The 51,198-nt window shown below is 50.1% G+C and carries 42 protein-coding genes (1 of these 42 running past the window's edge); 16 read left to right on the top strand and 26 right to left on the bottom strand.

What is annotated here, in order from left to right; translation table 11 throughout:
• Both QZ310_RS03475 and QZ310_RS03470 read right to left on the bottom strand, forming a co-directional pair.
• Window positions 1–2,043 (bottom strand): M3 family metallopeptidase (locus QZ310_RS03475; RefSeq protein WP_297070402.1); only part of this gene is annotated, 2,043 nt, incomplete at its 3' end.
• Between the two features lie 96 nt (window positions 2,044–2,139).
• The gene (locus QZ310_RS03470; protein WP_297070400.1) at window positions 2,140–4,350 is read right to left on the bottom strand and encodes a tetratricopeptide repeat protein; all 2,211 of its coding nucleotides are present in this window, start codon (window positions 4,348–4,350) and stop codon (window positions 2,140–2,142) included.
• 116 nt (window positions 4,351–4,466) lie between these two features.
• Here QZ310_RS03470 and QZ310_RS03465 point away from each other — a divergent pair, with 116 nt between their 5' ends.
• From QZ310_RS03465 to QZ310_RS03450, 4 genes are all read left to right on the top strand, one after another.
• A complete protein-coding gene (locus QZ310_RS03465; RefSeq protein WP_297070397.1) occupies window positions 4,467–5,636 on the top strand; it encodes a 1-deoxy-D-xylulose-5-phosphate reductoisomerase in 1,170 nt (389 codons plus the stop codon).
• Between the two features lie 166 nt (window positions 5,637–5,802).
• Entirely contained in the window at window positions 5,803–7,158 is a 1,356-nt protein-coding gene (gene rseP, locus QZ310_RS03460; protein WP_297070395.1) for an RIP metalloprotease RseP, read from the top strand.
• 55 nt (window positions 7,159–7,213) lie between these two features.
• The gene (locus tag QZ310_RS03455; RefSeq protein ID WP_297070393.1) at window positions 7,214–8,404 is read left to right on the top strand and encodes a class I SAM-dependent rRNA methyltransferase; all 1,191 of its coding nucleotides are present in this window, start codon (window positions 7,214–7,216) and stop codon (window positions 8,402–8,404) included.
• Window positions 8,405–8,571: 167 nt separating this feature from the next.
• A complete protein-coding gene (locus QZ310_RS03450; RefSeq protein ID WP_297070391.1) occupies window positions 8,572–10,596 on the top strand; it encodes a dihydrofolate reductase in 2,025 nt (674 codons plus the stop codon).
• 158 nt (window positions 10,597–10,754) lie between these two features.
• Here QZ310_RS03450 and QZ310_RS03445 read toward each other — a convergent pair whose 3' ends face one another.
• Both QZ310_RS03445 and QZ310_RS03440 read right to left on the bottom strand, forming a co-directional pair.
• The gene (locus tag QZ310_RS03445; RefSeq protein ID WP_297070390.1) at window positions 10,755–12,476 is read right to left on the bottom strand and encodes an alpha-amylase family glycosyl hydrolase; all 1,722 of its coding nucleotides are present in this window, start codon (window positions 12,474–12,476) and stop codon (window positions 10,755–10,757) included.
• Window positions 12,477–12,526: 50 nt separating this feature from the next.
• On the bottom strand, window positions 12,527–13,327 hold the full coding sequence (locus tag QZ310_RS03440) for a patatin-like phospholipase family protein (RefSeq protein WP_297070388.1): 801 nt from the start codon (window positions 13,325–13,327) through the stop codon (window positions 12,527–12,529).
• Window positions 13,328–13,494: 167 nt separating this feature from the next.
• Between QZ310_RS03440 and QZ310_RS03435 the strand changes: the two genes are divergently transcribed.
• The 7 genes from QZ310_RS03435 to QZ310_RS03405 all read left to right on the top strand — a co-directional run bounded on the left by QZ310_RS03435 (window position 13,495) and on the right by QZ310_RS03405 (window position 20,904).
• Entirely contained in the window at window positions 13,495–14,625 is a 1,131-nt protein-coding gene (locus QZ310_RS03435; protein ID WP_297070386.1) for a DNA polymerase III subunit delta, read from the top strand.
• Window positions 14,626–14,668: 43 nt separating this feature from the next.
• Window positions 14,669–17,608 carry a PD-(D/E)XK nuclease family protein gene (locus QZ310_RS03430; RefSeq protein ID WP_297070384.1) on the top strand — a complete coding sequence of 980 codons (2,940 nt, stop codon included), beginning with the start codon at window positions 14,669–14,671 and terminating at the stop codon, window positions 17,606–17,608.
• A complete protein-coding gene (hemW, locus tag QZ310_RS03425) occupies window positions 17,608–18,726 on the top strand; it encodes a radical SAM family heme chaperone HemW (RefSeq protein WP_297070382.1) in 1,119 nt (372 codons plus the stop codon). The genes QZ310_RS03430 and hemW overlap by 1 nt, the downstream gene beginning before the upstream one ends.
• 47 nt (window positions 18,727–18,773) lie before the next feature.
• The gene (locus QZ310_RS03420; protein WP_297070380.1) at window positions 18,774–19,541 is read left to right on the top strand and encodes a glycerophosphodiester phosphodiesterase family protein; all 768 of its coding nucleotides are present in this window, start codon (window positions 18,774–18,776) and stop codon (window positions 19,539–19,541) included.
• Between the two features lie 74 nt (window positions 19,542–19,615).
• The gene (locus tag QZ310_RS03415) at window positions 19,616–19,867 is read left to right on the top strand and encodes an Arc family DNA-binding protein (protein WP_297070378.1); all 252 of its coding nucleotides are present in this window, start codon (window positions 19,616–19,618) and stop codon (window positions 19,865–19,867) included.
• Window positions 19,864–20,139, top strand: a complete 276-nt coding sequence (locus QZ310_RS03410; RefSeq protein ID WP_297070377.1) for a type II toxin-antitoxin system YafQ family toxin — start codon at window positions 19,864–19,866, stop codon at window positions 20,137–20,139. The genes QZ310_RS03415 and QZ310_RS03410 overlap by 4 nt, the downstream gene beginning before the upstream one ends.
• A gap of 15 nt (window positions 20,140–20,154) precedes the next feature.
• Window positions 20,155–20,904, top strand: coding sequence for a CpsB/CapC family capsule biosynthesis tyrosine phosphatase (locus QZ310_RS03405; RefSeq protein ID WP_297070374.1), 750 nt, complete (start codon window positions 20,155–20,157; stop codon window positions 20,902–20,904).
• A 144-nt stretch (window positions 20,905–21,048) separates the two neighbouring features.
• On the opposite strand, the gene QZ310_RS03400 is transcribed toward QZ310_RS03405, so the two are convergent.
• The 8 genes from QZ310_RS03400 to QZ310_RS03365 form a co-directional block, all read right to left on the bottom strand.
• A complete protein-coding gene (locus QZ310_RS03400) occupies window positions 21,049–21,897 on the bottom strand; it encodes a patatin family protein (RefSeq protein WP_297070410.1) in 849 nt (282 codons plus the stop codon).
• A 79-nt stretch (window positions 21,898–21,976) separates the two neighbouring features.
• Window positions 21,977–22,741 carry a TIGR03915 family putative DNA repair protein gene (locus tag QZ310_RS03395; RefSeq protein WP_297070372.1) on the bottom strand — a complete coding sequence of 255 codons (765 nt, stop codon included), beginning with the start codon at window positions 22,739–22,741 and terminating at the stop codon, window positions 21,977–21,979.
• Entirely contained in the window at window positions 22,738–23,997 is a 1,260-nt protein-coding gene (locus tag QZ310_RS03390; protein ID WP_297070370.1) for a putative DNA modification/repair radical SAM protein, read from the bottom strand. The genes QZ310_RS03395 and QZ310_RS03390 overlap by 4 nt, the downstream gene beginning before the upstream one ends.
• Window positions 23,998–24,105: 108 nt before the next feature.
• Window positions 24,106–26,706: a carboxypeptidase regulatory-like domain-containing protein gene (locus QZ310_RS03385; RefSeq protein WP_297070368.1), complete on the bottom strand. Its 2,601-nt coding sequence runs from the start codon at window positions 26,704–26,706 to the stop codon at window positions 24,106–24,108.
• 40 nt (window positions 26,707–26,746) lie between these two features.
• Window positions 26,747–27,673, bottom strand: coding sequence for a GLPGLI family protein (locus QZ310_RS03380; RefSeq protein WP_297070366.1), 927 nt, complete (start codon window positions 27,671–27,673; stop codon window positions 26,747–26,749).
• Window positions 27,674–27,724: 51 nt separating this feature from the next.
• Window positions 27,725–29,860, bottom strand: a complete 2,136-nt coding sequence (locus QZ310_RS03375; RefSeq protein WP_297070365.1) for a M56 family metallopeptidase — start codon at window positions 29,858–29,860, stop codon at window positions 27,725–27,727.
• Between the two features lie 57 nt (window positions 29,861–29,917).
• A complete protein-coding gene (locus QZ310_RS03370; RefSeq protein WP_297070363.1) occupies window positions 29,918–30,304 on the bottom strand; it encodes a BlaI/MecI/CopY family transcriptional regulator in 387 nt (128 codons plus the stop codon).
• 155 nt (window positions 30,305–30,459) lie between these two features.
• Window positions 30,460–31,269, bottom strand: coding sequence for a hypothetical protein (locus tag QZ310_RS03365; RefSeq protein ID WP_297070361.1), 810 nt, complete (start codon window positions 31,267–31,269; stop codon window positions 30,460–30,462).
• Window positions 31,270–31,841: 572 nt separating this feature from the next.
• On the opposite strand from QZ310_RS03365, the gene QZ310_RS03360 reads away from it, so the two are divergent.
• From QZ310_RS03360 to msrB, 4 genes are all read left to right on the top strand, one after another.
• A complete protein-coding gene (locus QZ310_RS03360) occupies window positions 31,842–34,415 on the top strand; it encodes a hypothetical protein (RefSeq protein WP_297070359.1) in 2,574 nt (857 codons plus the stop codon).
• Between the two features lie 38 nt (window positions 34,416–34,453).
• Window positions 34,454–35,596 carry an OmpA family protein gene (locus QZ310_RS03355; protein WP_297070357.1) on the top strand — a complete coding sequence of 381 codons (1,143 nt, stop codon included), beginning with the start codon at window positions 34,454–34,456 and terminating at the stop codon, window positions 35,594–35,596.
• A 545-nt stretch (window positions 35,597–36,141) separates the two neighbouring features.
• Entirely contained in the window at window positions 36,142–36,942 is an 801-nt protein-coding gene (locus tag QZ310_RS03350) for a T9SS type A sorting domain-containing protein (RefSeq protein ID WP_297070355.1), read from the top strand.
• A 392-nt stretch (window positions 36,943–37,334) separates the two neighbouring features.
• Entirely contained in the window at window positions 37,335–38,318 is a 984-nt protein-coding gene (msrB, locus tag QZ310_RS03345) for a peptide-methionine (R)-S-oxide reductase MsrB (protein ID WP_297070353.1), read from the top strand.
• Window positions 38,319–38,535: 217 nt separating this feature from the next.
• On the opposite strand, the gene QZ310_RS03340 is transcribed toward msrB, so the two are convergent.
• On the bottom strand, window positions 38,536–40,569 hold the full coding sequence (locus tag QZ310_RS03340; RefSeq protein WP_297070350.1) for a transketolase: 2,034 nt from the start codon (window positions 40,567–40,569) through the stop codon (window positions 38,536–38,538).
• Between the two features lie 1,288 nt (window positions 40,570–41,857).
• On the opposite strand from QZ310_RS03340, the gene QZ310_RS03335 reads away from it, so the two are divergent.
• Window positions 41,858–43,240, top strand: coding sequence for an MFS transporter (locus tag QZ310_RS03335; protein ID WP_297070348.1), 1,383 nt, complete (start codon window positions 41,858–41,860; stop codon window positions 43,238–43,240).
• Between the two features lie 513 nt (window positions 43,241–43,753).
• Here the strand turns inward: QZ310_RS03335 and QZ310_RS03330 are convergent.
• The 13 genes from QZ310_RS03330 to rpsE form a co-directional block, all read right to left on the bottom strand.
• On the bottom strand, window positions 43,754–44,038 hold the full coding sequence (locus QZ310_RS03330) for a hypothetical protein (RefSeq protein ID WP_297070347.1): 285 nt from the start codon (window positions 44,036–44,038) through the stop codon (window positions 43,754–43,756).
• 400 nt (window positions 44,039–44,438) lie between these two features.
• Complete coding sequence (gene rplQ, locus QZ310_RS03325) at window positions 44,439–44,942, bottom strand: 50S ribosomal protein L17 (protein ID WP_297070345.1); 504 nt, start codon at window positions 44,940–44,942, stop codon at window positions 44,439–44,441.
• A gap of 8 nt (window positions 44,943–44,950) precedes the next feature.
• Window positions 44,951–45,943, bottom strand: coding sequence for a DNA-directed RNA polymerase subunit alpha (locus tag QZ310_RS03320; protein WP_297070343.1), 993 nt, complete (start codon window positions 45,941–45,943; stop codon window positions 44,951–44,953).
• 17 nt (window positions 45,944–45,960) lie between these two features.
• The gene (rpsD, locus tag QZ310_RS03315; protein ID WP_297070341.1) at window positions 45,961–46,566 is read right to left on the bottom strand and encodes a 30S ribosomal protein S4; all 606 of its coding nucleotides are present in this window, start codon (window positions 46,564–46,566) and stop codon (window positions 45,961–45,963) included.
• A 299-nt stretch (window positions 46,567–46,865) separates the two neighbouring features.
• Window positions 46,866–47,255, bottom strand: a complete 390-nt coding sequence (rpsK, locus tag QZ310_RS03310; protein WP_107031234.1) for a 30S ribosomal protein S11 — start codon at window positions 47,253–47,255, stop codon at window positions 46,866–46,868.
• Window positions 47,256–47,264: 9 nt separating this feature from the next.
• A complete protein-coding gene (rpsM, locus tag QZ310_RS03305; RefSeq protein ID WP_286066597.1) occupies window positions 47,265–47,645 on the bottom strand; it encodes a 30S ribosomal protein S13 in 381 nt (126 codons plus the stop codon).
• A gap of 161 nt (window positions 47,646–47,806) precedes the next feature.
• On the bottom strand, window positions 47,807–47,923 hold the full coding sequence (gene rpmJ / locus QZ310_RS03300) for a 50S ribosomal protein L36 (protein ID WP_016562612.1): 117 nt from the start codon (window positions 47,921–47,923) through the stop codon (window positions 47,807–47,809).
• 64 nt (window positions 47,924–47,987) lie between these two features.
• Window positions 47,988–48,206, bottom strand: coding sequence for a translation initiation factor IF-1 (infA, locus tag QZ310_RS03295; RefSeq protein ID WP_107031232.1), 219 nt, complete (start codon window positions 48,204–48,206; stop codon window positions 47,988–47,990).
• Between the two features lie 32 nt (window positions 48,207–48,238).
• Window positions 48,239–49,021 (bottom strand): type I methionyl aminopeptidase, encoded by a 783-nt coding sequence (gene map, locus QZ310_RS03290; protein WP_297070334.1) that lies wholly within the window; start codon window positions 49,019–49,021, stop codon window positions 48,239–48,241.
• Window positions 49,022–49,061: 40 nt separating this feature from the next.
• Entirely contained in the window at window positions 49,062–50,411 is a 1,350-nt protein-coding gene (secY, locus tag QZ310_RS03285) for a preprotein translocase subunit SecY (protein WP_297070332.1), read from the bottom strand.
• A 17-nt stretch (window positions 50,412–50,428) separates the two neighbouring features.
• Entirely contained in the window at window positions 50,429–50,875 is a 447-nt protein-coding gene (gene rplO, locus QZ310_RS03280) for a 50S ribosomal protein L15 (RefSeq protein ID WP_297070330.1), read from the bottom strand.
• A 24-nt stretch (window positions 50,876–50,899) separates the two neighbouring features.
• Window positions 50,900–51,079: a 50S ribosomal protein L30 gene (gene rpmD / locus QZ310_RS03275; RefSeq protein WP_297070328.1), complete on the bottom strand. Its 180-nt coding sequence runs from the start codon at window positions 51,077–51,079 to the stop codon at window positions 50,900–50,902.
• A gap of 15 nt (window positions 51,080–51,094) precedes the next feature.
• On the bottom strand, window positions 51,095–51,198 hold the 3' portion of the coding sequence (gene rpsE / locus QZ310_RS03270) for a 30S ribosomal protein S5 (RefSeq protein WP_297070326.1). Its footprint extends 415 nt past the window's final position; only the last 104 of its 519 coding nucleotides appear in the window; its start codon lies beyond the right edge, outside the window; it ends in the stop codon at window positions 51,095–51,097.

Here is a 51,198-nt window from a genome sequence, read left to right as displayed (position 1 = left end):
GGATTGGATGCCGTCGCGCTCGAGGAGGGCGTCGATGGATGCGTCCTTGCCACGGAAACGGCGGTAGAGCTCATCGGGGTTTTCTGTTCCACCGCGCATTAGGATATTCTGACGGAATGAATCGGCGGTCTCGCTGTCGAATATGCCGTGTTCCTTGAAGTGAGCGAATGCATCGGCGTCGAGGACTTCTGCCCATTTGTAGCTGTAGTAACCGGCGGCATAGCCTCCTGCAAAGATATGGGAGAAGGTGCTACCGGTGACGGAGCCTTCGATGGGGTCAAACATCGCTACTGAAGCGCCTGCTTCCTGCTCGAACTTCTCGGGGTCATCGACCGGAGAGGTGATGCTATGCCATGCCATGTCGATAAGTCCGAAGTTGAGCTGACGCAGACAAGCGTATGCTGCTCCGAACTGCGAGGAGCTTACAATCTGCTTCACAAGGTCGGCGGGGATTGCCTCTCCCGTCTGATAGTGACGCGCGAAACCGTCAAGGAATTCTTTCTCGGTGAGATAGTTTTCATTGAACTGCGAGGGAAGTTCCACGAAATCGCGGAGCACATTGGTTCCGGAGAGGGAAGCATATTTCGTATTGGCAAAGAGTCCGTGGAGGGCATGGCCGAATTCATGCAGGAAGGTCTCTACCTCGTAGGGAGTAAGAAGCGAGGGCTTCGAGCCGGTAGGCTTGGTGAAGTTCATCACGATAGATACATGCGGACGCACCATAGTGCCGTCGGCTGTAATCTCCTCACTCTTGAAATCAGTCATCCACGCTCCGGGACGCTTGCTTGCGCGCGGGAAGAAGTCGGTATATATGACACCGAGGAATGAACCGTCACGATCAATCACGTCAAATGCCGTCACATCGGGATGATACACCGGAATATCAGGATTCTTCTTGAAAGTAAGGCCATAGAGACGAGTGGCGAGGCCAAACACTCCGTCAATGACGTTGTTGAGTTCGAAATAAGGACGGAGCTTCTCCTCATCGTAGGCATACTTGGCATTCTTCAGCTTGTTGGAGTAGTAGCTGTAGTCCCAGGGCTTGATCTCCATCTTCTTGCCTTCGATTTTCGACGCGTAGTCAGTGAGTTCCTTGAACTCAGCCTTCTGGGCGGGAATGTAGGCATCGCGGAGCGAGTTGAGGAGTTCATATACCTTATCCGGCGACTTTGCCATTGTCTTTTCAAGGGCATAGTGCGCATACGTCTTGTAACCGAGAAGATTTGCAATCTTCATGCGGGTCTCGGCGATTTCCTTCATAACGGGGAGATTGTTGTATTCCCCCTTGACATTACGTCCGGTGTAGAGACGATACATTTTCTCACGGAGGTCACGGCGATCGCTGTATTTCATGAAAGCCATGTAGACCGGCTGGTCGAGAGTGAAAAGATATTCACCGTCACGGCCCTTCTCCTTAGCGGCGAGTGCGGCAGCCTCTACAGAGCTTTCGGGCAGTCCGGCAAGGTCATTAGCACCGAGCCAGATTTCGTAGGTGTTCATTTCCTTCAGCACATTCTGACCGAAAATGGTGGTCAGCTCGCTCAGGCGGCTCGACAGCTTCGAGTAGGTCTCACGGTCTGCACCTTCGAGGAGGGCACCGTTGCGCACAAATGAATCGTAGGTGCGTTTGAGGAGCATACTGTCCTCCTTGGCGAGATTGTAGTCGGCACGATGGTCATAGACATTCTTCACACGCTCCCAAAGCCCTTTGTTAAGGGAGATTGAAGTCGAATAGTCCGACAATCTTGGAGTAATCTTCATTGAGAGATCCATCATATTGTCATCGCTCAACGCAGACAGGAGGGGATCAAAGACGAGTAACACCCGGTTGAGGTCGGCATCGGCACGTTCGAGCGCGACAATCGTATTGTCAAAGGTCGGAGCCTCCGGATTGTTGACTATGGCATCGACAGCTTCAAGGCCGAGTTTTATGCCACGGTCAATGGCCGGTTCGTAGTCCTCGAATTTTATCTTGTCGAAAGGTGCGGCTCCGTGGGGAGCCGAGCTGAATTCCTGAAAAAACGGATTTTGAGCTTGAATCATAATACATGTAGCGGCAAAAGCCGATAATAAGATTTTACGCATGGATTGATATTGAAATGGAATGTGATTGGTTTGCGTCAGCAGAACTCACCGGCCCTACATTTTATGGCCGAGCGAGGAAGAACGCCTTATGGCCTCGTCGAGAATAAGGCCAAGCGTGAGAGGATCGAGCGACGACAATCCCCGGTAGGTCTCCATGTCGGCCTTCATGGCACGGACATAGTTACCAACATCGAAGTTATCAGCCGCGATGGCCTCGGCATAACACTTGACACCCTCATCGAGATTCCCGGAGAGGATTTCGATATGGCCTGCATTGAGATGATCCGCAGCGGACGGTGTGCGCGCGACAACCGACTTGGAATAGCGGCGCGCCTTGTCGAGATCACCCTCCAGAAGCGCACACTTCACCAACGGACGCGACGAGCGATCACTCTCACCCTGCAGGAACTCCACCTTGTGGAGAAGCTGGACGGCCTCGGCTGTCTGTCCTGCCTCAAGCAGACATAAAGCGAGATTCAAAGCCACTCCTGCATCATCGGGATTGGCTGCGGCAAGACGTGAATAGTAGCGCGCGGCTTCCTTCCAGTTGCGCGAGTTGCGATGGCAGATTGCAAGACGCTTGACAGTCCACAGGCTTTCGGAATTGAGAAGTTCGCTCTGCTCATAATACTTCACTGCCTCATCTACGGCACCAAGCATCTGCATACAGTAGCCCATCTTCTGATAGAGCTGCGCCGTAGGCGGCACGCGGTCGGCAAGACGCTCGAACACATCGAAGGCATCCGCGAAATGCTTGTGCTTGAAATAGAATTCGCCGACAAGAAGAAGAGTGTCGGCATCATCGAATATATCCGACAGCAGGGGAACTGTCACGAGATTCAGCGTGGTGGCGAAGGGGTCGGAAAACTCACCTTTACGACGGAAGAGGCGGAAGAAACGGTAGATGTCCTGGACATATTTCCCGGCAAGGCGCTCACGCCCTTTGAGCGACGCGTCAAGGTCTCCGAAACTCATGGCAGCCATCTGGGCCGAATGAGCTTTGAGTTGCGACGACATCATCTGTTTTTGGGATTCCGGCACCTGGGCCAGCGAAAGGATGATGGAATACTTGTCGCTGTTGCAGAACATGGGGACACCCTCCATCACATCGGCAAGCATCCTGACTGAAGCATCGTTGCTTCCTGCAATCGAGGAATGGGCGGTGTGGAAGGGAAGGAACCAGTTGGCTATATCGTTGAAAAACGGGAATGTCTTAAGCTTGCTGAAAGTGACCATCATCACATCGCCGCCATCCTCCTGAATCTCCTGAAGTTCTTTAAGCTTGTCGGCCACTCCGGATTTGTCGAGCAGTTCAGCCCATTCGGGATTCTCCTCCATCGATTCGGGGTCAAGTGGCTTCTCGCGTCCAAGTTTCTCAAGTTCGGGCTGCAACTTCATCATCTCAGGAATCACCTCATCAGTGAGTTTGCGGCCAATTCGCTCTGTGTCACGCGCACGGATGAACTGAAGCAATGCCATTTTCACATCGGCACCCCATCCCGGCAGTTCGCGCAATGAATCAAACCGTCTTACAAGCGACGGCGAGAACGGGCGGTCACGCTGAACCGACATGACAATCAGCAGCGAACAGAGTGCGCGGACCGACAACTCGGCATCATCCGAGGTATATGCATCCATAAGCAGACGCAGACGGCGTTCGTCGGGATATTCGAGCTGTCCGAGCATCAGGGCTGCCACACACAGTTGCTTGAAATGGCGCGGGAGGGAAATGTCGGTCATAAGATTGCCGATGGCCGCAGCATCGTCGACACTCAGTGGATAAGTGGTCCAGATTTGGTTGAACAACCGCTTCTCAATGTCCTCTGCACGAATCGTGAACTCGCGTCCGGCCTTCTCGACATCCTCGGTCAGCATGGCCATCTGCAGACGGCGGTTGACACGGCGACACTCGTCGAGAAGCGAGGCGATATTTATGTCAGGACGGGTGTTCTGATAGCGTAGAGTGTTGAAATAGAGCGTCGGTGCATCCTCAAGACGCGAACGGCGGTGAAGCTCGTCGGCAAGCGCACGGATGTCGGCAAGAATACCGGCATACAGTTCAGGACGTGCCGGATCCGGCATACCCATGAGCGCGTAGTGGGTCATGAACTGATAGCTTTCGCGCAGTCGTGAGGTAGCCGATCGCAGTTCAGGACTTGCGCCGAGAGTGGCGGTAGCATTGTCAATGAGGTCGAGGGCATCGTTGACCCGACGCTGCGCGATCAGACGCTCAATATCCTTGGATATATCTATATGGTGATTCATAGGCTTGGAGTATGTGCAAATTTACTATTATTTCTGCAAAAACCGTGCCAAAATGAGTATTTTTCCGTATTTTTGCAGTTCTTAAACGCATTGCGTAAATAAAGATCATAACCTCCATGCCACATAACATAGCAATCCTCGGCTCGACGGGGTCGATAGGAACGCAGACACTCGATGTCATCTCGCGGTTCCCCGAGCGCTTCAAGGCGACAGTGCTTGCCGCCGGGTCCAATGTAGAGCAACTGATTGAACAGGCCATCCGGTTTCGTCCGTCTCTGGCCATTATCGCAGACGAATCGAAATACGAGCGTCTGCGCGAGGCTCTTTCACCTTTAGGGATAGAAACCGCTGCTGGAAGTGCAGCCATGGCTGACGCTATGGAGCGTCCCGACTTCGATACCGTCGTCACTGCCACTGTCGGCTACAGCGGTCTGCTACCGACCATCCGTGCAATCCGCGCCGGAAAGCAGATAGCCCTTGCCAACAAGGAGACACTGGTCGTAGCCGGAGAACTCGTCACAAGACTTCTCGCTGAATCTCCTACACGAGTTATACCGGTCGACTCCGAGCATTCAGCAATCTATCAGTGTCTGGTCGGCGAGGACAACTCAACCGTAAGCAAACTCATCATCACAGCCTCGGGTGGTCCATTCCGCACTTTCACACGCGAACAGATCGCTGATGTCACTCCTGCCCAAGCCCTCCACCATCCGCGTTGGAACATGGGTGCGAAAATCACCATTGACTCCGCAACCATGCTCAACAAGGCATTTGAAATCATCGAGGCACGCTGGCTTTTCGACATCACTCCCGACAGGATTGAGGCCGTGGTGCATCCTCAGTCAATTGTCCACTCGATGGTTGAATTCATCGACGGCGCTGTCAAAGCTCAGCTCGGCATCCCCGACATGCGTCTGCCAATCCGCTACGCTCTTGGTGATGCCACACGTCTGCCATCGTCGGAACGTCCGCTCTCGCTCAGCGACTACGCCCAACTGACATTCGAGAAACCGGATCCTGAAAAATTCCCCTGCCTCACTCTTGCTCCTTACGCCCTCAACCGAGGCGGAAATGCAGCCTGCATCATCAATGCGGCCAACGAGGTTGCAGTCCGGGCATTCCTCGAAGAAAAAATCAGCTTCCCGCAAATCTACACAACCATCACCGACGCACTCGCGGCCATCCCCTTCGTCAACACCCCCACTCTCGACGATTATGTGGCAACCCACCGCGCCGCCATTGCATTCTCGGAAGAAAAAACCGGCTGCAAGATGAAACTGAGATAAGCCCTATCGGGCCCATTGGCCCTATCTGACCTATCTGACCTATTAGACTTATTAGGCCTATTTGCCCTATTTGACTTAAATAAGCCCAATAAGACTAATAAGCCCAATAGGCCAAATAACTCAAAACTCAAAACTCAAAACTCAAAACTAAACCTCCACTCCCTTAATGGAAACATTTCTCATAAAAGCTCTGCAACTCATTGTCGCTCTGGCCTTCCTTGTGATTATCCACGAGTTCGGTCACTTTATATTCGCCCGAATCTTCGGCATCAAGGTCGAGAAATTCTACATGTTCTTCGACCCCTACTTCTCGCTCTTCAAGTGGAAGCCCAAACAGAAACCGAATGCCGATCCAAACAAAAGCTCTTGGCGCGACACCGAATATGGCATAGGCTGGATTCCTCTCGGAGGATACTGCAAGATTGCAGGCATGATCGACGAGTCGATGGACACCGAGCAGATGAAGCAGGAACCGAAACCTTGGGAATTCCGCACAAAACCGGCATGGCAACGCCTTCTGGTGATGCTCGGTGGCGTGATGTTCAACTTCATCCTCGCCATCCTCATCTATGCCGGAATTGCAATGCACTGGGGTTCGCAATACATCCCCTTTGATGCTGCAACCGAGGGCTTCGACTTCACTCCCGCAGCTCAAAAGGTGGGATTCCGCAACGGTGACATCCCCTATATGGCCGACGACCAACTCCTCGACGCATCCAAGGGTGATTATCCCTACCTTATGGCGGACGCCAAAGTGGTCAAAGTCATCCGCAACCATAAGGACACCGTCAGCATCAACATCCCCGACGACTTCCTTTTCCGTCTCAATGACGACAAAGGTTTCCTCGCCTACCGTCTGCCAGTCTACATCGACCGTATCGTCCCCGGTGAGGCTGCTGCCAAATCAGGACTCAAAGAGGGTGACCACATCGTGGCAATCGACACAATCGCGACCCCTGCCTTTACGGAACTCACCGCAGCACTCCTCCAATATGCCGGGAAGCCTGTCCCAGTGACAGTTGAACGCGAAGGCAAGACCCTTAGAATGACCGTAACACCCAACGAACACGGTAAACTCGGGTTCCAGCTCAAACCTATCACGGCTGTCTACGAGCCTGTCACCATCGACTATAACTTCTTCGAATCCTTCCCCAAAGGTTGGGAAATAGGCACCACTACCCTCACCAACTATGTCAGCTCGATGAAACATGTGTTCTCGCAGGAGGGCGCTGAAAGCCTCGGTGGATTCGGCGCAATCGGCAACATGTTCCCCGAGCGTTGGAATTGGCTCTCTTTCTGGGAAATCACTGCCTTCCTCTCGGTTGCCCTCGCTTTCATGAACATCATTCCCATCCCGGGTCTTGACGGCGGTCACGTCCTTTTCCTCCTTTGGGAAATCGTTTCCGGAAAACAAGCTCCCGAAAAAGTCCTCATCGTCGCACAATATATCGGCATGGGCTTCCTCCTCCTGCTCCTCCTATATGCCAACGGCAACGACATCTTCCGGGCATTCTTTAAATAAACTGTCCGCTTGAAATTCCATCAATACCCACGCTAAAAAACGCAACTTTTTAGATATGTCATCACAGCTCAAAACAATCACACTGAAACGCGGCAAGGAGGAATCGCTCCTGCGCTTCCATCCCTGGGTGTTCTCCGGAGCCATCGCGCATCTCCCCGAAGGACTTGAAGAGGGAGAAACTGTCCGCGTGGAGGCTGCCGACGGCCGCACGCTCGGTGTGGGACACTATGAAATCGGTTCGATTGCCGTCCGTATGCTCGACTCGGCTGAAAGAGAAATCGACGCGTCGTTCTATGCCGAACGTCTCGGACAGGCATGGGCGCTGCGCAAGCGTCTCGGCCTCATCCGCCCCGACAACACCACCTTCCGCCTCGTTCATGGCGAAGGCGATTTCCTCCCCGGGTGCGTGGTGGACATCTACGGTGACACAGCCGTCCTCCAAGCCCATAGTCCGGGTATGCACTTCGCTCGCAATATAATTGCCGAAGAGCTTACTCGTCTGCCCGATGCCGGAATCAAAAATGTCTACTACAAATCAGAGACAACACTTCCGTTCAAAGCTCGTCTTGACCCTGTCAACGACTACATCATCGGCGGTTTCGACACCAATATCGCGGTGGAAAACGGGCTTAAGTTCAATATCGACTGGCTAAAAGGCCAGAAGACCGGTTTCTTCGTTGACCAGCGCGACAACCGTGCCCTCATCCAGAAATTCAGCCAAGGTGCGAAAGTGCTCAACATGTTCTGCTACACAGGCGGTTTCTCCGTCTACGCGATGCGTGGAGGTGCAGAGCTTGTCCACTCCGTCGACTCTTCGGCGAAAGCCATCACTCTCACAGATGCAAACATCGCGCTCAACTTCCCCGGTGACGAACGCCACAAATCATACGCTGAGGATGCTTTCAAATTCCTCGGACGCATGGAAAAGGGCGCATACGACCTCATCGTCCTCGACCCACCCGCTTTCGCCAAACACCGCAGTGCAATCCGCAACGCAATGATCGGCTACCGCCGACTCAACGCTGCAGCTTTTGAAAAAATCGCGCCCGGAGGCATCCTCTTCACCTTCTCCTGTTCGCAGGCCATCTCCAAAGAGCAGTTCCGCCTCGCCGTCTTCACTGCAGCTGCAATGTCGGGCCGCAAGGTGCGCATCCTCCATCAGCTCACCCAACCCGCCGACCATCCTGTCAACATCTACCATCCCGAAGGCGAATACCTCAAAGGCCTCGTCCTCTACGTTGAATAGCGCTACGCGCCAAGTATGTGGAGCTTCGCTCCAAGTATAAAGTATAAAGGATAAAGTAAAGGAATCCCAAGTACCTCTCCTCTCCCCCAACATCAGCAAAACTATTATCTATACTCTATACTTTATACTCTATACTCTGATACTTAAAAAACTAATACTTAAATAAAATGTCTTTAACCAAATTCATCTATCCTGCCATGGCAGCATTAGCCATCACGTCGTGCGCATCAAAGGCCACAGACGTACAGAGCGATGATTTCGACTATACAGTCGACCGCTTCGCCGACATTGAAGTTCTCCGCTACAAAGTGCCCGACTTCGAAAAACTCACCCCTCAGCAGCGCATCCTCATCTACTATCTGACCGAAGCAGCAATCACCGGACGTGACATGCTCTGGGACCAGAACGGAAAATACAACCTTGCAATCCGCGACCTCATCGAGAACACCTACAAGGCATACGACGGTGACCGTGAAAACAAGGATTTCAAAGGTCTCGAAACCTACCTCAAGCAGATTGAATTTGCCAACGGCATCCATCACCACTATTCGATGGACAAATTCACTCCTACATTCTCACGCGAATTCCTCGCTGAACTCGTTGCCAAACTTCCTGCCGACAAGCAGCCTGAAAACGTCGAGACACTCTATGAGGTCATCTTCAACCCCGCCATCATGCCTAAACGTGTGAACCAGGCTGAAGGTCAGGACCTCATCACAACCTCAGCCAACAATCTCTACGAGGGAATCACGCAAGCTGAGGTCGAGAACTACTACAACGCCCGCAAGGACACAACCGATGCCACTCCTATCTCCTGGGGTCTCAACACCCGTGTCATCAAGGAAAACGGCAAAGTTGTCGAGCAGCCCTACAAGGTCGGCGGCCTCTACTCTGAATCCATCACCAAAATTGTCGACCTCCTTGGCAAAGCCGCACAGTATGCTGAGAACGACACTCAGCGTGGTGTCATCAACAAACTCATCGAATTCTACACCACAGGCGATCTCAAGGCTTTCGACGATTACTCAATCGCATGGGTTGAGGACACCGGTTCGCAGGTCGACTTCATCAATGGCTTCATCGAAAGCTACGGTGACCCCCTTGGCATGACAGGTGCCTTCGAATCAATTGTCAACTTCAAGAACCTTGAGGCATCACACCGCACAGAGGTCATTTCAGGCAATGCCGAATGGTTTGAACAGCACTCACCCGTCGATCCCCGCTTCCGCAAGGACAAGGTGAAAGGCGTGACTGCAAAGGTCATCACTGCCGCTATCCTCGCAGGCGATGCATATCCTGCAACCCCCATCGGCATCAATCTCCCTAACGCCAACTGGATCCGCGCTGCCCACGGCTCGAAATCGGTGACTCTTGAAAACATCACCCAGGCATACGACGAGGCCTCACACGGCAACGGTTTCAACGAAGAGTTTGTCATAGATCAGGAGACATCCGATCTCATGGATAAATATCTCTTCATCACTGACAACCTCCACACCGACCTCCACGAATGTCTCGGCCATGCTTCCGGCCGTCTGCTCCCCGGAGTTGACCCCGACGCTCTCAAGGCCCACGGCTCTACCCTTGAAGAAGCCCGCGCAGACCTCTTCGCTCTCTACTACCTCGCCGATCCGAAACTCCTCGAACTCGGTCTTCTCGACAATCCCGATGCCTACAAGGCTGAGTACTACAAATACATCCTCAACGGCCTCATGACACAGCTCATGCGCATCGAACCCGGAAAGGATGTTGAGGAAGCCCACATGCGTAACCGTCAGCTCATCTCGGCATGGGTGTTTGAGAAAGGTAAGTCCGACAACGTCATCGAAATGGTGAAGCGCGACGGAAAGACCTTCATCAAAATCAATGACTACGCCAAGCTCCGCGATCTCTTCGGTCAGCTCCTCGGTGAAGTGCAGCGCATCAAGAGCGAGGGTGATTATGAAGCCGGACGTGACCTCGTTGAGACCTACGGTGTGAAAGTCGATCCGCAGCTCCACAAGGAAGTGCTCGACCGCTACGCCAAACTCGACATCGCCCCCTACAAGGGCTTCGTCAACCCTGTCTACACCCCTGTGACCGACAAGGATGGCAACATCACCGACGTGACTGTCAGCTACGAGGAGGAATATCTTCCCCAGGTGCTCCGCTACTCTGAACAGTACCGCACACTCCCCGCTACAACTAAATAGCCCAACACTGAAATCGGAGGGTGTTTAATCCAAAAAATTAGACACCCTCTGAACATCTTCAGCAAGCTACAATTTATCCGACACATAAAATCGGCCTCATTCCGGACTATACCTGAAATGAGGCCGATTTTATGTATCGTTTTGTCTTATCGTATTTCTTACGCCTTCAGCGTTCTGTCTGAAAGAGGTTTCACCTGACGGTGACGGATCTTCCAGATCACTGCATCGTAGGGCGGAATCATCGTGCGGAACGGTTTATGCGTACTCAGCTCCTTCACATCCTGCTCACGGGTAATCAGCTCGGTTGCCACAACTTCACCTTCCGGAATATTGAGCATATCGAAGGCGTGGCGCGGAATCTCGATTGCAAGGTCACATGAATCGGATGAGAAGTTGACGGCAATCAGCAATGTCTCCCCGTCGCATGAACGGATGAACACATATTGGCGGTGAGGGTTGAGAGTCGGATTCTGATAGTTGACATACATCAGGTCGAAGAAACGGCCGTGGGCAATTGCACGCTCACGGTTGCAGAGACCGAGGATTGTGCAGTATTTCGCACGCAGCCAACGCTCTCGCGGAGTGAGCTGCGAACCGTCAGGCTTGCCGTTGTTGTACCAGCGACGAAGAGTAGCCACACTCCAATAGTCAAAGATGGTGGTGCGGCCGTCGTAACCGCTGAAACCCTCAGTATCCGTGGCCTGTTCGCCGAGCTCCTGTCCGGCATAGATAAGCATCGGACCGGTGGAAATCATAGAGCTTACAACCAATGAAGGAATCACCTTGGCAGGGTCGCCTGCATAGAATTTCGAGCCGAAACGCTGCTCGTCGTGATTCTCAAGGAAGTTGAGCATATTGCCGGATATTCCCTCGACTGTCTGCCAGCAGTTGGTGATGGTTGCCGCAGAATAGTTCGAACACTGTATGCCACGGAGCGTGTCATAGAGATTCACCTTGTCATACAGATAGTCAAAACCACCCTTTTCAATGAAATCTCGGTAAATCTTCACATCGTAGAGTTCCGCGATGAACTTGATGCGCGGATAGCGGTCCTTGACATTGGGTATCGCCCACTGCCAGAATTCGAGAGGCACCATGTGGGCCATGTCACAGCGGAAAGCGTCAACACCCTTCGAAGCCCAGAAACGCAGGATGTGGAGCATCTTCATCCATGTGTCGGGAATCGGACGGAAATGCGTGGTCCAATTTCCGGGGTCACGGCCATAGTTGAGTTTTACGGTCTCATACCAGTTGTTGACGCCCGGAAACGCCGAGAAGCAATCATCGCCAGTAGCCTTTGCGGGAAACTCGATATATGCCTTCTTCCCGGTCCCGAGATCTATTGAGGGAGCGAAAAGCTGACGGGTGATATAATAGTAGTTGTTGTTCGGGCTGAAGAACATCTCCGTATTGTCATCCTCACCGAAATCGCGGATTCCCGCAGGCTTCGCATCGCTGTAGTAGCGTCGGGCCGTATGGTTGGGGACAAAATCAATCACAACCTCAAGACCTGCGTCATGGGTGCGCGCGACAAGAGCCTCAAACTCACCCATGCGGTTCTTGACATCGACCGCGAGGTCCGGGTCAATATCATAGTAGTCCTTGATTGCGTATGGTGAACCGGCCTGTCCTTTCACGACGTATGGATTGTCGGGACGTATGCCCTCGCTGCTGTAGTCAGTCTTGGTGGCATGTTCGATCACACCTGTATACCACACATGCGTGGCACCAAGTTCCTTGATTCCAGCGAGAACCGTATCGGTTATGTCATTCATCTTTCCCGAACCGTTCTGAGCGTATGTGCCGTTCGGGAGACAGTGGTTGTTGGTATTAGTGAAGAGACGTGGTAATAACTGATAGATTATTGGTTTTCGATCCATACTACATTACTATATATACATTTTTTGCTACGTTGTGTGGCTAATCGCTTCTATGACTTCAATCTCGGTCCACGGTGGGTGAAACCCGCGTCGAGGAGTGCCGACAGAGTGCTGTCGTAGCCCGAGCGGAACACCCTGCGGATTTCCTTGAGATTGAACACCTTATATGATGCCACATCATCAATGCTTATGGCCAGATCACAGAGTTCCATCTGTGGCTGGGAATTGTTTTTTACAAGAAGATCGTATGTGCGGTGAGCGATGTCCATGATGGACTTCGGCTTTCCACGGTGGGGGACCGGACTGCAATTTATTCCGATGAGATACTTGCAACTGTCCCTGAGCGCCCATGCCGGAAGATTGGCAAGCACACCGCCGTCAACGTAGGTCACACCTCCGATTCTGACAGGCTTGAAGACAATCGGAATACTGCACGAAGCAGCCACACAGTCGACTATGCTCCCTTCCGAAAAGGCCACAGGCTTATTATTGTCGAGATCCGTGGCACATATCATGGCCGGCAGTGGCAAATCCTCAATCTTATCGTAAGGAATATGCTTTTTCAAGAACTTCTTGAAACCGTCCATCGAAAAGAAACCGTCGCGTGGCACTCCAAGCTCGGCGAAATCGCCAAACTTCACATCGCTGAAAGCCGTCACAATCTCCTCCGGAGCCATTCCGGAAGCATACATGGCCGTCACTACAGACCCGGCACTCACTCCGGCGATTATATCGGCCTTGATACCGACCTCCTCCAAAGCGAGCAGCGCACCGGCGTGTGCGAAACCTCTGGCCCCGCCCCCGCTGAGGACAAGGCCAACCTTATAAGGCTTTCTTGAAAATTTAAGCATATCAAGCATGGCGATTGCAAATTTACAACATTTCCCCCAACTTCCCCCAACTTCCCACGTTAAAATTCAGTGTTAAAATCACCATTAAAAAATACCGTTCCCTTCATTTTAATAAAAATCATCACCTATTTCCTAATGTCGGGGTAATTGAGTAACTTTGCGTTACCATGAAGTTCAGTCAGATTCCATCACATGAGAATGTGAAGCGCCAGTTGCGCGAGATGGTTGCAGACCGTCGGATTCCTCATGCCCTGCTGCTGCACGGGCCTGCGGGAATAGGTAAGTTCATGCTTGCGCGCACGTTCTCGCAATATCTCCACTGCCAGTCGCCGACGGCAGACAGTGAGCCGTGTGGCGAGTGTCCGTCATGCCGACAGCACGAGTCATTCAACCACGTCGACAGCCTGTATGTCTTTCCGGTTGTGAAAACCGACAAGCTGAAAGCTCCGATTTCCGATGACTATATGACGGAGTTCAAGGAGTTTGTCGCGGCCAGTCCCTACATGGATTTCGAGCGGTGGACAGGATATTTCGAGAAGAAAAACGCGCAGCCGGTAATCTATGTCAGCGAAAGTGAAGCACTCGAACAGCGTCTTTCAGTGACAACGACCGTCTCCCGTTACAAGACCGTGGTCATCTGGCTACCTGAAAAGATGAACGAACAGACGGCCAATAAACTCTTGAAACTCATTGAGGAGCCATTTGCCGACACGGTTTTCATCCTTGTCTCGGACAATGCCTCTGCCATTCTTCCGACAATCTATTCGCGATGCCGCCCGATTGAGATGAAACGACTGAGCGACGAGACCATCGCCTCCTACCTCACATCACGACTCTCAATTGACCCGCAGGATGCTATGGCTATGGCACACATAGCAGCCGGAGACATGAACTCAGCCCTCCGCGCCATGGATGCCACAAGCGTCAGCCGGATGTTTTTTGACCATTTCGTCAGGCTGATGCGCCTCGCATATCAACGCGACGTGAAAGGCCTGAAAGAATGGAGCGCCGACATTGCTGCGCTCGGACGCGAGCAGGAAATCAAATTCTACGACTACGCGCGCCGTCTGATACGCGAGAATTTCATCTATAACTTCCATGTCCCGGAGCTTCTCTACCTCAACCGCGACGAAGCTAATTTCAGCAAAAACTTCGCCCGTTTCATCACCGAGAATAATGCGGAGAAAATCATCATGGAGATGGACCGCGCAGCCACCGACATCGCAGGAAACGCCAATGGCAAGATTGTCAATTTCGACTTCGCCATCAAGATGATTATCCTCATAAAGAATTTCTGAAAACCACACCCCGGAAACGGGCAACACTATCGGCAACAAATATATGACCCCTTTTCTCCAACAGGTAGCATCAGCCTATATCCACAACGAACTTCCGCAACTCGCCGACTATTGCTTCGTATTCCCCAACAAGCGCAGCGGTGTGTTCTTCCGTCACTACCTCTCTCTTGAGGCACAGGGACAACCGTTCATCATGCCGGAAATCGGGACAATCGCCGAAGTGACGAACCGTTTCTCAGCCCTTACGGAAGCCCCGCGTCTCGACCAACTCTTCATCCTCTACAACGAATACCGCGAACTGAGCGACGACGTGGTTGATTTCGACCAGTTCATTTTCTGGGGTGAGATGCTGCTCAACGACTTCAATGACGTAAATCTCTATCTTGTCGACCCCCACAAGCTATTCGTCAACCTCAAGCGTTTCCGCGAAGTCAGTTCAAACTATCTGACCGAGGAACAGGTGGAAATCATCAACCGCTACTGGGGAGAACGCTTCGTCCACACAAGTCCCGACCAATTCTGGAACCATCTGCATGAGGAGGCCCCGACCTCTCTCGAAAACAAATTCCTGAAACTTTGGGAGGTGCTCGACACACTGTTCGAACGGTTCAACAAACGTCTGCTCGACAACGGAATGGCAACCCGAGGCATGTTTGCCCGCAACGCCGTCAACTATCTCAGCAAAGCAGCAGGGACAAAACTCCCCTACAAACGATATATCTTCGTTGGATTCAACGTGCTCACCCTCGCCGAAATCAAGATTTTCGAGAAACTGCAGGCACGTGGAGCCGCTGATTTCTATTGGGACATGGCCTCACCGTCGTTCCGCGACGAAGGAAACCGTGCCGCATTTTTCATGAGGCGCAATGTCGACTGTTTCCCCTCCCGCTACGACTTGAACGAACTTTACCCCGAAAAACCAAGTTTCCCGGAAATACACATCACGGGAGTCCCGACCGCATTCGGTCAGACCAAGGCTGCGGGACTTCAACTTTCGGAATGGATTTCCGACGGTTCGATAAGCAATCCTGCAAACGCCATCGACACAGCAGTAGTCCTCCCTGATGAATCGCTCTTCATTCCCATGATTCATGCTGTACCGGCAGAGATCACCGCACTCAACGTGACCATGGGTTTCCCGCTGAAAAGCACATCCATCTCATCGCTGATGTCAGCGATAGTCAGTATGCACCTGCGGGCCTCACGTTCACGCAACGAGTGGAGCTATTTCTACGAAGACCTGCGCGCAGTCCTGACCCATCCGCTCCTTCAGGCTATGGACCCCGAAGGGTGCAACGCACTGCTGCGCCTGATGCTCGACCGGCGACTTTACATGGTACCCGCATCGAAAATAGCCGAGACCTCCCCTGCCCTCGCCTTCATCTTCACCCCCGTCCGTGACACGAACGAAGTGGAGGAGGTCCACACCTACTTCTTCGACCTCATCGAAGGGTTGCGCGCTTTCACCGCCACACGCAAGGAGCTAAAAATCGAGAACTACTTCCTCGACACATATCTTGTCGAACTCGAAAACCTCCGCGCCGCCTGTGCAAGATGGAGCATCACGATGCGCGACAAGACCTTCATCGAACTTCTCCAACGCACCATATCGTCGGTCAGCGTCCGTTTCACCGGTGAACCGCTCGCCGGATTGCAAGTGATGGGCGTGCTTGAAACCCGTGCGCTCGACTTTGACAAGCTCATCATGCTCTCGATGAACGAGCATGTGTTCCCTCACAAACAATACACCCGCTCGTTCATCCCCGACACACTGCGCCGCAGCTACGGCATGGCAACCACAGAACTCCAGGAGTCAATCTTCGCCTATTCGTTCTACCGCCTCATCTCGCGCGCATCAAAAGTCAGACTCTGCTACGACGCCCGCACCCTGAGCGGAAAAAACAGCGAAATCTCCCGCTATATCGCGCAACTTCTCTATCTCTTTCCCGAATGCCGCATCGAGCACGACCTTGCCTCCTTCACCACCCATCCTACGGAAGAGGAAGCAATCGTGGTTGAAAAATCTCCGGAAATCATGGAGAAACTGCGTGAATTCACGCCTCCGGGACGCCGCACACTATCGGCAACCGCCATCAACGACTATATCAACTGTCCGCTGTCATTCTACCTCAAGCGCATCTGCCGTCTTGACCTTGATGAAGACGTGATGGACTACATGGACTCCGGCACATACGGAAGCATCCTGCACGAAGTGGCCGAACGGCTCTACAAGGAACTGCGGGGCGACCGCGACGAGGTAAAAATCACGGAAGAAATACTCGACAGTTTCATCCGCGACGAAGTGCGCATGGACGGAATCATCACTGAACTTATCAATGAGAAATACAACCGAATGCCCGAAGGGGACAGGACCCCACTCGTTGGCGAAAGCCTCGTCCTCGGGAAAGTGATGAAACATTTCCTCATCCTCATGTTCCGGCGCGAGAAAGAGATTGCCCCCTTTGATTTCATCGACGGCGAACACAAGGTAGAGGGTACGATGAAGATTTCCGACAATCTGACAGTCAACATCCTCCAGTTCATTGACAGAATTGACAGAGTGTATCCCGGAGGACGCTATGGCGAAGGACTCGGATTGCTCAGAATCGTCGACTACAAAACGGGGTCAGACAAGACCGATTTCAGCGATATGGACGACCTCTTCAATCCTGAAACCGACCACCGAAGGAAAGCCATCCTACAGCTGATGTTCTACTGCAACGCATACGCAGGCAAAATCAAATATGACGGAGCCATAATGCCCCAGATATATTCCTTCAAGACCCTTTCAACCACCGGACTGCGTCCGCTTTCATACCAAAAGGAAGACTTCACCGACTACCGTGTCATCAACCACCTCTTCATGGAGCGCTTCAGAGCTACCGTCGGGGAGATGTTTGACCCGAACGTACCGTTCACCCAAGCTGTCGATGATTCCGCCTGCAAATTCTGCGGATTCAAACCCATCTGCCGTAAACACTGATGAAACTTTATATCCACATCCCTTTCTGCCACTCGAAATGTGCCTACTGCGACTTCTATTCCACACCCAAGCGCGAATGGATGGATGCTTTCATTGACGCGGCCATCAACGAATGGAAAGAACGGTCGGAAAACCTGAACGATGTGATTGACACTCTCTATCTTGGGGGAGGAACGCCATCGTCGCTTCCGCTTCCGTTGCTGAAACGTTTGCTTGACGCGCTTCCACTTGATGCAGGGGTCTTGCGCGAAGCTACCATCGAAGCCAATCCGGAAGATGTGACCGAGGAATGGGTGCGTTTCATCATAAATGATACGCCTTTCCGGCGGGTCAGCATGGGCATACAATCTTTTTCTGACGATGAGTTGAAAATCATCGGCCGACGCCATGACAGCCGCCGCGCCATCGAGGCTGTTGAGACACTGCGGTCAGGAGGAATCGACAATATAAGCTGCGACCTCATCTACGGACTCCCCGGACAAGATATGGATTCATGGAAACGTTCACTCTCCACTCTCATATCGCTACGGCCCGAGCATCTGTCAGCCTATCTGCTCTCCTACGAACCGGGCACACGTCTCAGCGCGATGCTTGAACGGGGTAAAATCACTGAGGCTGATGAGGAACTGGTCGAGGCCATGTACACACATCTCTGTCAGGCCACCTCAGCCGCAGGATACGGCCACTATGAAATTTCAAACTTCGCACTTCCGGGTCGCGAAGCAATCCATAATTCATCATATTGGGACGGCTCACCGTACATAGGCCTCGGACCGGGTGCCCACTCATGGGACGGTGAGAAAAGATGGTTCAACCCTTCGAACCTGAAAGATTACATCGCACACAACGGGAGCGGAACGGCAATCGTCGAGGAAGAGGATACCGACAACCGCTTCAACGATATGCTGATTACGCGCCTGCGCACAGCCAAAGGTGTAGATGTGGCTGAGATGCAAAAACTGTTCGGTGATGAAATCACCCGGACATTCACTGCCCAGACATTGCCTCTGCTTGAAAAAGGGTTGCTCGAATACCGACAAGAAACGGATACATACGCAATTCCGGAACGACATTGGCTGACATCAAATGCCATACTTCTCGAACTGATAAGAGTATAAACAACTTTCACACTATCATACACATCCATCTTATAACATCTCATATCATGATTGCAAAACGTATATTCTCGACAATTGCCCTCACATCCCTATTCACTGTATTGCTCCATGCCTCAGAACCGACGCTTATCGGTAGGCGCGGATGCGGATTTGCAGTTGAAAACAGTGCGGAAGCCTACCGTGAAGGCGCACGCAGAGGCTATGAAATGATGGAAGCCCATGTACGTCTTACGGCTGATTCGGTGTTTGTCACCTCACACGATGGCAAGACCGACCGCCTCGGCGGCAAATTAAAAGTGGCAAACTCGACCTTGGCGGATTTGCGCAGCGAGGTCTATACTCAGCAACGCGACAGCGCTACCTATACAGGCTCGACAATATGCACAGTCAGTGAATTTCTTGACATCTGCAAGGACAACGGTGTGGCACCTCTTCTCCATCTCAAAACACTGTCAAAAGACACGAAGAACTGCGGTTTCCTCACCCCACTCGCCGAACTCGTCAAGAGCAAGGGACTTGAAGGAAAGTGCGTAATCCTCACCTCCGAGCCCGACTATATCGACTATCTGATGACCAAACATCCCGACATGCAACTGCAATTCCAGGCCGATGCAAAATGGCAGGAGCGTTTCGACTGGTCGTGCGCGAAAAAACTTGACGTGCAGATCCGTGCCGACCTCGTCGATGCCGACTGCATCCGGAGATACCATGATGCCGGAGTGAAGGTCAACGTCTGGACAGTAAATACTACGGATGACTTTAAGCGGCTGAAGGATATGGGAGTGGACTATATCGTCACGGACTATCTGAAATAAATTTCAAACTTTCACCTCCCGGTATTTGTTTGTGATACTAAAATGACTAACTTTGTAATAAAAATGATATCACAATGGAAGTAGTATTGGAAAAGAAGGCCCATGTATTCAGACTGCCGGTATATTTACTCGACAAACTTAAAGAGCTTGCCAAGGAAGATCGCAGAAGTCTCAATAATTATGTAGAGGGACTTCTTCTTGATGCCGTGTATCATGAACCGAATGAAGAAACAATAGCATCCCTGAATGAAGCAAAATCAGGAATGCTTGAAGGACCGATCGATACGTCAAGCGTAGAGGCCATGATCAAGTCCATCGGTTTATGAAAGAACTCCGCTTTACACGACAATTCAAGAAAGACTTGAAAAAATTCTTGAACAAACCTAAACAGCTACGAGAACTCAAGGATGTCCTTGACATGCTAAAAAATGAGATTCCCTTACCCGAAAAATACAAACAACACCAACTATCCGGAGAATACAAAGGATGTCTGGAATGTCACATCGAAGGGGATTTCCTATTAATATGGTATGATGAGGAATCAAACACTATCGCACTATTCAGACTTGGTTCCCACTCGGAGCTGTTCAAAAAATAAATATTCCTCCCAATTATGGCACTATTCAGTTTTCTTTCAAAAAAGAGCGAACCTATCAAATTTCCATATAAGACCGACATACACTGCCACATCCTGCCGGGGGTGGATGACGGATCGCCCGATGTCGACACATCGGTTGAACTTGTGAAACGTATGCGGAACTGGGGCATCGAGCGTATCATCGCCACCCCACACATCACCGAATCCACATTCCCGAACACTCCCGACGTGCTTGATCCAGCACTTCAGGAACTTCAGGACGCACTGGCAAAAACGAGTCCGGACATTGATCTGACCCGTGCATCTGAAAACCGAATCGACGACTTCTTCCGTTCGGAATTGGCCAAAGGGCAGATTACCACTTTCCCGAACAAATATATCCTTGTTGAGAACTCCTTCCTGCAGGAACCGTGGCAACTCGACCAATTCCTGTTTGATTTAAAAATCCAAGGGTATCATCCGGTCTTGGCCCATCCCGAACGTTACTACTATTATTTCGAGGAACATCCGGAGCGCTATGAGCAGCTTCACCGCGCCGGCACACTCTTTCAAATCAATGTGCTTTCACTCGCAGGAGCATATTCTAAAAAAGAGAAACGCACAGCCGAAAAACTCATTGAAAAAGGCTTCGTGGATTTCCTCGGCACTGACCTCCATAACTTCCGTCATGCAGATGCAATCGACGAATATTTGACAACAAAAGATGCACGTCGCCACTTCGAAGCTCTTGAAGGCAGATTGCTTAACGACAAAGTCTTCATCTGAGAATATTCTGATATTATATCATCACAAAAGTCCTGACAGATACCGAATCTATCAGGACTTTTGTATTTCATAGAATACATCTTTAATACGCAGGGAATTTATAGGACACGCATGAAGGAAGTGGAAATTGCGACAATGCTGTTTTCAATTGTTCATAAACTTCCGTAGTTCCGGTAGAATGTCGAGACAGGCCTGTCGGCCCATAGCATAGACCGACTTCATTTTCTCAGGGTTCATCTCGACGCGACCGATTGGAAGAGGCTGCGATGGAGCAATCACAAAAGCCGTCCCCTGACGGGCCTGTGAATGCACGAAATCCAACTGTGCATTATACATCTCATGACGACGAGCCATTGCTTCAGCTATTTTGGGATAGCGGCGCATGAACAGTTTAAACAGCCATTTTGAGGCGGGACGTTTACGGTAGTCAATCGGTTGCGTAAGCACAACCACATTGCGCCCGAAACCTTGATGCTGAAAGTATTCCAAGGGGATGGAATCGCTGATACCACCGTCGAGAAGCAGATGTCCGTCGGCCACACGCACCGGACGCGTCACTATCGGCATCGAAGCCGAAGCACGAAGCCATTCGAGAGAATCATAGTCAACCTTGTCCATACGGTAGTAGACAGGCTCTCCGCTGTTGACATCCGTGCAGACAAGATGAAACTCAATCGGATTCTTCTCAAACGTCGCACAGTCGAAAATGTCAAGTTCAAGAGGAAGGGTATGATAAGCAAACTCCGCGCCGACCAAATCACCGGTCGACAGGAGTGAGCGAAGCCCCATGTAGCGCGGATCCTTACAGAAACGGAGATTGTAGCGGAGCGCTCGTCCGGGCTGACGGGATTTGAAATTGCAACCGAAACTCGAACCGGCGGAGACGCCGACAAGTCCGTCGAAATCTATGCCGTTTTCCATCATAACGTCAATGACACCGGCTGTGAAAAGCCCGCGCATGGCTCCGCCTTCAAGTACAAGTCCTGTCCGCACGTTCATTCTTCAATCTATAATGGGTATGTTTAGTAGAGTGTTTAATAAACAGCGTAAAGATACGGATTTTTGCGGAAGCTCACTGCATTTCCGTGAGATATTTCCAATACCTGACAGGCATATCGGCCCGCTGTTTGCGCGGATTCGTGCGTTCGGCAATGGCGATATGTTTGACATAACTGCGCCACAGTTCCTGATATAGCGGTTCGTCGGGGTCCATCATCTCCTCTGAAAGCCGTCCGGTGGAAAGATAGTAGCCGTCAGACTTCAGAGTGATACGCCTGACCTCATCACCATCATGGTGATAGCCATAGTCACGCAGCCGGTCATAGATAATGAACGGCTGGTCGGAGAAACGGTCGGCAAAATGCTTTATAGCGAACGGTAGCACATCGAAAATCGGCTCGACCATTGAAAAATATGTCCCGTCGACAGCTTTCTGAAATCTCACGAACTGCAAAAGCCGATGAGCCTCACCGCGCACTCTCCGCGCCTCTTTCACCAAAGCAAGCACAGCCGGGTCGGAAAAATCATTTTCAATCGACGGAGTGCTTACAACCGCACGGCTGATGAAACGCAGGGCCAACAATGGAAAATCCGGATTGTCTGTAAGAAATGCGGCGGTCAGAGCTGTCCTCGCACCCGCAGATACAGATTTGCCAAGTTTAGTCCAGACACGACGGGCTTTCACCTCATCGGTTTCCACTGAATGGAGAACATCGTAGAACAAGGGCAATGCTCCATCAGGAGCAAGAAGCATATCCGGGGACTCCTTGCGCGCGAATGAATCAAAGACCGCTGTCAGCAATCCGTCGAAACTTCCGTCGAAACGATAAATAATCATGTGAAATCAAATGAAAGTTGAAGAGGATTGTCGCGCTTTGTCCGGCGCTCTGTAAGGATACGTCTGACATATTCCGGCGATGTGTCAGCAATGGAGGCAACCGTAAGCTCGCCACAGGTAATGAAATATTTCGCACGCTTCATCGCCACCCCGATTTTCGACAGATGCGACGAATTAAGATGGCGGTAGCGACGGGCATTGACAATCAGTGTCGCGGATTTCACGCCGATACCCGGGACACGAAGAATCATCTCGTAAGGCGCACGGTTAATATCAACCGGGAAAGCCTCGGGATGCCGCAAGGCCCACCCGAGCTTGGGATCCACCTCAAGGTCGAGATTCGGATTTGATTCATCCGTAATCTCCTCAGCCTTGAATTTATAGAAACGCATCAGCCAATCGGCCTGATAAAGACGGTTTTCACGGACAAGCGGAGGTTGCTTGAGCTCAGGCAGACGATTGTCGTAGGCATTGACGGAGACATAGCCCGAATAATAGACACGACGCATGGTCGGCATCCCGTAGAGAGCCGACGAAGTCAGGAGTATGTCGCGGTCGGTGTCAGGCGACGCACCGACAATCATCTGCGTACTCTGTCCGGCGGGAACAAAACGCGGGACATGGCGCATACGTTTCTTGTCCTCCTCACATTGCAAGACACCCTGCCGGATATACGACATGGGCTCATAGACGCTCTTGTGGTCCTTCTCAGGAGCAAGAAACTTCAACGACTGCTCACGCGGAATCTCAATGTTGACACTCATGCGGTCGGCATAACGTCCGGCCTCATCGACCAGCTCTCGCGACGCACCGGGAATACTTTTCAAATGGATGTAGCCATTGAAACGATGCACTTCCCGCAGATCCTTGGCAATGCGGGCAAGCCGCTCCATCGTGTAGTCAGGATTCCTTACCACTCCCGAACTAAGAAACAACCCCTCGATATAGTTCCGTCGGTAGAACTCCATGGTGATGTCGACAACCTCGGAAACCGACAAAGTCGCACGCGGAATATCATTCGACCGGCGGTTGATGCAATAGGCGCAGTCATACATACAATAGTTCGTCAGCATCACCTTCAACAAGGCAATACACCGTCCGTCGGCAGCGAAACTGTGGCAGATACCAACTCCTCCCACCGTATTGCCGACCCCTTTTCCGGCATTACGGCGGACAGTGCCGCTTGACGAACATGATACGTCATACTTGGCAGCCTCAGCCAATATCTTCAATTTTTCGAGCGTTGCTTCCGTCATGATAGTGCAAAGTTACAACACCACGGTGCCGGAATGCCGCACAGGCAAGTTAAAAAGTGTTTCACAAGGATTAAACACCCTTAAAATACATCTGTGCGATTTATACACTTACTTTGTAAACTTCACTGAAAGGCTGACGGTGCGCGGACGCAGAGAGTAGGTGTAGGTATATGTGTCGAGACCGCTGTAGAGCGAATAGTAATATGTACGGGTGTCAAGTATATTGTCTGCACGAAGAGTCAGCTTGACCTTACCAATCTTATAGCTGATGCCAAGGTCAAAAAGCGAGATGTTCTTGCGTGATTTATCAGACAACTGCTTGCGCACAATCTCCGCTTCACCGAAGAGGTCAATTCCGCTACCCGGATAGAATGAAAGGCGGAAATCATTTGACATCATGTCGAATGAATCATGCACTCCGAGATAACGGCTGAATGTTTTGGTGAACGAGCCTTTCCAATTCAACTCCACCCATCGCCACGGTGCAAGATTGAAACGTGGGTTCAGTGAGAATGACCGGCCGAAATATGGAATGATGCGATCCTGCTGCATCATCTCGCTCCGCGACCAGGAGTAGGAACCGCCAATGGTGAATTTTCCACCGAAATCGGGCCACTGCTTCGTCACAGAAGCCATCGCCGTCATTGATTGAGAACTGTTGTCGTTGGCAAGTCCACCGACTGTCACCTGAGAATCGGTGACATATTGCGAACCAAGCACATTGCGGTGTGTGCGGGAATAGGAAATGTCGGCATTCGCAAACCAGAACTCAAACGGTTTCTTGAAATCGATGCCAAGCGACGATGTGAAGGTACGGTTACGCGCAAGTATGCCGGATGCCGCGCGACGACTACGCCATGAGGTCATTATCGGAGCTGTCATCAGGTCAAGCACGTCGCCTATCGAATGAGAATAGCCCTCACGGACCAATGCACTCACATTGGGAGTGAAATTATATTTGAATCTTACAGACGGACTGACGTAGGGTCGGTCATGACTGATACGCTCACCTGTTCCCCGGTTGCGGGCGTGGAAAAACAGGGCCCGCAACCCAATATTGCCCGACAACTCAAACCTGCGCCCCGGAGCGGTATATTCAAATCCCGGAGCGACATCAATGTTAAGACGTTTGCCGTGGACATCATTCCGGCTATCCATAGCATCAAGTAAACTTTCAACCTCATCGGACGTGAAATCAACCGACAGCGGAAGGGTCAGTCTCCAGCCTCTGAGAAGCCAGACAGTGCTTCCTCCCAACGCTCCCCTCAATGTCCGTCCGGAAAGAGTCTGCAGGGCTGATTCATCCGGAGAATTGGAATCCGTCACCCGAAGGTCGGTCACCGGAGAGATATTGCATGAAGCCTCAGCCGAAAGATTCCATATCCGCTCACCGATGCGCTGCCGCCATGAGAAACGGTCATTGAGATTGAACACCCGGAGACTGCGGTGCTGCCTGAGGTCAAGCGCATCGCTGAGAGTGTTGAAATCGTTGGTCTGAAACTGTCCGGAGGCTGAAAAGCTGTTGGACAGATAGGAGTCGTCGCGGTTGCTTGTGTAGGTGAGGTCGAGAGTCGGATTGTGGACATGACTGAAAGGAGTGTTGCGCTCACGGATGACTATGGGATTGGCCGTTCCGGAATAGTATTCCGTTGTCTGGGTGTAGGCATACTCAGTCGAGGTGTAGGCATACGAGGCGTTGACTTTCAGCGAACTCTCATCGCTCAGTTTGTTCATGAAATTAAGGCTGACACTGCGGTCCTCCGGCGAGATATAGCGACCGGATTTCAACGGCGGAGTGCTCCCTCCGAGGTTTCCAAGAGCTGAGGAAGCAAGTCCATCCTTTTTGGCAGAATATCTATAGACACTTATATGGCTGCGGAGGTCACCCATTGCAAACTCATCGAAATTACCTGCCTTGACCGACAGCATTGTCTGAAACTTCGGGGTAAACATCATCCCGGTTGCCCCCAGACGATAGAGCCACTTTCCGCCGTAGCCGACGAGCGCATCGGACGAACCGACAGGCTTGAACTTAACCTTTGATTTCAGTTTGATGTTTAGAGCGACGTCGTCGGTCTGCGCGCCCTTGTCGATTTTCGCGTCATGGTGATTGTTGAGCACCTGCACATCGGTCACATAATCCGCGGGAAGATTCCGTGTGGCCATATTGTAGCGACCGCCAAGCATATCCATCCCTTCGATGTAGAAGTTGCTTATGCCCTTTCCCTGATAACTGATTTTCCCGCTTCTCGCAACCTCTATGCCGGGAAGTTTCTTCAAACCGTCCTCCAGAGTGACATCACTTTTGCCAAGATAGGATGCAAGATTATAGACGAGCGTATCACCAAGGATATTGATACGGGGCACACTCACACTGACCTCACGCAACTCGGTCGAGGCGGCAGGCAGACGGAAATCAACAACGGCCGAACGGTTGGCTATCCTCCTTTTAACCGTAGAGAAACCGATACACTGCACCGTCACATCAAGAGAATCCACTGCGAGCGCGGGAACCTTGAGACGATAGTCACCATCGGACCCCACAGAAGCATACGCCTTGAGCTTACCACCCGAATATACCCTTACGACAGCTCCTGCAAGAGCATCCTTTCCGGCAGCATCACGGACCTTGCCCGTCACGCTGACTTGCCCCCGCACCGCAAGGGAGCAGAGGGCAAGCAGCATGAAAATGAATACCCTTGGAATCATTACTACTATTTAATTTATTCTATACTTAATATTAAGAATGTCATTGGAGTTCAATGGGAGTGTAACCGTTCGGACGCTTGGGTAGCCGGACACCATTAATCAATACCGCTCCACCTTTGAATACGGTTACATCCTTGATTGACTCCACAGGGATACGTTTCATCGGATCCTCCTCGAAATAATTTTTCGCTTTCACAAACTTGTCGCGTGAGGTTGACTGAAGCTGGCTGTTCTGCGCCTTCACGATGTCGCCGCTACCCTTGCGGAAAGCCGTGGCAGTGAATGTGTGAATGCCTTCCGAATCACTGACCTTCATTATCAACCCCGGCAGCCCTGCGAATTTCCACGGACCGAAGCCGGCGGGAATCTCCTCCGTGAACCATGCCGTCCAGTCGCGGCCACCATAGCTGCAAGTGGCCTTCATGCAGGGATAGTCGCAGACGGTCAGGGTGTCTTCCGACAGTGTCCAGTCAAAAGGAGCGAAATCCTCGGCATACTCAACCGTGTTGGGAGTGATGATGTCGACATAGCGGGTCTTCCCCTCCGGAGAGTTCTGAAACACCTCTCCGGTGAAAAGGTATTCCACCCTTCCGAGGGCATCCTGCAACTTTTTGACAGCCTCCAGGTCGGCGCCCGACATTGATTCAAGCGAATCGACCCTGAAAGCATTCAAATCCGTAAACTTCGCCACGGAAGGATTGAACTGGAGAATGGTAGCGTATTCCTCGTTGACCTTGTCGCCATTTTTACGGGTCGCAACAACATCGTAGGCATAGATGCACTCATAGTCAGCCTTGCCAAGGCGATCGTAGCCTTTAGGCTTTGCGGGTTGAGACTTAGCATCAGATATCGGCTTACTGCCGGTGCTGACAACTTTAATATCGCCGGACGCTTGCGCAGCGACCGAAAATGGCAACAGAGAGGTGGCACCTGCAAGAATGCAAGCGCGAAAAATAGATTTCAACATGATAAGGATTAGGTATTATCGAATAGCAGAAGTCGCTACGACGGGAAGAATTCACACCCGACTCATAGTCTCAGCATATTCTTTGTTTACATATATATGTATGGTCGGGCGTGGGTCACTCTTGCGCACAGAAATCGAGTCAATCCGGCTGGGATCTATCTGTTCGAGAAAAGCCTCACCCCCGGAGGTGACATTACGGTCGTTGAGATAAATCGCCATAGACTTGACATCAACATCTTTGGCTTTGGCTGAGTCATCAGTCTTGAGTTGGATGACGCTCTTTGCCTTGCCGTTGAGAGCGAGAGGAGCCTGCGTGGCAGGTTTCTCAACAGGAGCAGCCTTCTGCTCCTCATCCTTGTTTCCTTTAATCCTGAAAGTGACAGGGAGGGTGTACCAGACAGAAACAGGTTTACCGCCGAGCATACCCGGGGTGAATTTCGGCAAAGAGGAGATCACTCTCTTGGCTTCCGCATCAAGAAGCGGGTCGACAGAGCGAATCACCTTGACCTGACCGATGGCTCCGTCGCTCTTAACAACGAACTGCACGACCACACGACCCTGAGTCCCTTTCTCGTAGGCTTCCTTAGGATAATTGAGATGCTCACCGACATATTTAAGCAAGGCAGCTTCTCCACCGGGGAACTGAGGTTTCACCTCGACAACCGAGAACACCTGGTCACCTGACTGCGCAGTGGCATCGTTGACAGCAGACGGAGCGGAGGGTGCTGCGGAAGAGGTGACCTCAGCAGTCTTGCTACTGCCGGAAGTGAGACGGAAAGTAATGGGGATTGTATACCAGACAGCGACAGGCTTTCCACCGACAGTGCCGGGGGTGAATTTCGGAAGGCTCTTTATCACCCTCTCCGCCTCGGCATCACATTCGGGACTTACCGAACGGATGACATTGACATCACCGATGCTGCCGTCCTTCTGGACAACGAACTGGGCTATCACCCTACCCTGGGTCTGTGCCTTGGCAGCCGCCTCGGGATAGCGGATGTTGGTAGCCACATATTTCATAAGCTCAACCTCACCGCCGGGATACTGCGGCATCTTCTCAACCTTCTTGTAGACTTGACCGCCATCAGCAAGAAGAGCATCCGCAGAGCCTGTCACGGGCTTCATTGACTCCCGGCTCTCAGCCGCAGGCGATGCGGTTTGCGAATCAGAAGAATTTTCATTACTTTTGTAGCTGACAACCACGATTTCCTCGAGTTGGGGAGATTCGACCGGAACATCGGGAAGAGTTTCAACCGGAGTTTCAATCATGGTCGCATCCGAAGTGTCGGCGAGAACCGACGCAACGGCATCAAGATTAGCTACTGCAAGCGCCACGCCGAGTGCGGGCACGAGGGCCAGACCGCGCAGACGGCGGGAGGCCGGAGATTTTTGATTGTACATCATAGTAATTCGCTTCTTAAGTTTACTGTGATTCAGGCTGTTGGCAAGTGACGGGAATCTCGCGCCGACAGCCTTTTTAATTAATAACATCTGATAGTCACGCGCACAGACGCCTGAGGCAAGCACAGCGCTGTCCGCCTGATATTCGTGGACGGTCTTCAACTCCTCGCGCATGAGCCATGCAGCGGGATTATACCACTGGAATATACCCACAAACTGTGCGACAAGAAGATCGATCCAATGGCGCAGACCCAGATGCTGGAGTTCATGGACGAGAATCATGTCGCCATTCTCATTCCAGTCCGCGCGGTTCATCACCACATATCTGCACCAACTGAAGGGAGCAATCCCTTCATCGTCGGTCACAATCACGACCTTGTTGCCATATCGTCCGACCTCCTCACCGCGTGTGATTATCCTGCGGAGGCGCATTCCGACCCAAAGAGTCTGACCGATTGTGAAGACCACACCTCCAAGATAGACCCACAGAAGTATCGTGAGCCATATCGGCTGATGCGGGACTTCGGCAATCACCACCTCATCCATCCCGGCCATCAAATCGGCCATGTCAATCTCGGCCAAAGGCATCGGGACGGGAACCGAAGCCGTCAGGCCGCTGAGCCGGTTGCCGACGGGAAGAGCAAACAAGGCCACAGCATAGATTATCCAGAGCGCAGCACGGTTATAACGGTGTTGGTTCTCCCCTGCCATCATCCACTTATATGTGAGATAAAGCAAGGCGAGGAGAATGGAACTGTAGAGAGAGTATGACAGCACTGAGCCCATGGAGATGAATTTAAAAGGTGAGGAATGAATGTGGATATATCCGGGGGGAAGAGCGGATTATTTCTTGGCGTTCTTGCGCTCGATAAGATCCATAATCTCGCGGAGCTCGTCGTCCGACATCTGCTCCTGCTCAACGAGAGCTGAAACTGCGTTCTTGTAGGAATTGTTGAAGTAGTCCTTCACGAGACGGGCCACCGAACGCTTCTGGAAGTCTTCCTTCTTTGCGACGGCATAGTAACGGTAGGTGGGACCGAACACTTCATGAGCCACATGTCCTTTCTCTTCAAGGATGCGAACGATTGTGGAGAGGGTGTTGAAGTGAGGCTTCGGTTCCTCATGGATATTGACCATCTCACGCACGAAGAGCGGACCGCGCTCCCAAAGCATCTGCATGATTACCAATTCTTTTTCTGTAAGCAACTGAGGTTTACGTCCTGGTCTCATAAGCGATAATGTAATTTAAGTTATGATTAATGATGTTGATAGTTGTTTGAAAAAATTTGCGGTGTGAAACGATAATAAATACGTTTCACACCGCAAAGATAAAACTAATCGCGACGTATTCCAACTATTGCGATAGTTTTTATAGTTAATTCTTGTTAAAAAATTCTATATGAAAATCGTATTCCAACAGTAGGGTATACTTTAAAAGCTTTCAGTACATCCACATAATCACCCGGTTTTCCCTTTATGTTTTTCACTTCCGAAGTCAAGTCCACCCCATCATGGGTTATCAGAGTAGGAGAACCTCCCCACATCATCATACCACAATCTACATCAAGTTTAAACCTACCTTTTTTATCAAGCGTGCTCGTATAGCCAAGTCCAAGATACGGTTTAAAAGCGTTGACAAATGCAGTAGCTTTAACCATACCATCCGAATCCGGCTGCATCATATATGGACTACCGTCTTTAAAATCACCGATATGAATACCCATCCGCCCTTCACTCTCTAACTTTTCTCTTATTTCATCTATCAGGAAGGGATCGAAGTTAACACCACCAATAGGTTTATCGTATGCATCATCACTCATAATATAATCATAGAAGTGATTGTATATATTCACCGCAAGCAATGATGGCATTTCTCCCATAGTATTAATGGCCTTTGCAATCTTCCGAGAACCAATATAGAAGCCCGCAGTAAATCTCCACCCTTTTTCAGGCCAAGGATATACATCTACAAGGAGTTTAAAACTTGTCATTGTAGGTTTCCCATCAATATCAATGCGATCATCAACCTTGATACCCGTCAAACCTTCCATGTATTTCTGCATTTTGTCAAAATTCTCTGAATTTACACCTCCATCCGTATAGCTTTGAAGACTGAATGACATCGGAAATGTGAAACGCGGCATGTAGTCCACTCCAGCTCTGAGGCGAAAATTATCAGTAATATTTGTTGCCACATCAACCCCGAGTCCAGTACTCCCGGCAGAAATGCCCACCTCGAATCTATTGAACAATTGGTGTCGTGTGTTCAAATCCGAATGTGATATATTAGCCGTAAACTGTGCACAAACATGTGTTACAATACTAAAACAAAACATGGCAACTACTAATCGCCGACATTTTACAAAAGGGATAATCATTGTTACTGAATAAACGATTGGTCATTTCATTTGATCTTGGATTCTGAATCTAACATGTAAACCAAATTCTAATCCTGCCACAAAGATAGCAAAATACTCTAAATTTCTGAAAATTTATTCCTTGAAACATTTTTTTTGTTAAAATATATAGTTTTTGTCATAAAATTATTACCTTTGTCACTTGATAAATTTATCATTGCGGTACTTGCATTATTATCAAGTTTATGATGACGACAGTATTACTTACAACACAAAAATAAATACTCACATTAAATCAACTATTATTTCTGATTATTGGTGACAACCATCTCTGTCCTACGTCTGAAAGACATACATCTACCCATAGAGAAATTACAACAAACAATATATATCTAAAATTAAAAACTGAAATGAAGAAAAAGTTTATCTCAGGACTGCTTCTCATGGCCGTAACTGCCGGAGGATTCAGCACTCTAACGTCTTGCAAGGATACGGACGAAGATCTCCGTACTGAGCTCATGGGGCAGCAGGCAAACCTGCAAGCTGCACTTGATGCTTTGAACCAAAAACTTTCGGACTGCTCCACTAAGTGCGCAGATGAAATCGTACGTTTGGAAAACCTCATCAAGAGTCAACCCCATTACACTGAGAATGAAATCAAAGGTTGGATTACCGACCTTACAAGTCAATACGCAACTCAGGAAAGTCTCAATGCGCTTGAGAAACGAGTCAAGGCTCTCGAAGAAAAAGATTTCAACCAGTTCACACCTGAGCAGGTTGCTGAGATCCTTGCACTCCTTACAACTGTAAATGGTGAAGGCGGTCTTGTCGATGAAGTCAGCTCACTCAAAAAAGTAATTTATGGAGATGGAACAAATCCTGGCCTACTTTCCACTGTTACTGATCTTGAGAAATGGTTTGCCGGAATCGGTCTTACTCCCGCAGAATTTCAGGAACTCGTTAAACAAGGGCAATATATAATCAGCAATAAAGCCGCTCTCGATGCTCTTGTAAAATTACAAAACGACGGCACTCTTAACGAAGATGCCCTTAAGGAACTTAATAAATACTATACTGATCTTGCCGGCATCGACAACATGTATCAAAACATATTCGCAGATGCCAAACTTCCTGAAGGAGAAACCAATTGGTGGAATTACGGAGAAGTGATGCAGAACATCAAAGATAACTCTGCTGCTATCGCCGCTCTTCAAACTCAGGTAGACGAACTCCTCGGCCGAATCAATGGTATGGTAACAAGCCTTGTTCTTCAAGCAACTACCAATCCCGTTTTTGGATCTTTCAACACACCGTTTGGTATCAACTCGATGGTTCTCATGTCATACTACGGGCATCTTGCAACCAGTGTACGCGAGTTCCCGGTATCAGGTGTAGGTGCTGAATGTTATAATGACTATCAGGACATCGATTGGAACTCGATTGTTTCTACCCCATATATTCCTGAGAACCAGATTATCGCAAGTCTCAATGAAGAAGGACAGGCTATTCTTGGCAATCTTTGGTTCACAGTCAATCCCGCTACTGTAAACACTGTTAATCTTGATGGCTTCAGCCTTGTAAACAGCCTTGAAGAAACTTCAAAAGTCAATCTTAAGGTTATCAAAGATGACAACACATCCATCAAGTTCGGTGTGAACTCTACCCGTGCCGCTGGCAATGGAAATGGCCTTTACCGTGCGGAAGCAAGCGTGGCCCCTGAAAATCTTGATGCCATCAAGGTAAATATCGAAGCTGGCCTCAAAGATGCTCTTGTAAACGCAGTTAAAAATCACACTGCTGCCGACATGGCACACATGCTCAAAGCAATCTACAACCAACTTCAGAATGTTTGTGATGCAAATGCTCTCCGCTACACATACGAATCAGTAGCCGGAAAGGGTGATGTCAACAAGGTATATTCAAACTATGGTATTGCCGCTACAGCATTCAAGCCCCTTTCATTTGCTGCTCTTAAAAACGAGTCATTCCCCAATATACCTACTTTCAATCCTATTGAACTTGACAAATCACTTGTCGATCTCGAACTCAAACCGTTCAAGATTGGCGACATTGACATCGACATTGAACTCAAACTTGATGATTTTGAGATTGACCCCGTCGGTCAAACCATTATTTCTGTGAAAATTCCTAAGAAATTCAATGTTGATGTTGATAACGATGGCAAGGGCGAAGCCACTCTTCCTGACAATTGGGAAACCACAGAGGGTATGTATGAAATCATTCAGGTTGATATTACAAAAGACCTTCAGGAAGTTATCAATAATGTTCAAGCCTCTATCGAAAGATGGATTTATGGTATTCCTGGCAACGAAAACAAGCCCGGCCTCAAAAACCAGATTAATGCCGCTGTAGCAAATGCTGTAGATAACGCATTTAATGGTCCTGACGGGGTCATTGCCAATATTGAAAATCAGGTGAACGACATGATGGGTAGCATTCAGGATAAGCTTGATTCTCTTGTTGACCAAATCAATGAAGATTATCTTAATAAGGTAAACACTCTTATTGACAAATACAATGCTGTTGCCAACCGTATCAATAAAGTGCTTACTCATCCTAACCATTATCTCCAGTCTTTAATGCTGTACCGCAAGAGCGACGGTAACCTCGGAATGCTTAGCACTAATCCCAAACAACCTTCGCAGTTCAAGGGTAACGGTGAAGCTATAACTATTTGGGCTACGACATACAACTTTGAGACCGTCTGCCCTGTATTCAAGAAATGCATCGCTGTCACTAAGGTTACTGACCAAAACGGTAATGATTGTCCTGCTTTGGTAACTGCTGCGAATAAGGCAGCCAACAAATTTGCCACTGTTCTCAATGGCGACAATCAGCGTATCGCTCTCGACGTCAAAGGCGCAACCGCTGGCGTTTACACATACGAAATCGCTTATCAGGCTCTTGACTACACCGGTCATACTTCAACTGTTAAGTGCTACGTTCAGGTTGTACGCAATTAATTGAATCGTCAAGGCGTAAAATTTAGAAAACTAAGAACATGAAAATTAATAAGTTATTTCTATCAGCCTCAATCGCCATCTGTGCAGCCTTCGCGGCCAACGCACAGACGGCGCAGGAGGAGACTGAATATGTCTTCCAGCCTCACTGGTATGTCCAGGGTCAGGTTGGTATGCAGGAGACCTTGGGCGAAACAAGCTTCGGCCGTCTGTCATCCTTCAACGCTCAGGTTGGCGTAGGTTACAACTTCAACCCCGTTCTCGGAGCACGTCTCATCTTCAACGGTTGGACTTCCAAGGGTTCGATCACAGTTGACGACGCACGCTCTGACTGGAAGTGGCACTACGTTGCTCCTACCGTTGACCTTATGGTAGACCTCACAAACCTCATCGGCGGTTACAACCCCGAGCGTCTTGTGAGCGCCGGTATCTTCGGCGGTGTTGGCGCGAACTTCGCTTTCAAGAATCAGGAAGCCAACAGAGTCAACAATGCCCTCCGCGCAAGCGTCTATGAGGAGCTCCCTGCTGCAGACCGTCCCGAAGTTCTCCGCAACATCTGGAACGGTGGCAAGGCCCGCTTCGTTGGTCAGTTCGGCGTATTCGCTGACTTCAACATCACCAACAACCTCAAGCTCGGTCTCGAACTCCAGGCCAATGTCCTCCCCGACGGCTACAACTCGAAGAAGGCCAACAATGCCGACTGGTATTTCAACGGCCTCGTTGGTGTGAAGTATGCCTTCGGAACAACCTTCACCAAGCAGAAGCGCAAAAAATGCTGCGGCCCTGAAATTGTAGAAAAAATTGTCGAAGTACCCGTCGAGAAGATTGTTGTAAAAGAAGTCGTTAAGGAAGCAACCGCTCCGTTTGCCCGCGACGTATTCTTCAAAATTTCAACCTTCAATATCACAAATGAGGAAATGGCAAAAGTCGCAGAAGTCGCACGCTACATGAAGGAAAATCCAAATTCAAATGTTACTGTAACAGGTTATGCTGACAAGGGAACCGGAACCCTAAAAATCAACCTTCATCTCTCAGCCCAACGTGCTGAAGCAGTAGCAAATGCACTCATTAATAAATATGATATTTCACCCAGTAGAATTCTTATAAAGAGCATGGGTGAAGTTGAAGACCAGCCATACGCAACTCCCGAACAGAACCGAGTTGCAATTTGTATCGTCGAATAAGTTTTCGACATCAACTCTATAAAAAGCGAGGCCTATCCAAGTGATAAGCCCCGCTTTTTTAACACTTTAATACTTCATAGTTAGAGTTTTTTATCGTAATTTTGCAACAATATTTCACTGAATCTGAAAGATAAATAATATTTTTCTTTTCGACAAGTACTATCCACATAACACAACCAATGAAACAAATCATTACTGCTTTACTTGCGGCTATTTTAGCTATCTCAGCATCTGCTCAACTTAACGGCGACGGTTTTTACCGTGTTCAGAATAACATGACTGAACGTTATATATATGTACTTGACGACAAAGGAGAACTAAATTTTCAAGCAACTACAGCTGAACTTGGAGCAATTGAATTGTGGAAAAACTATGAAAAGACAATTTCTGATCCTGCAACCGTCATATATATAAAAAATCTGGACGGTAAACAGCAAGACTACGATCTTCAAGCGCAAGGAACCGGCGTTCAGAAAATTATAGATTACCCTGTAACGATCTACCAGAGAAATGGGCTTTACAGTATCTATGGCCGTAACAGCGGCATGGTTCGCTATATTGGTGATGCAACAAAAAATTCGAACGACCGTGGTTATGTATCCTGTCTCGACAACGATGAGTATTGTCGTTGGCGTATTTTCCCCATCACAACTGCAAACAGCAACTACTTCGGCATCACTCCGGAATTCCAGCAGGGAGCCGACCACTATGCAACGCTCTATGCCGATTTCCCCTTCGATTTCCATTCGGAAGGCATGACTGCCTACTATGTAAGCTCAGTTGAAAACGGGACTGCCTACATCAAGGAAATCAACGGCACTGTAGCCAAAGGAACTCCTGTCATCATCAAGTGCTCATCTGCTGTTCCCTCCGGCAACAAACTCAGTCTTGGTGGCAACGGTTCAGCCGTCGCAGGAAATATGCTGAAAGGCGTCTACTTCAACAACAATGACCTTGTCCACAAGAACCGCACACCCAACGACAAAGCTACCATGCGCGTGCTCGGTCGTCTTTCCGACGGTTCAATCGGCTTCGTGACATCCAACGAACAGTACCTCGCCCGCAATAAAGCTTACCTCGTTGTACCCGCCGGCACTCCCGCTGAACTCAAGATGGAGATTGCCTCAAACGCAGCTATCGGCACCGTGACATCGGATGCGGTAACCATCAGCATCAACGGTCTCGAACTCCGTGTGGATGGAGCTGAGGATGCAGTTGTCTACAACATCACCGGTCAGCTCATCTCACGCAGCGCAAACGCAAACAGCCATGCAATCAGCCTCCCCGCCCCCGGCATCTACATTGTCAAAGCTGGCGGCAAGGTTGCAAAACTCATTGCCCGCTGAAACAAGGCTATAATCTTCTAAGCCATATCAGGCAACACAAATAAAAATACATCGTGTCGTCCACAGGATACTCATTTCAAGGACGGCACGATGTCTTTTTATGGTTCAAGGTTCATATAAGATACAAAAGAACAAAATAAACAAAAGCAACAGAAGTATAATTTGCTGAAATTAATCTTTTTGTATCTTCTGACCTTCTGTCTTTCTATACCCTTTTCAGATGTTGACGGATTTAATGCACCGTAATTACGGCTTGTGCCCTTATATACCATAACCCATAACCGAGGTGGGGCACACAGCCTAAACCACAAGGGATGCCAAGACGTTTAAACACCGTCAACCGACACACCTCAATCCTTTTTCAACATCTCCTAACAGACAATCACAAAATCATGGACAATAACCAGACCATCTATTTTGCCGGAGGCTGCTTCTGGGGTACCGAACACTTCTTCAAACAAATCGAGGGAGTGACGGCGACCTGCGCAGGCTATGCCAACAGCATAGTTCCCGACCCATCATACAAGGAGGTATGCACCGGCCGCACAGAGGCTGCCGAATGTGTGCGCGTGGACTATGACTCCTCTAAAATCAACCTGCAATTCCTCATACAGCTCTATCTGATGACCATTGACCCGACCACCGTCAACCGCCAAGGTAACGATGTCGGGACTCAATACCGAACAGGAATCTACTTCACGAACGCGGAGCAGCAGGTGATAGCCCTCGCCGAACTTGCAAAGGAGGCTCAGCTCTACTCCGCTCCAATAGCCGTAGAGGTGCTGCCCATCCGGAACTTCTATCCGGCAGAACCATACCATCAGGACTACCTCGACAAAAATCCGACAGGCTACTGCCACATCAATCCCCAACTGTTTGCAATAGCCCGCAAAGCCCGACAGACAAAGTCCATATCTGTCGACCCGTCACCTTACGCCAAAGCATCCGACAGCGAGCTCCATGAACGGCTGAATCCGATCCAGTATGCCGTCACCCGCGAGAACGCAACCGAACCGCCATACCGCAACGAATACTTCGACAATCATCGCAAAGGAATCTACGTCGACATAACAACAGGCGAACCACTCTTCGTGTCAACCGACAAATTTGACTCCGGATGCGGCTGGCCGAGTTTCTCAAAGCCTATTGACAAAAACGTATTGATTGAAAAGAGCGACAACTCACACGGAATGACGCGCACGGAGGTCAGAAGCCGCGTCGGCGACGCTCATCTCGGCCATGTATTTCCCGACGGGCCGAAACATCGCGGAGGTTTGAGATATTGCATCAACAGTGCCGCACTCCGCTTCATTCCCCTCGATGAAATGGCCGAATCAGGCTACGGAGCTTATATCCCGCTCATCGAACAAAGCTGAGAACAGTAATCAGACCGTAATTGACCATAGGAACCGATAACAAAAACGGAGCAGCCTGCATCTCGAATGGGATGCAGGCTGCTTTTTATAAAGAAACTACTGTTAGATAAATTTCAAAATCGGGCGCAAAGGTATGACAATTTTACACATTTTGCAAAATTTCGAATGATTATCTTCACAGCATCCGGTCATTTGACCGAAAATTTGTCATTTTTGATTAAGCTCCGAGGAACTTATCAACAAGACCCTTGACATGGTCGGCTGTGAAACCGAACTTCTCATCAAGCACCTTGTAGGGAGCGGAAGCACCGAAGTGGTCGAGACCGAATACCATACCGTCGGCACCTACAATCTCGCGGAGTGTCGAGGGAAGACCGGCGGTGAGACCGAAGGCGGGAACACCGGGAGTCATCACCGACTTGCGGTAGTCGGCATCCTGGAGGAAGAAGAGACCGAGCGAGGGAACTGAAACCACACGGGCCTTCTTGCCTTCAGCTGCGAGCTTCTCGGCAACTTCGCAGAGGAGTGAAACTTCAGAACCGTTGGCAACGAGAATCACGTCGGGGTTCTCAGCCTCTACAACAGTATAGCCACCCTTGCGGCAACCTGCATTTGCCTCAGCGAAACGGTCGCCTGACGCAGCGGGAAGGTCGGGAAGATTCTGGCGCGAAAGCACGAGAGCCGACGGAGTCTTGAAGTTCTCCATAGCCATTGCCCATGCAACGGAAGTCTCGGCTGCGTCGGCAGGACGGAGGACGAGCATCGAGGGTTCGCCGTTGAAGTTGCGGAGTTCTTCCATCAGACGGAGCTGAGCTTCCTGCTCAACGGGCTCGTGGGTAGGACCATCCTCACCAACGCGGAATGCGTCGTGTGTCCAGATATACTTCACGGGGAGCTCCATGAGAGCGGCCATGCGGACAGCGGGCTTCATGTAGTCGCTGAACACGAAGAATGTACCGCAGGCACCGATGACACCACCGTGGAGAACGATACCGTTCATGACCGCAGCCATTGTAAGCTCAGATACACCTGCGTGGAGGAATGCACCCGAGAAGTCACCGTTGGTGAAGGGATGGGTCTTCTTGAGGAAGGCGTCGGTCTTATCGGAGTTTGCAAGGTCGGCAGACGAAACAATCATGTTGTTGACCTTCTCAGCGAGTACACCGAGGACATCGGCCGAAGCCTGCCGCGAAGCGATGTTTGCCTTGTGGGGAATGGCTTTCCAGTCGATTTCAGGAAGCTTGTTGTCAAGGAATGTGTGGAGTTCCTTTGCAAGTTCGGGATTTGCAGCCTCCCAGGCAGCCTGCTCGGCACGTTTTGCTTTCACGATTTCGCGGAGTTCCTGACGACGGGCATCGTAGAGAGCCTTGACATCGTCGAAGATAACCCAGGGATTCTCGGGATCGGCACCGAGATTCTTCATTGTGGCAGCATAGTCAGCGCCGGATGCGCTGAGGGGCTGACCGTGGGTCGAGCACTGGCCTTCGAAATTGGAACCGTCAGCCTTGACAACACCCTTGCCCATCACGGTGTGGCCGATGATGAGGGTCGGTTTCTCCTTCTCACCCTGGGCAGCAACGATAGCGTTGGCAATCTCCACGGGATCATTACCGTTGATTTCAATCACATTCCAGTGCCATGCGCGATACTTGGCAGCGACATCCTCGCGGTCAACTGCATCGACCATTGTCGAGAGCTGCACACGGTTGCTGTCATAGAACATGATGAGATTGTGGAGACCGAGATAACCGGCAAGACGGCCTGCGCCCTGCGAGATTTCTTCCTGAATACCACCGTCGGAGATGAAAGCGTAGGTCTTGTGGCTCATCCACTCGCCGAAACGGGCGGTCATGAAACGCTCTGCGATTGCACAGCCGACAGCCATTGTGTGGCCCTGGCCGAGAGGACCGGAAGTGTTCTCGACACCACGCTCGGGATGGAGTTCGGGGTGACCGGGAGTCGGCGAACCCCACTGGCGGAACTGTTCGAGCTCAGCCATTGTATAGTGACCGAAGAGAGCAAGCACACTGTAGAGCATGGGCGACATGTGGCCGGGATCGAGGAAGAAACGGTCACGGCCAAGCCACTTGCCGTCGTCCGGGTCAGTGATCAGAAATTGAGAGTAAAGTACATTGACAAAGTCTGCGCCACCCATGGCGCCGCCGGGATGTCCGGACTTTGCTTTTTCAACCATAGAAGCGGCGAGAATACGGATATTGTCAGCCGCACGGTTAACTGCTGTCAGATTCATTGATTATAAAGTATTATTAGAATAAATGATTCGGTTAAAAATGGTATCGTTATCTATTAAGGATTAGCAGTACAAATATAAGGATATTTGCTCAGAAATAGTGCAAACGGCTATTAATATGATTTAAATACGTATTAATATGAGGCAAATATACAAATTAAAAACGAATTCCTTGTCATGATGACAAGGAATTCGACACACAATAGTAACAAATAATAGATGCACCGCTTTTCACAAAGAGGATTATCACCTATGCTTTAATCCCGCTTTACAGCGGAATCAAAATTTTCAGTCTTTTCCTTTTTTACCATGCCTTCGTGCATGATGCGGGAAGAACGACAATACGGAGGGGGCTTCGGACGGCGATGTCGAAAGCGCTCATCCTATATGCTCGTAAGTTGAAGCCCAAAAAACAGAGGCGTCCATTTTTGCAGCGAGCATTCCGCAATCCACACCGTCGGGCAATATGCACGCAGACGATGTGACTGACAGACACCTCATCGGAAAAATATCTTCGGGTAACACAGCACCCGGACGATCGGACCGGTTGCAGCGGATACAGTATGCCATATCAGTCACAAAGACCGGTGGCAAATTTAAACATTCTTCTCAACTCATGGGTGAAGGTGGACAAAATCCGGAAGACGACAGGCTGCATGGGATATATGTCACGGCCTTGAACTTACCGAAAATCGTCAAGGAAATAGGGATGGAAATATTGAAAGTCCGCATAATCCTCATGATAGCGGAATGACCGTTTCAGTAGATTAGTTGTTGAATCAGGCAGGATGAATTGCCTTCGAGTTTTGTAGATTATTTATATTTTTTCGGTTTGTTGTTTTTATGCAGTTTCTATATAATAGGATGTTTATTTTTTTTACAAGATTGTCAGACTATCTGAAGCCGGCCACTAACCCGGGATTAAATCAGGCTGTAGATGGCACAACGACGAACGTCTACAGAATTGCGACACAAAAATAAATAATGTTGACGAAACAACCACCATTTTTGATTAAAAATTTTCAAAAAAATGTGATTACAGCCTCTCCAAAGGCGTTTTTCATGAAAAAACTTGGATTTTCAGACTCTTTTTGGTCCGCAAAGTACAATAAGTCTCCCTCTCGTCAATTTTGAATGATAATAACAGAAGCCTTTATCGCGAAAATCAAAAAAGAATCATTATCTTTGCTGAACCATAGGTTTTACTTCTTACCTTGTAATCAACAATTCTAAGTAAAAAATTTAAGTTCACTAATCAATTAACAAATCTTTCTACCTAAACAACGTAATGGAAACTACTGCTAAAAACAATGCGCGGATAGTAGCCATAGTGGTGATGTTCTTCATCTACGCTATGATCTCATTCGTGACAAACCTGGCAGCTCCTATCGGAACAATCTGGGGCTATCAGTTTGAAGGAAACTCAGTGCTCGGCATGATGGGCAACATGATGAACTTCCTTGCCTACCTCTTCATGGGTATTCCCGCCGGCAACATGCTCGTCCGCATCGGCTACAAGAAGACTGCACTCTGGGCGCTCGCAGTCGGAGTCATCGGTCTCTTCGTTCAGTTCCTCTCAAGCTTCGTCGGAACAGAAAGCGTCGTGACCACCTTCTCATCAACAAATGCCGAGGGAGTAGCGACAACCTTCCCCATCACACTCAACTTCTTCATCTATCTTCTCGGTGCCTTCATCTGCGGTTTCTGCGTATGTATGCTCAACACCGTTGTCAACCCGATGCTCAACCTTCTCGGTGGCGGCGGCAACAAGGGCAACCAGCTCCTGCAGTTCGGCGGCGCGCTCAATTCACTTTCCGGCACCCTTACACCGCTTTTCGTCGGTATGCTCATCGGTGTGCTCAGTAAGCAGACTCAGATAGGAGCCGTCAATCCCCTCCTTTTCATCGGTATCGGCATCTTCGCAGTCGCTTTCGTCATCCTGAGCTTCGTTTCAATCCCCGAGCCCAACCTCAGCAACGGTAAAAAAATCAAATATTCCCATTCACCCTGGAATTTCCGCCACACAGTCCTCGGTGTCGTCGGTATCTTCTTCTATGTAGGTATCGAAATCGGTATCCCCGGCACTCTCAACTTCTACCTCGCTGACCAGAGCGCAAACGGCGCAGGTGTGCAGGGACAGGCATCAGCCATCGCCGGTGCGATCGTAGCCGTCTACTGGCTCTTCATGCTCATCGGACGTACCCTTTCAGGATTCATCAGCGGTTCGGTTTCATCACGCACTCAGCTCATCGCCGTGTCGACAACTGCAATCATCCTTATCGTCCTCGCTATCTTCATCCCGAAGACAACAACCTTCCCTGTTCCAGAATTCCTCTATGAAGGTGGCGCACAAGTACCCGTCAGCGCCTTCCTCCTTATCCTCTGCGGCCTCTGCACCTCCATCATGTGGGGTGGCATCTTCAACCTTGCAGTCGAAGGTCTCGGCAAATACACCGCGCAGGCTTCCGGTATCTTCATGATGATGGTTGTCGGTGGTGGTGTCATGCCTCTCATCCAGAACGCAATTGCAAAATCAAGCGGTTACATGGCCTCTTACTGGCTCGTTGTAGCAATGCTGGCCTATCTTCTCTACTACGGTCTCGTAGGCAGCAAGAACGTCAACACCGACATTCCCGTCGACGAGGAGACTCCCGACGCGCTCAACCTCTGATAAGCACCCCGCTAATCATATAAAGCGTTCCGACTTGACGATTTCAAGCCGGAACGTTTTTTTATTGCGCCACAGATTCATTTACCGATTCATCGATAAATGCCGGAGTTGATTGTGGGTCTATACCTCGATGATATTATCGGACATCGATTATATTATCGGACATCTTCGATGCCCATTTCTGTGTGTCAACCGATAACCCCACACCTTCACGGCACGCAATTTCGCCCTACGGGCTTCATTGCCGTGCCGCTCGATGCGGGGCTATTAGCGCACCGCTGCTTCGCAGCGTTCAGGTTGCCATCCGGCAAGGAGAGGTGGCTACATCGCCTCGCAGCATACCAATTCATCCGGCAAGGAGAGGTGACTACATCACCTCGCAGCCTAACAGTTCATCCGGTAAGAGTGGTGACTACATCACCTGCAGCCTACCAATTGCCATTTGGCAAGGAGTGGTGACTACATCTACCAATTGCCATTTGGTTAGGGAGTCTTTCGGCGCGGGTTTCTCGTTCAATTCACAACATCATCCAAAGGGTTGCGGGCTACAGCGGGTTTCGACTTCTTTACATTAGTCTTAACAGCTTTCTTCGGGCTTCTGACACGCTTATTCACTGAATCGGCAATAAGAGTATCAGGCACCGCTGCAAGCGTGTCAAATCGCACTGCAACGCCGTCATCCTTACTTCCGGAGCTTCCGAAGAAGAATGACTTAATGCAAAGCCACAGCGGTAAAGCACCCAAAAGCACTATAAGGACAATCAAACCCCGGCGTTCACCGGATGTGAAACGGCTCATAAAATTCAAGTCATTATTGTTTGTATATTCAATCTTCACTCCTGCAATCGAGGAATAGGATAGTCACTCAGATGCACGAGGTGCGATCTCACAGATTAGTCTTAACAGGCAATCTTCATTCCGCTCGGTGATCATCTTAAGAGGAGAAAAAACAGAAATGTCATAAGAGGAGAAGAAACAGAAATGCCATAAGAGGAGGAGAAATAGCTTAAGAAAAGGAGAAATAGCTTAAGAGGATGAGACCTATCATGAGATCATGGGAGGAGGAGATCATGGGAGGAGGAGATCATGAGAGGAGGAGAAAAGCGGAATAGGGCCAAAATATGGATAGAAAAAAACATCGCCGCCACTTGAATAAATGACAGCGATGCTTTTTATGAAATTTATCTTCTGAAGAAGATTATTCTGCTGCAGGCGCTTCTGCTGCGGGTGCCTCAGCCTTGGGAGCTTCTGCTGCGGGAGCTTCTGCTGCATTGGCCTTGCCACCACGGCGAGAACGACGGGTGCGGGTTGACTTCTTGGCACCGTTGTCCTTAAGCATGTTTTCGTTGTAGTCAACGAGCTCGATGAAGCAAGTCTTGGCGTTGTCACCGAGACGGTTGCCTGTCTTAAGGATGCGGGTGTAACCACCGGGGCGGTTAGCAATCTTCTGAGCGATTTCGCGGAAGAGTTCAGTCACGGCCTCCTTGTTCTGGAGATGAGCGAAGACGAGGCGGCGGTTGGGAGTGCTGTCTTCCTTAGCGCGGTTGATAAGGGGCTCAGCATAGACGCGGAGAGCTTTAGCCTTGGCGAGAGTTGTGAAGATGCGCTTGTGCATGATCAGCGAAATCGTCATGTTGGCGAGCAGAGCGTCGCGATGAGCCTTCTTGCGACTGAGGTGATTGAATTTTTTATTATGTCTCATCGTTATAATTACTCTTTATCAAGTTTATATTTTGAAATGTCCATTCCGAACGACAGATTGAGGTTCGCCAGAAGCTCATCAAGCTCGGTGAGCGACTTCTTGCCGAAGTTGCGGAATTTCAGGAGGTCGGTCTTGTTGAAGACCACCAGTTCACCAAGGGTCTCAACCTCGGCGCTCTTAAGGCAGTTGAGTGCGCGGACTGAAAGGTCCATATCCACAAGCTTGCTCTTGAGGAGCTGACGCATGTGGAGCACTTCTTCGTCGAATTCCTCTTCACCGTCAGCTTCGTCCGTTTCAAGAGTAATCTTTTCGTCGGAGAAGAGCATGAAGTGATAGATGAGGATTTTCGCAGCTTCCTTAAGCGCATCCTTGGGAAGAATGGAACCGTCGGTGGTGATTTCAAGTGTGAGCTTGTCGTAGTCGGTCTTTTGATCAACGCGGAAGTTCTCCACCGTGTATTTCACGTTCTGGATAGGGGTGTAGATCGAGTCAATGGCGAGGACATCGATAGCGTCGTTGGCGTTACGGTTTTCCTCGGCGGGAACCCAACCACGACCCTTATTGATGGTGAGGTCGATAGTGAAGCTGGCGCTCGGATCCAAATGACAGATTACAAGATCAGGGTTCAGGACTTCAAATCCTGAGAGGACCTTGCTAATGTCACCGGCTGTGAACTCTTCCTGACCTGACACAGTGATGGTAGCCTTTTCGAAGTCGGTATCTTCAACCGTCTGCTTGAGGTTGACTTTTTTGAGGTTAAGAATGATGTTTGTGACATCTTCCTTGACGCCGGGGATAGTGTCAAACTCGTGTCTTACACCGTCGATGCGGATCGACGAAATTGCAAAACCTTCGAGCGAGGAGAGAAGGATGCGACGCAGGGCGTTGCCAATGGTTATACCATATCCCGGTTCCAATGGCTTAAACTCAAATTTACCGAAATGATTGTCGGCTTCCAACATGAGGACTTTGTCGGGTTTCTGGAATGCTAATATAGCCATGGATCTTAATTTAATGATTATTTAGAATACAACTCGACGATAAGCTGCTCTTTGATGTTCTCGGGAATATCTTCACGGGCGGGAACGTGGAGGAACTTACCAGCCTTGAGGCTTTCGTCCCATTCCAGCCAAGGGAATTTGCTGTGATTGAAACCGGCGAGTGCGTCGGCAATTACTTCGAGAGACTTTGATTTTTCGCGGACACCGATAACGTCGCCGGGCTTAACAGCGTAAGAGGCGATGTTGACAACCTTACCGTTGACAACGATGTGGCGGTGAAGGACGAGCTGACGGGCAGCTGCACGGGTGGGGGCGATGCCAAGACGGTAAACTACGTTGTCGAGGCGACCTTCAAGAAGCTGAAGAAGGATCTCACCGGTGATACCCTTTGAGCGTGATGCTTTGTCAAAGAGGTTGTGGAACTGCTTTTCGAGCACGCCGTATGTGTATTTAGCTTTCTGCTTCTCGCGGAGCTGAACACCGTACTCAGAAGTTTTTCTTCTTTTGTTGAGTCCATGCTGGCCCGGGGGATAGTTCTTCTTGGCGAGGACTTTATCTTCACCGAAGATGGGTTCGCCGAACTTACGGGCGATTTTGGTGCGGGGACCTGTGTATCTTGCCATTTTTGTGTTTGTTTGAAATTGTTTGTCCTGTTATCGTCAAACCGGAGGAATCTGCCTTTGTGACAGCCGCGACCATAGAGAGGTGAAAAAAATATGGTCTATTTCACAGATGGCTTCATCCTTGCTTCATGCCGGAAGGTAAAAATGCCGGAAGAGCGAATGGGGGATGACTTAAGGACGGGTGTAAAATTGATGAATCAAAATTTACTTTGTGTCGGCCTCTGCTTCTCAAATTATATATGAAAGTTAAGAGCGGGAAGTCATGGAGGACCGACGGTAAGCGTGATGACGCGGTCAGATTAGACGCGACGACGCTTGGGAGGACGGCATCCGTTGTGGGGAAGCGGAGTTACGTCAACGATTTCAGTAACTTCGATGCCTGCGCCATGAACGGTACGGATAGCTGATTCGCGGCCGTTGCCGGGACCCTTGACATAAGCCTTCACTTTGCGGAGGCCGAGGTCATAGGCAACTTTTGCGCAATCCTGAGCTGCCATCTGAGCAGCGTAGGGAGTGTTCTTCTTTGAGCCACGGAAACCCATCTTGCCTGCAGATGACCAGGAGATAACCTGACCTTCAGAGTTGGCTAAGCACACAATGATGTTGTTGAAAGACGAGTGAACGTGAAGCTGACCGGCGGCGTCAACCTTAACGTTACGTTTCTTAGCTGCGACTGTCTTTTTTGCCATGTTGATTTATTATTTAGTAGCTTTTTTCTTGTTAGCAACAGTTTTCTTGCGACCCTTGCGAGTACGGGCGTTGTTCTTGGTGCTCTGGCCACGCACGGGAAGACCGTTACGATGACGGATGCCACGGTAGCAACCGATGTCCATAAGACGCTTGATGTTGAGCTGGATTTCGCTGCGAAGGTCACCCTCCACCTTGTAATCGCTGCCGATTACTTCACGAACCTTGGCTGCCTGGTCGTCGCTCCAATCCTTGACTTTGATATTAACGTCAACGCCGGCCTTTTCAAGAATGGTCTTGGCTGCGCTGCGTCCGATACCAAAAATATAGGTCAGGGCGATTTCACCTCTTTTGTTCTGGGGGAGGTCAACTCCCACGATTCTTACTGCCATATAATAATTTGATTACTTGACTAAAATTTTTGCAAAGGTAATACTTTTTTGCTGACTGCGAAGCGGTTGGACAGCGATTTGAAACACTTATTAGGAATCATTGGGAAATATTAACTAATAAGACGCTACAATAGAGCCATCCGCTTTCGCGGGACAGCTCATTAGCCTTGACGCTGCTTGTATTTAGGGTTTTTCTTGTTGATGACGTAAAGACGTCCCTTGCGGCGCACGATCTTGCTGTCCGGAGTGCGCTTTTTAACTGAAGCTCTTACTTTCATTGGTTTATCAGTGTATTGAAGTTGAATATTGTATCTTTGAAATTGTTGTGCAGGGCGTTTCCGATTATTTGTAGCGGAAAGCGATGCGGCCCTTCGAGAGATCGTAAGGTGACATTTCAACTTTCACCTTATCGCCGGGAAGGATTTTGATGTAATGCATACGCATCTTGCCGGAGATGTGGGCTGTGATCTCATGCCCGTTTTCAAGCTCGACGCGGAACATTGCGTTTGACAATGCTTCGACGATAGTGCCGTCAAGTTCGATTGCTGCCTGTTTTGCCATGTTTTATTGGTTTCAACAAATGATTTTGAATTTTAAATGAATCTATCCCCGAGAGCTTCCTCGATATAGTCGAATGTGGTCAGGATCTCCGGTCCTTCGGGCGTGATAGTGATCGTGTGCTCATAATGCGCAGAGGGCTTGCGGTCCTTTGTTCGGCACTGCCAGCCATCCTTCTCGATGACGATGTTGCGGCTTCCGAGATTGATCATGGGTTCGATGCAGATACACATTCCTTTTTTAAGGACTGGTCCTACACCGCGACGACCATAGTTGGGAACTTCAGGATCCTCGTGCATCTTCTTGCCGATTCCGTGGCCACACATCTCGCGGACGACTGTGTAGCCGTGGCGTTCGCAATAGGTCTGCACGGCGTTTGCAATATCACCGATGCGCTTGCCTTCCTGAGCGGCGGCGATGCCCTTGTAGAGCGACTCCTTAGTGACCTTGCAGAGCGCAAGGACTTCGGGAGCGACCTCTCCGACAGGGAAAGTGTAGCACATGTCGCCATTGTAACCGTCGAGCTCGACAACTGTATCGACACCGATGATGTCGCCGTCGCGAAGCTCGTAACCTGAAGGGAAACCGTGGACGACGGTTTCATTGACCTCTATGCAGAGGGTGCCCGGAAAACCTCCGTAACCGAGACAGGCGGGCTTTCCGCCATTGTCGCGCATGAACTCACGCGCTATATTGTCGAGGTGACGGGTAGTCACGCCCGGAGCCACCCACTTGGCCACTTCGCCAAGTGTGCGGCTCACAAGCGTGCATGCCTGTCGCACTTTTTCGATTTCTTCTGGAGTCTTAAGATAAATCATTTATCTAATGAAAAAATCTGCGGTAATCGAGTTAACAGCATTAATATGCCGAACCGGTAGTACGGCCTTTGATCTTGCCATCTTTCATGAGGCCGTCGTAGTGGTGCATCATCAGGTGACTTTCAATCTGCTGGAGGGTGTCGAGAACAACACCGACGAGAATCAGAAGGGAAGTACCACCGAAGAACTGCGCGAAGTTCTGGCTGATGCCGAAGAAGCGCGCGAACGCCGGAAGGATGGCCACGATGCCAAGGAAGAGTGAACCGGGAAGAGTGATGCGCGACATGATGGAGTCGAGATACTCTGCGGTCTTCTTACCGGGCTTCACGCCGGGGATGAAACCATTGTTGCGCTTCATATCCTCTGCCATCTGGGTGGGACGCACTGTGATGGCTGTATAGAAATAAGTGAAGGCTACAATGAGGATGAAATAGACAAGATTATACCAGAAGCCGTTGATATCCGAGAAGGCTGCGTAGAATCCCGAAGATCCCTCTGAGCTGCCGAAGCCGGCAAGAGTGATGGGAATGAACATGATTGCCTGGGCGAAGATGATGGGCATCACACCGGCGGCATTAACCTTCAAAGGAATATACTGGCGGGCGCCTCCATACTGGCGGTTGCCGACAATACGCTTTGCATACTGCACGGGAACCTTGCGTGTGCCCTGCACGAGAAGTACAGCACCGACTGTGACGGCGAAGAGGAGGATGATCTCTACAACGAACATGATCAGACCGCCCTGGCTGCCGGTGGCACCCGGGAGACGGCTGGTGAATTCGTAGAAGAGCGCTCCCGGAAGACGGGCAATGATACCTACAAGGATGATGAAGGAGATACCATTGCCGATACCGCGGTCAGTGATCCGCTCGCCGAGCCACATGATGAACATGGAGCCGGCTGCAAGGATTACAGTAAGGAATGCCAATGTCCAAAAGCCCATGTGGGCACCGCCAGTGGCGGCACTCACCTGGACTTGGAGATTTACAAGATAAGCAGGACCCTGAAGGAGCAGAATCAGCACGGTCAAGTAGCGGGTGTACTGACTGAGCTTCTGTCGGCCGCTCTCACCCTCGCTCTGCATCTTCTGGAAAGAAGGGAGCACCATGCCGAGGAGCTGAATCACGATGGACGCAGTAATGTAGGGCATGATACCCAGAGCAAAGATGGAAGCCTGAGAGAACGCACCTCCCGAGAACATGTCGAGAAGCTGCATCAGACCGCTCTTGTTGGTAAACTTCGACAGCGCGTCGAGATCTTCCGGCGAGATGCCGGGAAGCACGACGTAGCAGCCGAGACGATAAACGAGCACCAACAGAAGAGTGACGAGAATGCGTTTTCTCAGTTCCTCAATGGTCCAGATGTTACGGATTGTTTCAATAAATCTCATTTCGAGGAGAAGGGGGATTAAATTTTATTGATAGAGCCTCCGGCTTCAACGATTGCCTTCTCAGCGGCAGCGGAGAAAGCATTTGCCTCAACGGTGAGCTTTTTGGTGAGCTTGCCGTTGGCAAGGATCTTAACGGGCTGCTTGCCGTTAACGACACCTGCAGCGATGAGCTCTGCCACACCGATCTTGTCGAGGTTGGCGCTGTTTGCAAGGTTTTCGAGGTCAACGAGGTTGACAGCCTTGTATTCAGTGCGTGACAGGGGCTTGAAACCGAATTTGGGGAGGCGACGCTGAAGAGGCATCTGACCACCTTCGAAGCCTATCTTACGGCTGTAGCCTGAACGAGACTTTGCACCTTTGTGACCACGGGTAGATGTACCACCCTTGCCGGAACCGGCACCACGGCCGATGCGGGTTTTCTTCTGCACAGAGCCTACAGCGGGTTTTAAATTGCTTAAATCCATAGTTGTGTTAATGATTTTTAGAAATTAGGCGTTGGTCACTTTTACCAAGTGGCTGACTGCTTTAACCATACCCATGATAGAGGGGGTGTCCTCGAGGACAACCGAATGATTCATTTTTCTCAGGCCGAGAGCATCAAGGGTGCGCTTCTGAACAGCGGGTGCGTTGATGCGGCTCTTGATCTGGGTGATTTTAATTTTTGCCATTTGATATATGGAGGATTAGCCGTTAAACACTTGTTCGATTGAGATACCACGGTTCTGAGCCACCTGAGCGGGTGAACGCATTTCGCCGAGAGCGGCGATGGTAGCCTTGACGAGGTTGT

Source organism: uncultured Duncaniella sp., assembly GCF_910577345.1.
GTDB lineage: Bacteria > Bacteroidota > Bacteroidia > Bacteroidales > Muribaculaceae > Duncaniella.
The sequence above is the reverse complement of the archived record's forward strand: the minus strand, read 5'-3'. Positions and strand labels throughout refer to the sequence as shown.

Bases quoted from the DNA above. Each gene is read 5' to 3' on its own strand.
- QZ310_RS03470 (WP_297070400.1), bottom strand. From the start codon at position 4,350: ATGAATCACCATATAGATATATCCAAGGATATTGAGCGTCTGATCGCG.
- QZ310_RS03465 (WP_297070397.1), top strand. From the start codon at position 4,467: ATGCCACATAACATAGCAATCCTCGGCTCGACGGGGTCGATAGGAACG.
- rseP (WP_297070395.1), top strand. From the start codon at position 5,803: ATGGAAACATTTCTCATAAAAGCTCTGCAACTCATTGTCGCTCTGGCC.
- QZ310_RS03455 (WP_297070393.1), top strand. From the start codon at position 7,214: ATGTCATCACAGCTCAAAACAATCACACTGAAACGCGGCAAGGAGGAA.
- QZ310_RS03450 (WP_297070391.1), top strand. From the start codon at position 8,572: ATGTCTTTAACCAAATTCATCTATCCTGCCATGGCAGCATTAGCCATC.
- QZ310_RS03445 (WP_297070390.1), bottom strand. From the start codon at position 12,476: ATGGATCGAAAACCAATAATCTATCAGTTATTACCACGTCTCTTCACT.
- QZ310_RS03440 (WP_297070388.1), bottom strand. From the start codon at position 13,327: ATGCTTAAATTTTCAAGAAAGCCTTATAAGGTTGGCCTTGTCCTCAGC.
- QZ310_RS03435 (WP_297070386.1), top strand. From the start codon at position 13,495: ATGAAGTTCAGTCAGATTCCATCACATGAGAATGTGAAGCGCCAGTTG.
- QZ310_RS03430 (WP_297070384.1), top strand. From the start codon at position 14,669: ATGACCCCTTTTCTCCAACAGGTAGCATCAGCCTATATCCACAACGAA.
- hemW (WP_297070382.1), top strand. From the start codon at position 17,608: ATGAAACTTTATATCCACATCCCTTTCTGCCACTCGAAATGTGCCTAC.
- QZ310_RS03420 (WP_297070380.1), top strand. From the start codon at position 18,774: ATGATTGCAAAACGTATATTCTCGACAATTGCCCTCACATCCCTATTC.
- QZ310_RS03415 (WP_297070378.1), top strand. From the start codon at position 19,616: ATGGAAGTAGTATTGGAAAAGAAGGCCCATGTATTCAGACTGCCGGTA.
- QZ310_RS03410 (WP_297070377.1), top strand. From the start codon at position 19,864: ATGAAAGAACTCCGCTTTACACGACAATTCAAGAAAGACTTGAAAAAA.
- QZ310_RS03405 (WP_297070374.1), top strand. From the start codon at position 20,155: ATGGCACTATTCAGTTTTCTTTCAAAAAAGAGCGAACCTATCAAATTT.
- QZ310_RS03395 (WP_297070372.1), bottom strand. From the start codon at position 22,741: ATGATTATTTATCGTTTCGACGGAAGTTTCGACGGATTGCTGACAGCG.
- QZ310_RS03390 (WP_297070370.1), bottom strand. From the start codon at position 23,997: ATGACGGAAGCAACGCTCGAAAAATTGAAGATATTGGCTGAGGCTGCC.
- QZ310_RS03385 (WP_297070368.1), bottom strand. From the start codon at position 26,706: ATGATTCCAAGGGTATTCATTTTCATGCTGCTTGCCCTCTGCTCCCTT.
- QZ310_RS03380 (WP_297070366.1), bottom strand. From the start codon at position 27,673: ATGTTGAAATCTATTTTTCGCGCTTGCATTCTTGCAGGTGCCACCTCT.
- QZ310_RS03375 (WP_297070365.1), bottom strand. From the start codon at position 29,860: ATGGGCTCAGTGCTGTCATACTCTCTCTACAGTTCCATTCTCCTCGCC.
- QZ310_RS03370 (WP_297070363.1), bottom strand. From the start codon at position 30,304: ATGAGACCAGGACGTAAACCTCAGTTGCTTACAGAAAAAGAATTGGTA.
- QZ310_RS03360 (WP_297070359.1), top strand. From the start codon at position 31,842: ATGAAGAAAAAGTTTATCTCAGGACTGCTTCTCATGGCCGTAACTGCC.
- QZ310_RS03355 (WP_297070357.1), top strand. From the start codon at position 34,454: ATGAAAATTAATAAGTTATTTCTATCAGCCTCAATCGCCATCTGTGCA.
- QZ310_RS03350 (WP_297070355.1), top strand. From the start codon at position 36,142: ATGGTTCGCTATATTGGTGATGCAACAAAAAATTCGAACGACCGTGGT.
- msrB (WP_297070353.1), top strand. From the start codon at position 37,335: ATGGACAATAACCAGACCATCTATTTTGCCGGAGGCTGCTTCTGGGGT.
- QZ310_RS03340 (WP_297070350.1), bottom strand. From the start codon at position 40,569: ATGAATCTGACAGCAGTTAACCGTGCGGCTGACAATATCCGTATTCTC.
- QZ310_RS03335 (WP_297070348.1), top strand. From the start codon at position 41,858: ATGGAAACTACTGCTAAAAACAATGCGCGGATAGTAGCCATAGTGGTG.
- QZ310_RS03330 (WP_297070347.1), bottom strand. From the start codon at position 44,038: ATGAGCCGTTTCACATCCGGTGAACGCCGGGGTTTGATTGTCCTTATA.
- rplQ (WP_297070345.1), bottom strand. From the start codon at position 44,942: ATGAGACATAATAAAAAATTCAATCACCTCAGTCGCAAGAAGGCTCAT.
- QZ310_RS03320 (WP_297070343.1), bottom strand. From the start codon at position 45,943: ATGGCTATATTAGCATTCCAGAAACCCGACAAAGTCCTCATGTTGGAA.
- rpsD (WP_297070341.1), bottom strand. From the start codon at position 46,566: ATGGCAAGATACACAGGTCCCCGCACCAAAATCGCCCGTAAGTTCGGC.
- rpsK (WP_107031234.1), bottom strand. From the start codon at position 47,255: ATGGCAAAAAAGACAGTCGCAGCTAAGAAACGTAACGTTAAGGTTGAC.
- rpsM (WP_286066597.1), bottom strand. From the start codon at position 47,645: ATGGCAGTAAGAATCGTGGGAGTTGACCTCCCCCAGAACAAAAGAGGT.
- rpmJ (WP_016562612.1), bottom strand. From the start codon at position 47,923: ATGAAAGTAAGAGCTTCAGTTAAAAAGCGCACTCCGGACAGCAAGATC.
- infA (WP_107031232.1), bottom strand. From the start codon at position 48,206: ATGGCAAAACAGGCAGCAATCGAACTTGACGGCACTATCGTCGAAGCA.
- map (WP_297070334.1), bottom strand. From the start codon at position 49,021: ATGATTTATCTTAAGACTCCAGAAGAAATCGAAAAAGTGCGACAGGCA.
- secY (WP_297070332.1), bottom strand. From the start codon at position 50,411: ATGAGATTTATTGAAACAATCCGTAACATCTGGACCATTGAGGAACTG.
- rplO (WP_297070330.1), bottom strand. From the start codon at position 50,875: ATGGATTTAAGCAATTTAAAACCCGCTGTAGGCTCTGTGCAGAAGAAA.
- rpmD (WP_297070328.1), bottom strand. From the start codon at position 51,079: ATGGCAAAAATTAAAATCACCCAGATCAAGAGCCGCATCAACGCACCC.